General features: G+C 46.6%; 54 protein-coding genes (2 of these 54 cut by a window edge). 32 read left to right on the top strand and 22 right to left on the bottom strand.

From position 1 onward, the window contains the following. Positions 1-174, bottom strand: partial view of an NAD-dependent DNA ligase LigA gene (gene ligA / locus L4C42_RS14695; RefSeq protein ID WP_429761029.1) — the 5' portion only. Its footprint begins 1,830 nt before the window's first position; only the first 174 of its 2,004 coding nucleotides appear in the window; it begins with the start codon at positions 172-174; its stop codon lies beyond the left edge, outside the window. Between the two features lie 66 nt (positions 175-240). Next, a complete protein-coding gene (gene zipA, locus L4C42_RS14700) occupies positions 241-1,221 on the bottom strand; it encodes a cell division protein ZipA (RefSeq protein ID WP_418642000.1) in 981 nt (326 codons plus the stop codon). Positions 1,222-1,405: 184 nt separating this feature from the next. Here zipA and cysZ point away from each other — a divergent pair, with 184 nt between their 5' ends. Next, complete coding sequence (gene cysZ / locus L4C42_RS14705) at positions 1,406-2,140, top strand: sulfate transporter CysZ (protein ID WP_353496900.1); 735 nt, start codon at positions 1,406-1,408, stop codon at positions 2,138-2,140. Positions 2,141-2,187: 47 nt separating this feature from the next. Here cysZ and L4C42_RS14710 read toward each other — a convergent pair whose 3' ends face one another. Further along, a complete protein-coding gene (locus tag L4C42_RS14710; protein WP_353496901.1) occupies positions 2,188-2,658 on the bottom strand; it encodes a zinc ribbon-containing protein in 471 nt (156 codons plus the stop codon). 114 nt (positions 2,659-2,772) lie between these two features. Here L4C42_RS14710 and leuS point away from each other — a divergent pair, with 114 nt between their 5' ends. From leuS to L4C42_RS14775, 13 genes are all read left to right on the top strand, one after another. Beyond that, positions 2,773-5,346 carry a leucine--tRNA ligase gene (leuS, locus tag L4C42_RS14715; protein ID WP_418641999.1) on the top strand — a complete coding sequence of 858 codons (2,574 nt, stop codon included), beginning with the start codon at positions 2,773-2,775 and terminating at the stop codon, positions 5,344-5,346. 132 nt (positions 5,347-5,478) lie between these two features. After that, positions 5,479-6,051, top strand: a complete 573-nt coding sequence (locus L4C42_RS14720; RefSeq protein WP_353496903.1) for an LPS-assembly lipoprotein LptE — start codon at positions 5,479-5,481, stop codon at positions 6,049-6,051. A gap of 13 nt (positions 6,052-6,064) precedes the next feature. After that, on the top strand, positions 6,065-7,084 hold the full coding sequence (holA, locus tag L4C42_RS14725) for a DNA polymerase III subunit delta (protein ID WP_353496904.1): 1,020 nt from the start codon (positions 6,065-6,067) through the stop codon (positions 7,082-7,084). 71 nt (positions 7,085-7,155) lie between these two features. Next, on the top strand, positions 7,156-7,473 hold the full coding sequence (rsfS, locus tag L4C42_RS14730) for a ribosome silencing factor (protein WP_112459641.1): 318 nt from the start codon (positions 7,156-7,158) through the stop codon (positions 7,471-7,473). Positions 7,474-7,477: 4 nt separating this feature from the next. Next, positions 7,478-7,948: a 23S rRNA (pseudouridine(1915)-N(3))-methyltransferase RlmH gene (gene rlmH / locus L4C42_RS14735; protein ID WP_353496905.1), complete on the top strand. Its 471-nt coding sequence runs from the start codon at positions 7,478-7,480 to the stop codon at positions 7,946-7,948. 11 nt (positions 7,949-7,959) lie between these two features. After that, the gene (gene mrdA / locus L4C42_RS14740) at positions 7,960-9,846 is read left to right on the top strand and encodes a penicillin-binding protein 2 (protein ID WP_353496906.1); all 1,887 of its coding nucleotides are present in this window, start codon (positions 7,960-7,962) and stop codon (positions 9,844-9,846) included. Next, positions 9,843-10,964: a rod shape-determining protein RodA gene (rodA, locus tag L4C42_RS14745; protein WP_353496907.1), complete on the top strand. Its 1,122-nt coding sequence runs from the start codon at positions 9,843-9,845 to the stop codon at positions 10,962-10,964. Before mrdA ends, rodA begins: the two co-directional genes overlap by 4 nt. Beyond that, positions 10,964-11,767 (top strand): septal ring lytic transglycosylase RlpA family protein, encoded by an 804-nt coding sequence (locus L4C42_RS14750; RefSeq protein WP_418641995.1) that lies wholly within the window; start codon positions 10,964-10,966, stop codon positions 11,765-11,767. Before rodA ends, L4C42_RS14750 begins: the two co-directional genes overlap by 1 nt. Positions 11,768-11,866: 99 nt before the next feature. Continuing rightward, positions 11,867-13,045, top strand: a complete 1,179-nt coding sequence (locus L4C42_RS14755) for a serine hydrolase (RefSeq protein ID WP_353496909.1) — start codon at positions 11,867-11,869, stop codon at positions 13,043-13,045. Between the two features lie 143 nt (positions 13,046-13,188). Next, positions 13,189-13,467 carry a DUF493 family protein YbeD gene (gene ybeD / locus L4C42_RS14760; RefSeq protein ID WP_042496698.1) on the top strand — a complete coding sequence of 93 codons (279 nt, stop codon included), beginning with the start codon at positions 13,189-13,191 and terminating at the stop codon, positions 13,465-13,467. Positions 13,468-13,642: 175 nt separating this feature from the next. After that, positions 13,643-14,284 carry a lipoyl(octanoyl) transferase LipB gene (lipB, locus tag L4C42_RS14765; protein ID WP_429761035.1) on the top strand — a complete coding sequence of 214 codons (642 nt, stop codon included), beginning with the start codon at positions 13,643-13,645 and terminating at the stop codon, positions 14,282-14,284. A gap of 4 nt (positions 14,285-14,288) precedes the next feature. Then, positions 14,289-15,254 carry a lipoyl synthase gene (lipA, locus tag L4C42_RS14770; protein WP_353496910.1) on the top strand — a complete coding sequence of 322 codons (966 nt, stop codon included), beginning with the start codon at positions 14,289-14,291 and terminating at the stop codon, positions 15,252-15,254. Positions 15,255-15,425: 171 nt separating this feature from the next. Then, positions 15,426-15,755 (top strand): hypothetical protein, encoded by a 330-nt coding sequence (locus L4C42_RS14775; protein WP_042496692.1) that lies wholly within the window; start codon positions 15,426-15,428, stop codon positions 15,753-15,755. An 86-nt stretch (positions 15,756-15,841) separates the two neighbouring features. Here the strand turns inward: L4C42_RS14775 and glyA are convergent, their stop codons facing one another. Continuing rightward, a complete protein-coding gene (gene glyA / locus L4C42_RS14780) occupies positions 15,842-17,092 on the bottom strand; it encodes a serine hydroxymethyltransferase (RefSeq protein ID WP_353496911.1) in 1,251 nt (416 codons plus the stop codon). Between the two features lie 348 nt (positions 17,093-17,440). On the opposite strand from glyA, the gene L4C42_RS14785 reads away from it, so the two are divergent. After that, complete coding sequence (locus L4C42_RS14785; protein WP_353496912.1) at positions 17,441-18,040, top strand: YitT family protein; 600 nt, start codon at positions 17,441-17,443, stop codon at positions 18,038-18,040. 186 nt (positions 18,041-18,226) lie between these two features. On the opposite strand, the gene treC is transcribed toward L4C42_RS14785, so the two are convergent. The 5 genes from treC to gmhB all read right to left on the bottom strand — a co-directional run bounded on the left by treC (position 18,227) and on the right by gmhB (position 23,558). Next, positions 18,227-19,909, bottom strand: a complete 1,683-nt coding sequence (gene treC, locus L4C42_RS14790; protein ID WP_353496913.1) for an alpha,alpha-phosphotrehalase — start codon at positions 19,907-19,909, stop codon at positions 18,227-18,229. An 81-nt stretch (positions 19,910-19,990) separates the two neighbouring features. After that, entirely contained in the window at positions 19,991-21,415 is a 1,425-nt protein-coding gene (treB, locus tag L4C42_RS14795) for a PTS trehalose transporter subunit IIBC (protein ID WP_353496914.1), read from the bottom strand. Positions 21,416-21,654: 239 nt separating this feature from the next. Further along, positions 21,655-22,599, bottom strand: a complete 945-nt coding sequence (treR, locus tag L4C42_RS14800) for a trehalose operon repressor TreR (protein ID WP_353496915.1) — start codon at positions 22,597-22,599, stop codon at positions 21,655-21,657. 14 nt (positions 22,600-22,613) lie between these two features. After that, positions 22,614-22,982 carry an MliC family protein gene (locus tag L4C42_RS14805; protein ID WP_353496916.1) on the bottom strand — a complete coding sequence of 123 codons (369 nt, stop codon included), beginning with the start codon at positions 22,980-22,982 and terminating at the stop codon, positions 22,614-22,616. 24 nt (positions 22,983-23,006) lie between these two features. Then, positions 23,007-23,558: a D-glycero-beta-D-manno-heptose 1,7-bisphosphate 7-phosphatase gene (gmhB, locus tag L4C42_RS14810; protein WP_353496917.1), complete on the bottom strand. Its 552-nt coding sequence runs from the start codon at positions 23,556-23,558 to the stop codon at positions 23,007-23,009. A gap of 199 nt (positions 23,559-23,757) precedes the next feature. Between gmhB and metN the strand changes: the two genes are divergently transcribed. The 3 genes from metN to metQ are packed head-to-tail and all read left to right on the top strand — an operon-like array spanning position 23,758 to position 26,303. Next, positions 23,758-24,792: a methionine ABC transporter ATP-binding protein MetN gene (metN, locus tag L4C42_RS14815; protein WP_353496918.1), complete on the top strand. Its 1,035-nt coding sequence runs from the start codon at positions 23,758-23,760 to the stop codon at positions 24,790-24,792. Beyond that, positions 24,782-25,459, top strand: a complete 678-nt coding sequence (locus L4C42_RS14820; RefSeq protein WP_353496919.1) for a methionine ABC transporter permease — start codon at positions 24,782-24,784, stop codon at positions 25,457-25,459. The genes metN and L4C42_RS14820 overlap by 11 nt, the downstream gene beginning before the upstream one ends. A 34-nt stretch (positions 25,460-25,493) precedes the next feature. Further along, complete coding sequence (gene metQ, locus L4C42_RS14825) at positions 25,494-26,303, top strand: methionine ABC transporter substrate-binding lipoprotein MetQ (RefSeq protein ID WP_353496920.1); 810 nt, start codon at positions 25,494-25,496, stop codon at positions 26,301-26,303. An 82-nt stretch (positions 26,304-26,385) separates the two neighbouring features. Here metQ and L4C42_RS14830 read toward each other — a convergent pair whose 3' ends face one another. Both L4C42_RS14830 and syd read right to left on the bottom strand, forming a co-directional pair. Next, a complete protein-coding gene (locus L4C42_RS14830) occupies positions 26,386-27,162 on the bottom strand; it encodes a Zn-ribbon-containing protein (RefSeq protein ID WP_418641991.1) in 777 nt (258 codons plus the stop codon). 2 nt (positions 27,163-27,164) lie between these two features. Continuing rightward, positions 27,165-27,710 carry a SecY-interacting protein gene (syd, locus tag L4C42_RS14835; RefSeq protein ID WP_353496922.1) on the bottom strand — a complete coding sequence of 182 codons (546 nt, stop codon included), beginning with the start codon at positions 27,708-27,710 and terminating at the stop codon, positions 27,165-27,167. A gap of 110 nt (positions 27,711-27,820) precedes the next feature. Here syd and queF point away from each other — a divergent pair, with 110 nt between their 5' ends. From queF to xni, 5 genes are all read left to right on the top strand, one after another. Beyond that, positions 27,821-28,666 carry an NADPH-dependent 7-cyano-7-deazaguanine reductase QueF gene (gene queF / locus L4C42_RS14840; RefSeq protein WP_353496923.1) on the top strand — a complete coding sequence of 282 codons (846 nt, stop codon included), beginning with the start codon at positions 27,821-27,823 and terminating at the stop codon, positions 28,664-28,666. 25 nt (positions 28,667-28,691) lie between these two features. Next, positions 28,692-30,974: a tetratricopeptide repeat protein gene (locus L4C42_RS14845; protein WP_353496924.1), complete on the top strand. Its 2,283-nt coding sequence runs from the start codon at positions 28,692-28,694 to the stop codon at positions 30,972-30,974. Positions 30,975-31,077: 103 nt separating this feature from the next. After that, on the top strand, positions 31,078-32,646 hold the full coding sequence (locus L4C42_RS14850) for a GGDEF domain-containing protein (RefSeq protein ID WP_353496925.1): 1,569 nt from the start codon (positions 31,078-31,080) through the stop codon (positions 32,644-32,646). 230 nt (positions 32,647-32,876) lie between these two features. Further along, complete coding sequence (gene ppnN, locus L4C42_RS14855) at positions 32,877-34,238, top strand: nucleotide 5'-monophosphate nucleosidase PpnN (protein ID WP_353496926.1); 1,362 nt, start codon at positions 32,877-32,879, stop codon at positions 34,236-34,238. A gap of 62 nt (positions 34,239-34,300) precedes the next feature. After that, the gene (xni, locus tag L4C42_RS14860) at positions 34,301-35,083 is read left to right on the top strand and encodes a flap endonuclease Xni (RefSeq protein ID WP_353496927.1); all 783 of its coding nucleotides are present in this window, start codon (positions 34,301-34,303) and stop codon (positions 35,081-35,083) included. Positions 35,084-35,109: 26 nt separating this feature from the next. Here the strand turns inward: xni and rlmM are convergent, their stop codons facing one another. The 6 genes from rlmM to seqA form a co-directional block, all read right to left on the bottom strand. Further along, complete coding sequence (gene rlmM / locus L4C42_RS14865) at positions 35,110-36,201, bottom strand: 23S rRNA (cytidine(2498)-2'-O)-methyltransferase RlmM (RefSeq protein ID WP_353496928.1); 1,092 nt, start codon at positions 36,199-36,201, stop codon at positions 35,110-35,112. Then, complete coding sequence (locus L4C42_RS14870; RefSeq protein ID WP_353496929.1) at positions 36,198-36,614, bottom strand: DUF423 domain-containing protein; 417 nt, start codon at positions 36,612-36,614, stop codon at positions 36,198-36,200. The genes rlmM and L4C42_RS14870 overlap by 4 nt, the downstream gene beginning before the upstream one ends. Then, the gene (locus tag L4C42_RS14875; RefSeq protein WP_353496930.1) at positions 36,607-37,245 is read right to left on the bottom strand and encodes an alpha/beta family hydrolase; all 639 of its coding nucleotides are present in this window, start codon (positions 37,243-37,245) and stop codon (positions 36,607-36,609) included. The genes L4C42_RS14870 and L4C42_RS14875 overlap by 8 nt, the downstream gene beginning before the upstream one ends. Next, positions 37,238-38,146: a transcriptional regulator GcvA gene (locus tag L4C42_RS14880; RefSeq protein WP_353496931.1), complete on the bottom strand. Its 909-nt coding sequence runs from the start codon at positions 38,144-38,146 to the stop codon at positions 37,238-37,240. Before L4C42_RS14880 ends, L4C42_RS14875 begins: the two co-directional genes overlap by 8 nt. Positions 38,147-38,559: 413 nt before the next feature. After that, positions 38,560-40,206 (bottom strand): phosphoglucomutase (alpha-D-glucose-1,6-bisphosphate-dependent), encoded by a 1,647-nt coding sequence (gene pgm, locus L4C42_RS14885; protein ID WP_429761043.1) that lies wholly within the window; start codon positions 40,204-40,206, stop codon positions 38,560-38,562. Positions 40,207-40,298: 92 nt separating this feature from the next. Beyond that, entirely contained in the window at positions 40,299-40,829 is a 531-nt protein-coding gene (gene seqA, locus L4C42_RS14890) for a replication initiation negative regulator SeqA (RefSeq protein WP_353496933.1), read from the bottom strand. Between the two features lie 92 nt (positions 40,830-40,921). Here seqA and L4C42_RS14895 point away from each other — a divergent pair, with 92 nt between their 5' ends. From L4C42_RS14895 to fldA, 3 genes are all read left to right on the top strand, one after another. Next, positions 40,922-41,680, top strand: a complete 759-nt coding sequence (locus L4C42_RS14895) for an alpha/beta fold hydrolase (RefSeq protein ID WP_353496934.1) — start codon at positions 40,922-40,924, stop codon at positions 41,678-41,680. 98 nt (positions 41,681-41,778) lie between these two features. Beyond that, a complete protein-coding gene (locus L4C42_RS14900) occupies positions 41,779-42,000 on the top strand; it encodes a DUF2788 domain-containing protein (protein WP_042496654.1) in 222 nt (73 codons plus the stop codon). Positions 42,001-42,050: 50 nt separating this feature from the next. After that, on the top strand, positions 42,051-42,584 hold the full coding sequence (gene fldA / locus L4C42_RS14905; RefSeq protein WP_112459625.1) for a flavodoxin FldA: 534 nt from the start codon (positions 42,051-42,053) through the stop codon (positions 42,582-42,584). 72 nt (positions 42,585-42,656) lie between these two features. On the opposite strand, the gene L4C42_RS14910 is transcribed toward fldA, so the two are convergent. After that, on the bottom strand, positions 42,657-43,160 hold the full coding sequence (locus L4C42_RS14910) for a DUF4442 domain-containing protein (protein WP_353496935.1): 504 nt from the start codon (positions 43,158-43,160) through the stop codon (positions 42,657-42,659). A gap of 201 nt (positions 43,161-43,361) precedes the next feature. On the opposite strand from L4C42_RS14910, the gene fcrX reads away from it, so the two are divergent. After that, positions 43,362-43,808 carry a ferric iron uptake transcriptional regulator FcrX gene (fcrX, locus tag L4C42_RS14915; protein ID WP_353496936.1) on the top strand — a complete coding sequence of 149 codons (447 nt, stop codon included), beginning with the start codon at positions 43,362-43,364 and terminating at the stop codon, positions 43,806-43,808. Positions 43,809-44,048: 240 nt separating this feature from the next. Here the strand turns inward: fcrX and glnS are convergent, their stop codons facing one another. After that, entirely contained in the window at positions 44,049-45,716 is a 1,668-nt protein-coding gene (gene glnS, locus L4C42_RS14920) for a glutamine--tRNA ligase (protein ID WP_353496937.1), read from the bottom strand. A gap of 206 nt (positions 45,717-45,922) precedes the next feature. Further along, a complete protein-coding gene (nagE, locus tag L4C42_RS14925; protein ID WP_353496938.1) occupies positions 45,923-47,494 on the bottom strand; it encodes an N-acetylglucosamine-specific PTS transporter subunit IIBC in 1,572 nt (523 codons plus the stop codon). A 457-nt stretch (positions 47,495-47,951) separates the two neighbouring features. On the opposite strand from nagE, the gene nagA reads away from it, so the two are divergent. From nagA to asnB, 4 genes are all read left to right on the top strand, one after another. Next, the gene (gene nagA / locus L4C42_RS14930) at positions 47,952-49,088 is read left to right on the top strand and encodes an N-acetylglucosamine-6-phosphate deacetylase (RefSeq protein ID WP_353496939.1); all 1,137 of its coding nucleotides are present in this window, start codon (positions 47,952-47,954) and stop codon (positions 49,086-49,088) included. A gap of 2 nt (positions 49,089-49,090) precedes the next feature. Beyond that, positions 49,091-50,305, top strand: coding sequence for a DNA-binding transcriptional regulator NagC (gene nagC / locus L4C42_RS14935; protein ID WP_353496940.1), 1,215 nt, complete (start codon positions 49,091-49,093; stop codon positions 50,303-50,305). Positions 50,306-50,409: 104 nt separating this feature from the next. After that, a complete protein-coding gene (locus tag L4C42_RS14940; protein WP_353496941.1) occupies positions 50,410-51,990 on the top strand; it encodes a cation:proton antiporter domain-containing protein in 1,581 nt (526 codons plus the stop codon). 214 nt (positions 51,991-52,204) lie between these two features. Continuing rightward, on the top strand, positions 52,205-53,869 hold the full coding sequence (gene asnB, locus L4C42_RS14945; RefSeq protein WP_112459620.1) for an asparagine synthase B: 1,665 nt from the start codon (positions 52,205-52,207) through the stop codon (positions 53,867-53,869). 51 nt (positions 53,870-53,920) lie between these two features. On the opposite strand, the gene L4C42_RS14950 is transcribed toward asnB, so the two are convergent. Further along, positions 53,921-55,105 (bottom strand): NnrS family protein, encoded by a 1,185-nt coding sequence (locus tag L4C42_RS14950; protein WP_353496942.1) that lies wholly within the window; start codon positions 55,103-55,105, stop codon positions 53,921-53,923. Positions 55,106-55,455: 350 nt separating this feature from the next. Between L4C42_RS14950 and L4C42_RS14955 the strand changes: the two genes are divergently transcribed. Then, the gene (locus L4C42_RS14955) at positions 55,456-56,799 is read left to right on the top strand and encodes an MATE family efflux transporter (protein WP_353496943.1); all 1,344 of its coding nucleotides are present in this window, start codon (positions 55,456-55,458) and stop codon (positions 56,797-56,799) included. A 55-nt stretch (positions 56,800-56,854) separates the two neighbouring features. Here the strand turns inward: L4C42_RS14955 and L4C42_RS14960 are convergent, their stop codons facing one another. Further along, positions 56,855-57,671: the 3' portion of a LysR family transcriptional regulator gene (locus tag L4C42_RS14960; RefSeq protein ID WP_418641988.1), read on the bottom strand. 128 nt of this gene lie beyond the right edge of the window; only the last 817 of its 945 coding nucleotides appear in the window; the start codon falls outside the window, past its right edge; the stop codon is at positions 56,855-56,857.

The raw sequence follows: 57,671 nt of genomic DNA on the forward strand, positions 1-57,671 counted from the left end.
CTGACTTGGAGAGTCCACCATCACCCATTCAGGGTGCTCCGCTTCAATCGCGATCAGTTCTTGCATCAGGCGGTCGTACTCGACGTCCGGGATCTCAGGGCTGTCTTCAACATAATACTTCACACCATGATAGTGGAGCTGTTGCTTGAGTTCGTTTAATCGTTGTTGCGACATGTTATACCTTGATAGTATTGATAAAAAAGGCTCCTTAGGAGCCTTTTTTGCTTCGAATTTATTGATTTAAGCGCTGGCTTTCGCTCGGTTAAAATCTTTGATTTGCTGGCGATAAGCATCCAGTCTTTGTGGCGTCATTAGATTGCGCTGATCATCAAGTACATTGCCGCCAAGATCGTCAGAGATCTGTTGTGCGGTACGCAGCATAAGCTTAAAGTTTTGATCAGCTTCGCCAAAACAAGGCAGCGTCATGAAAAATGAGATGCCTTTCGTTGTAAAAGTTGCAGGGTCATCATGTTTAAGCGTGCCTGGCTGCATCATATTAGCGACGCTAAATAGTACCTTACCAGTACCTGAGGGGTCAGTATGACGGTGGAAAATATCCATCTCGCCATAGATCAGGCCGTTTTGACGCATGCTATCAAATAGCTGAATACCGTTAAATGGCTCTTCGCCAGAGCAATGGACATTAAGAACCAACACCTGCATTTCAGGCTCTTTTGGCTCTTCCTTAACCTCTTTCGCGCTATCCGCCAAGTTAACCACGGCTTGAGGCTCTTGCTCTAAGTCTTCATCCAATGAATCTAGATCGATGCGAGGTTCACTCACATCAATGTCGTCATTTTCTTTACTTGCGGTAAATGAGGGCAATGGCTCTTGTTCATCTTTTTCTTGAGAAGAGACAAAATCTGGCTCAATTTCTTCAGCTTGTTTTGGCTGCTGTGAAGACTCTTCAACCAGAGATTCGGCTTTATACAAAGGCTCTGAAACGTCACTATCAGAAGAACTAGCCTCTAGCGGATCGTAAGCAGGCTTTTGCGCATCCAATCCAAAATCAGGCTCGGTGCGCGTTTTTCTGATGATTTCAAAGTCATCTTCAGGAGCGACGTATTCATCGTCGGCGTTATCATTGTCGTCCAACTTTCCTAGCGGTCTGTCACCGAATTTCTTTTGACCTTCTTTTTTACTCGACCACAAGCCGTGAAACAACAGCGCCGCGATAGCTAAGGCACCGACAATAATGAGTACGAATCGCAATTCCTGCATTGTTTGCTCTCAATGTTAAAAATAGTCCTTAAAGAAGCGCTTACACACTTCAACTTTGTCTACTTTACCAAAACTCTATAGATGATTAGAACACCTAAGTATAAGAAGTTTGTGATTTCGTAAACCCTTTTTTGTTATAGTCGAAATCATAAGCAACGCAAAAACCAGATAAAGGACACCAATTTTGAACAAAGCAAACACTGGGTTTGGCTACTTCATGCAAGGTTTTCAAATCGCTTTTATGCCCGGGATCAGACGCTATGTGCTGATGCCCCTTTTAGCCAATATCCTTTTGGTGGGGTCCGCGATGTATTATTTATTCTCCCACTTGAACGCTTGGATTGAAGGTTGGCTTGGCTACCTACCTGAGTTTTTATCTTGGCTAAGCTATATCTTGTGGCCTTTGTTAGCGCTTACTATCCTAGCGACCTTTTCCTACTTTTTTAGCACTCTAGCTAACTTTATAGCCGCCCCATTTAACGGCTTGCTGGCAGAGAAAGTAGAAGAAATGCTCACTGGTAATAAAATTAATGATGAAGGACTCATGAGCGTTGTCAAAGATGTGCCGAGAATTATGGCGCGCGAATGGCGCAAACTCCTCTACACCTTGCCTAAAGCTATTGGGCTGTTCTTATTACTCTTGATTCCAGCTATCGGCCAGACAATCGGCCCTTTCGCATGGTTTATCTTTACCGCTTGGATGTTGGCGATTCAATATTGTGACTACCCGTTTGATAACCACAAAGTCCCTTTCAACGACATGCGCCTGTCGATGAAACAAAAACAAGGTAAGGCTTACGGCTTTGGCATGCTGGTGTCTTTGTTTACTGCTATTCCAATTTTAAATCTGTTTATCGTCCCTGTCTCAGTATGTGGCGCGACGGCAATGTGGGTGCAAGAGTTTAAACAACATAGCTAGCAAACAAATAACTAAACATAAGCCCCTTGATTGGGGCTTGGTATCACTCAAGGTTTTAATGGCTTACGACTAAAGGACTTATTACCACATTTAGCACAATCGCCGATCACGGTTGGATGGTTGTACTCGGTTTTATGACCACACTGCTCACACACCAATACTCCAAGCCCTATCATTTCACCTGACGTGTAAACACCCTGATGCTCTAAATCTTGGAACAACTCGACCCATTCCACTCTCGTTCGGTCAGTAATGTCCAATAGCCCTTGCCAAATTGAGTTAGCAATCATTAGATAGAAGGGACCGCTTTTACTCTCTTCGTAATTATCAGCAAACTCTTTGAGATCCGATTTAACATACGCGGAGATCAGCGCCATCTCGTCCTTGGTCATGTCGTTCGCAGCTTCCACCACTTGTCCCGACTTTTCAAACACGTGCTGTAACTCTTCTGGACTATGTTTGAGGTTCTCAACCACATCTTCGATCATTTCTTCATAACTGGTTTTACGCTTAGGCATACATCCCCCTGTTATTGGCTATTGTTGACCGAGCTTCCTTTAGGTATTCTATGACGATCTATTAGTCTCTGTAGTAACAGAACTCACAAATTCCAAGATAACCGGACATCATCGATGCAAGAACAATACAACCCACAAGACATTGAACGTAAAGTTCAACAGCATTGGGACAACAATGAAACCTTTGTTGTAAGTGAAGACCCAAATAAAGAAAAATTCTACTGCCTGTCAATGTTCCCTTACCCAAGCGGACGACTGCACATGGGTCACGTACGTAACTACACCATCGGTGATGTGGTATCTCGTTTCCAGCGCCTGCAAGGTAAAAATGTAATGCAACCAATCGGTTGGGATGCATTTGGTCTGCCTGCAGAAAACGCAGCCGTTAAGAACAACACGGCTCCTGCGCCTTGGACTTACGAAAACATCGAATACATGAAAAACCAGCTTAAACTGCTGGGTTTTGGCTACGACTGGAACCGCGAGTTCGCAACTTGTACGCCTGAGTACTACCGTTGGGAGCAAGAGTTCTTTACTAAGCTATACGAAAAAGGCCTAGTGTATAAGAAGACTTCTTCGGTTAACTGGTGTCCAAACGACCAAACCGTTCTTGCAAACGAGCAGGTTGAAGATGGCTGCTGCTGGCGCTGTGATACTCCAGTTGAGCAAAAAGAAATTCCACAGTGGTTCATTAAGATCACTGAGTACGCACAAGAGCTTCTTGATGACCTAGACAACCTTGAAGGTTGGCCTGAAATGGTTAAGACCATGCAGCGCAACTGGATTGGTCGCTCTGAAGGTGTTGAGCTTAAGTTTGCCGTTAACGGTCAACAAGATCTAGAAGTCTACACAACTCGTCCAGACACTCTAATGGGTGTAACGTACGTAGGTATTGCGGCAGGTCATCCTCTAGCGGCGATCGCGGCTGAGAACAACCCTGAGCTTGCAGCGTTCATCGAAGAGTGCAAAAACAATAAGGTTGCGGAAGCTGAGCTTGCGACAATGGAGAAGAAAGGTATGGCGACTGGCCTTACTGCTATTCACCCATTGAACGGTCGTGAAGTGCCAGTTTACGTGGCTAACTTCGTACTGATGGACTACGGCACAGGCGCGGTGATGGCGGTTCCTGGTCACGATCAACGCGACTTTGAGTTTGCGACTAAATACGGTCTAGACATTCTTCCTGTGATTCAGCCTACCGATGGCAGCGAGCTAAACATCTCTGAAGAAGCTTATACCGAGAAAGGCGTTCTATTTAACTCTGGTGAGTTCGATGGTCTTGAGTTCCAAGCGGCATTCGATGCCATCGCAGCAAAACTGGAAGCAGAGGGCAAAGGCCACAAGACGGTAAACTTCCGTCTACGCGACTGGGGTGTATCTCGTCAGCGTTACTGGGGTGCTCCAATCCCAATGGTGACCACTGAAGATGGTGAAGTTCATCCAGTACCAGCAGACCAACTACCGGTTATTCTTCCAGAAGATGTGGTGATGGATGGCGTTACCAGCCCAATCAAAGCCGACAAAGAGTGGGCGAAGACCACATTTAACGGCGAACCAGCACTTCGTGAAACAGACACGTTCGACACGTTCATGGAATCTTCTTGGTACTACGCACGTTACTGTTCACCACAAGCAGATGACATCCTAGACCCAGAAAAAGCAAACTACTGGCTGCCAGTAGACCAGTACATCGGTGGTATCGAGCATGCTTGTATGCACCTTCTGTACTCGCGCTTCTTCCACAAACTGCTTCGTGACGCAGGTTACGTAACGTCTGATGAGCCGTTTAAGCAGCTACTATGTCAAGGTATGGTCCTCGCTGACGCGTTCTACTACGAAAACGACAAAGGCGGCAAAGAGTGGGTTGCACCGACTGACGTTGCTGTTGAGCGTGACGGTAAAGGTCGCATCACTTCAGCGAAAGACGACCAAGGCCGTGACGTTGAGCACTCGGGCATGATCAAGATGTCTAAGTCAAAGAACAACGGTATCGACCCTCAAGAGATGGTAGACAAGTACGGTGCAGACACAGTACGTCTATTCATGATGTTTGCATCTCCTGCTGATATGACACTTGAGTGGCAAGAGTCGGGCGTTGAAGGCGCTAACCGCTTCCTAAAACGTGTTTGGAAACTGGTGAATGAGCATTCATCGAAAGGCGCAGCAGAAGCAGTAGATACTGCCGCTCTTTCTGGTGACCAAAAAGCACTTCGTCGCGACGTTCACAAGACTATCGCGAAGGTAACGGACGATATCGACCGTCGTCAAACGTTCAATACAGCTATTGCAGCTATCATGGAACTCATGAACAAGCTAGCGAAAGCGCCTCAAGAGTCAGCGCAAGACCGTGCGATTCTAGATGAAGCACTAAAAGCGGTAGTGGCAATGCTTTACCCTATCACTCCACATATTTCATTCGAAATGTGGGTCGCTTTAGGTGAGTCGGACGTCGACAACGCAGTATGGCCAACACACGACGAGAAAGCACTAGTCGAAGACGAGAAGCTGATCGTTGTTCAAGTAAACGGCAAACTGCGCGCTAAGCTGACTGTGCCTGCTGATGCGTCTAAAGAGCAAGTTGAAGAGCTTGGTCTGAACGACGAGAACGTCACCAAATTCACAGACGGTAAAACTGTTCGTAAAGTGATCTATGTACCTGGTAAGCTGCTGAATATTGTAGCGAACTAATCATCATCACTTTATGATACTAAGAGTCGCAGCGAACAACTGCGGCTCTTTCGTCCATTTTAAGCAAAGCCTTATTTAAGTTTCTACTTCGGAAATTTACATAAGCCTTTTCAACGAGAGCCTTCGGTAGCTATGTTTCGATTCAAACAAAAACTAACACAAGCCAGTTTTATTCTTCTTCTCTCTTCTCTACTGACAGCATGTGGATTTCAGCTACGTGGCGAGTACTCTGTACCCGAAGACATTACCGCTATCTCTGTCACGAGTTATGATAAGTACAGCAAAATCACTCGCTTGGTAAAAGAGCAACTGCGCCTCAGCCAAATTGAGCTAGTGACGCCAAACAAAGATGTTCCGAATATTCATATCATTGGTGAAACCATTACCGACCGTACTCTATCTCTGTACCAAAACACACGTGCTGCCGAGAAAGAAGTAGTGTACGAAGTCAACTATCGAGTCACCGTTCCTGATCTGGGCGCAAAAGATTTTACTGCGACTATGACTCGCAGCTACCTAGACAACCCACTTTCAGCGCTCGCTAAGTCGGCTGAGCGTAAGCTTATCGAAGATGAAATGCGCGAGTTTTCTGCGCAGCAAATGATGCGTCAAATGGCAAGACTTAAAACTGAAATTCAAGAGTTTGAGGAAAAGCAACACCTTGAAGAATCGAATAGCAATACGCAAGACAACTCACCGTCTTAATAGGTAACCGATTGTGAGAATTTTTGCTGACCGCCTTTCTGAGCACCTTACGAAGCAATGGCACCACTGCTTCTTATTGTTTGGTAATGAGCCACTATTCGTTCAAGAGAGTAGAGATGCGGTTATTCGCCACGCTAAGCAGCTTGGCTTTGAAGAGCATCACCGCTTTAGCGTCGATAACTCACTTGACTGGAATGAAGTGTATGATTGTACTCAAGCACTGAGTCTATTCTCGTCAAAGCAGATCATTGAACTCAGCATGCCGGAGACTGGTGTTAATGCCAGTATTGCCAAACAGCTCGCGGACATAGCACCTACTCTGCATGAAGATATTGTGCTTATCATCACTGGCACCAAGCTCACCCGAGCGCAAGAGTCTGCGAAATGGTTTAAGGCGCTGGGCGGCTGCCTAGTTAGCTGTAACACGCCAGATATTAAACAGTTACCACAGTGGGTCATGAGACGCTGTCGAGCAAATCAATTAATGCCTGACGGGGAAGCCGTTCAACTACTGTGCCAATGGCATGAAGGCAACCTATTTGCTTTGTCACAAAGCCTTGAAAAACTCGGCCTGCTCTACCCTGATGGCCAATTGACTTTGCTGCGGGTTCAAGAATCGCTCAGCAGACACAATCACTTCACTGTATTTCATTGGGTTGATGCTGTTTTGGAAGGCAAACCAAAGCGTGCCCATCGCGTGCTAACCCAACTTGAGGCTGAAGGTGTAGAAGCAACAATTTTACTCCGTACGATTCAAAAAGAACTGGTACAGCTTGGTAAGATGCAAGCCATGTTAGCTCAATCGTCACTTGGTCAGGTGCTTGATCAGTTTCGAGTATGGCAAAATAAAAAGCCGATCTATAGCGCCGCATTAAACCGGTTATCACCAGAAAAACTGCGCAAAAATATCCAATTGCTCAGCGCCATTGAGGTGCAGGTGAAAACCCAATACGAGCAAAGTCCTTGGCCATACTTGCAGCAACTCTCGCTTAACCTGAGCAGTGCTGACAGCGGTCTGTCTTTGCAACCATAAAATCGTGATATAATTACCGATCGATTGAGTAGCGATACTCCCCTAACTATATACATACTGAGGAATCTCTTTTGCAACGCGAAGAATTGAAACTTTTTCTAGCTGATAAAGCGGACGATATGAAAGCACAAGACATTGTCACCCTAGATGTTGAAGGCAAGTCTAGCGTTACAGACTTCATGATCGTCTGTACCGGCACTTCTAGAAGACACGTCATTTCAATTGCGGATCATGTTGCTGCAGAAGTGAAAAAGGTAGGCCTAGAACCACTAGGTATCGATGGCAGCACCGAGGGTGAATGGGTTGTACTGGATATGGGTTCAACCATGCTACACGTAATGCAAGAAGAGCACCGTGAGCTATACCAACTAGAAAAGCTTTGGAGCTAACAGTTTGAAACTTCAACTGATCGCCGTTGGCACTAAAATGCCTAAGTGGGTAGAAGAAGGCTTTCAAGAATATCGCCGCCGCTTCCCACACGACCTGCCACTTGAGCTCATCGAAATAACCGCAGGTAAGCGAGGCAAAAATGCCGACATCGCGCGCATCCTTCAAAAAGAAGGTGAAGCGATGCTTGCTGCCGTGCCAAAGGGCAATCGTATTGTCACCTTGGATATTCCCGGTAAAAAATGGGATACGCCACAGCTCGCCGAGCAGCTGGAAAGCTGGAAGCTCGACGGCCGTGATGTTTCCATTCTGATTGGTGGTCCTGAAGGATTGGCTCCAGCTTGTAAAGCAGCCGCAGACCAGAGCTGGTCTTTGTCTGCGTTAACCCTTCCTCACCCGCTGGTGCGCATTGTCATGGCGGAGAGCTTGTACCGAGCGTGGTCAATTACCGCTAATCATCCGTATCACAGAGAGTAATTGAGCTAGCGATGAAACGTAAACGCAGCCAGATACGGGATCATCAGGCCGAAGCGCGACTATTTAAAAGTCGCGCTATTGTGGCGTTTGTTGGTATCGTTGTAATGATGTTGGTGCTCGTCGCTAACCTCTACAACATCCAGATCAACCAGTATCAAGACTATAAAACCCGCTCGAACGATAACCGCATCAAAGTCGTGCCTATCGCGCCTAATCGCGGGCTCATCTACGACCGCAATGGCATTTTGCTGGCGGAGAACCGTCCTGTCTTCAACCTAGAAGTCACACCAGAAAAAGTCAAAGACATGGATGCAACCATCCAGGCGCTAAGACAATATCTGGATATCTCACCTGAGCGTGAAGAAGCCTTCAATCGCGATCGCAAGCGTACTCGCCGTTTTAAATCGATCCCGCTTCTGACCCAATTGACTGAAGACCAAGTCGCGATCTTTTCCGTTCATCAACATAAGTTCCCTGGCGTTGAAATAGCTGCGAACCTAAAACGTTTCTATCCCTACGGTGATGTGCTTACTCACGTAATTGGTTATGTATCCCGCATTAATGATCGAGACATGCGCCGCCTGATCCGCGAAGAGCAAGACGCAAATTATCAGGCGACACGCGATATTGGTAAGCTCGGTATTGAGCGCTACTACGAAAATATTTTGCACGGCACCGCTGGCTATCAGGAAGTGGAAGTGAACAGCCGTGGACGCGTATTAAGAACCCTCAAGTTCGTGCCACCTCTTCCTGGTAAAGACATCGTTCTGAACCTGGACATAACGCTTCAACTTAAGGTTCACAAACTGCTCGATGGCAGACGTGGCTCAGCGATCATTCTTGATCCAAGTGATAACGGTGTATTAGCAATGGTATCCAGCCCAAGCTACGATCCAAATGCATTTGTGAACGGCATTTCGAGCAAAGGCTATCGCGCACTACTGGAAGATAAAAACCGACCACTAGTAAACCGCGCAACCCTTGGTATTTATCCACCCGCTTCAACGGTTAAGCCGTTTATCTCGGTCGGCGCACTTCAAGAAGGCGTCATTACCACCAAAACTACACGTAATGACCCGGGCTACTGGCGTATTCCAAACTCGAAGACACGTCCATTCCGTGATTGGTTGCGTTGGGGTCATGGTAAGGTTGATATTCTCAAAGCGATTGAAGAGTCGGTGGATACCTTCTACTACCAAATTGCTTACGACATGGGCATTGATCGCCTATCGAAGTGGATGATGATGTTTGGTTTCGGCGACTACACAGGCATTGATATCTTCGAAGAGAGCAAAGCCAATATGCCAACACGCGAATGGAAGATGGCCAGACACAGAACACCGTGGTATCAAGGTGATACCATCCCTGTCGGTATCGGTCAGGGTTACTGGACAGCAACGCCAATGCAGATAGCCAAAGCAACCTCAGTTCTGGTTAATCGCGGCGAAGTACTCTCTCCACATCTATTGCGTGCGACCATAAATAATGGCGACAGCTTTGATCATCAAACCTTAAGTGAAGTTGACTCGAGACCCCCTATTACCGGTGTACAAGAGCGCTACTGGGATATTGCTTTAGAAGGTATGCGCCGGGTAAACCACGGCGTTAAAGGCACAGCTCGACGCGCGTTCGCCAATATGCCTTTTCAAAGTGGTGGTAAATCGGGGACTGCACAGGTGTTTAGCTTGGCAGAAGACGAAGAGTACAACGCTGAAGAGCTCGCAGAGCATCTGAAAGACCATGCATTGTTTACCGGCTTCGCCCCGTTTGAGAATCCTGAGGTCGTGGTTACTGTCGTACTTGAGAACGCCGGTGGTGGTTCTAGCAACGGAGCGCCAGTCGCTCGACAGCTGTTCGACTTAGCATTGGCAGAAAAGGAAGAGAGTGAAGAAGAATGAGATTTGATCCTTCCACCGGTCAAAGCCGAGTGATGTTCGAACGCTTCCACATCGATTTGCCTTTGGTGCTCGGAATTCTGGCACTTATGGGTTTTGGTCTTGTAGTAATGTACAGCGCCAGCGGCCAAAGTATGGCTATGATGGACAGGCAAGCAATGCGTATGGTACTTGCTCTAGTGGTAATGGTTGTCCTCGCCCAGCTATCGCCAAGAACCTATGAAACCTTAGCTCCTTTAATGTTCTTTGCGGGCGTCATGCTGCTGTTTGGCGTGCTGTTCTTTGGTGAAGCCTCAAAAGGGGCTCAGCGCTGGCTAAATTTGGGCTTTGTGCGCTTTCAGCCCTCAGAGCTTCTTAAACTGGCGGTACCCTTGATGGTGGCTCGTTACATTGGTAAGCGTTCACTACCCATCACGTTTCAGACCTTAATCATCTCGCTAGTGATGGTGTTCGTGCCCACAATATTAATCGCCAAGCAGCCAGACCTTGGGACTTCCATTTTGATTGCCGCCTCGGGGATCTTCGTTGTCTTCTTAGCTGGTATCAGCTGGAAAATTATCTTTGGAGCCGTGCTTGCGCTGAGTGCCTTTGTCCCGGTGCTTTGGTTCTTTTTGATGCGTGAGTATCAGAAAGTACGCGTACGTACCTTGTTTGACCCCGAATCGGATCCACTGGGCGCGGGTTATCACATCATTCAAAGTAAAATTGCTATCGGCTCTGGCGGGATCACTGGTAAGGGCTGGATGCAAGGCACTCAATCACAGCTCGAGTTTTTGCCTGAGCGTCACACCGACTTCATCTTTGCGGTTATTGCTGAAGAGTGGGGAATGTTCGGAATTCTATTGCTGCTTACTCTCTATCTATTCATTATCGGGCGAGGCTTATATCTAGCCAGTTCCGCACAAACTGCGTTCGGTCGAATGATGGCTGGCAGTATCGTTCTTAGCTTCTTCGTTTATGTTTTTGTAAATATTGGTATGGTGAGCGGTATATTACCGGTAGTTGGTGTACCATTGCCGCTGATCAGCTACGGTGGCACCTCCATGGTGACCCTCATGGCTGGATTTGGCATTCTGATGTCAATTCATACACACCGAAAAGCATTCTCAAAGGCAACCTAATGAACAAACGGAATGACACATGGCGCCAGCGCCTTTCTTGGCTGGGTTTGGCCTTAGGGCTGACCGCCCTAGCTGGGTGCTCTTCGTCATCAGACAGTCGCTATGACCTGAAAGACGATGTGGCACCTAGCGCGCCTATTTCTGTCGATCATATTGAAGGCGCGGTGCCAAAGTATGAACCATACAGTCTCGGGGGTAATAAGAGTTACCGCCTGCGCGGCAAAAGCTACACCGTGATTAAAGACCCAACAGGTTTTACAGAGCGTGGCGAAGCATCCTGGTATGGCAAAAAGTTCCATGGACACTTAACCTCGAATGGCGAAGTGTACGACATGTACTCAATGTCGGCAGCCCATAAGACTTTGCCTCTACCGAGCTATGTTAAAGTTAAAAATCTTGATAACGGAAAAGAGACCATTGTTCGTGTTAATGACCGTGGTCCTTTCCATGACGGCCGTATTATCGACCTAAGTTATGCAGCAGCAAACAAGCTAGATGTGATTAAAACGGGTACGGCTAACGTCGAAATTGAAGTGATTATCGTCGAAAAACCATCTAGTCAACATGAGCTGAGCAAGCACCCGGAGTACACTATTCAAGTCGTTGCCTCACCTCATAAAGATCGCATCGACAACTTGTCCAAGCAACTGAGTGAAAAGCTATCTGTCGACACCTTTCTTACCCCGGTAAACAAGAACTATCGACTGATGCTTGGCCCCTTTAAAGATTACAAGCAAACTCAAGACGTACTGGAGCAGGTGCAAAAGATTGGATACCCCTCAGCTTTCGTCAAAAAACTGTAAACATCATTGACATAAATAACCGTTGTTACTTAGTGTAAGCTATCTAGTTTGCAGGCAACATTCTGTTACTATACGAACTATTACTCAAACGCATTCGAAATGAATAAGAATAAATCTTCTATGAAATTTGTAACCACTATTGCTCTTTCCGCAACTTTGGCAGCAACTTCTGCCTTTGCGGCACCTGTTGTCATGCCTGATGCACCTCAAATCGCAGCGAAAGGCTTCGTTTTGATGGACTACAACTCTGGTAAGGTTCTCGCTGAGAAAGAGATGAATACTCAGCTCCACCCGGCAAGTTTGACCAAAATGATGACCAGCTATGTTATCGGCCAAGAGCTAAAGCGCGGTAACATCTCACCACAAGACGAAGTGACCATCAGCAAAAATGCGTGGGCAAAGAACTTCCCTGATTCATCAAAGATGTTCATTGAAGTAGGCACCAAGGTTACCGTTGATGAGCTAAACAAAGGCATCATCATTCAATCGGGTAATGATGCTTGTGTCGCGATGGCTGAGCACATTGCAGGCTCAGAAGATGCATTCGTTGACCTTATGAATGCATGGGCGAAGTCTATCGGCATGACCAACTCGCACTTTGCTAACGTGCACGGTCTAGACAATCCGAATCTGTACTCAACCCCTTATGATATGGCTCTTCTGGGTCGCGCGCTTATCAAAGACGTGCCAGATGAGTACCGTATTTACTCTGAGAAGAAATTCACCTACAACGGCATCACCCAATACAACCGTAACGGTCTACTTTGGGACAAGAGCATGAACGTTGATGGCATCAAAACTGGCCACACAAGCAAAGCTGGCTACAGCCTAGTGAGCTCAGCAACTGAAGGTAAGATGCGTCTTGTTGCCGTCGTGATGGGTACTAAGAGCGCCAACGCTCGTAAATCGGAAAGTAAAAAGCTACTGAGTTACGGCTTCCGCTTCTTCGAGACGGTTAATCCACACAAAGCAGACGAAACCTTCGTTGAAGAAAAAGTATGGATGGGTGACAAAGACGCCGTCGCGCTAGGTGTGAACCAAGACACTTATGTCACACTGCCACGCGGCCAAGCGAAAAACCTAAAAGCAAGCTTCGTACTTGAAAAGCAGTTAGAAGCACCAATATCTAAAGGCGATGTCGTTGGTAAGCTATACTATCAACTAGAAGGCGAAGACGTAGCTGAATACCCACTGCTTGCTCTTGAAGATGTTCAAGAAGGCAGCCTGTTCAGTCGCTTGTGGGATTACATCGTATTACTTTTCAAGAGCTTTTTCTAAGCCCTAGCGTTTAACGCCAAAGTAATCGAGTCATCGTAAAGCCGCTATAAGCGGCTTTACTTTTTCATTGGCTTGAGATCGTCCACGTAAGGCATTACTATTCGCACCGTTATAAAGAATTGGTATTTTTTGGAGTCCCTACTATGTTGACCATCAACTCTGATGCAAAACTCAAAGACCTACTCGAGTTCCCTTGCTCTTTTACCTTCAAAGTGATGGGTTACGCTAAACCAGAGCTTCCTGAAAAAGTGCTGGAAGTGATCCAACGCCACGCGCCAGGGGACTACAGCCCAACCATTAAGCCAAGTGCAAAAGGCAACTACCACGCTGTATCTATTAACATTACAGCGACCTCAATCGAGCAGGTAGAGACCCTTTACAAAGAACTTGGTGATATCGACATTGTTCGTATGGTTCTATAATAAATTGAAAGTTTCAAATTTATTTGAAAGCAGCTTAGGCTGCTTTCTTTTTATTTATCAATCAGATAAATATCCAGCATCATGTAATGGTTAAGAATTCGTTATTTATTAGTAGTTCAAAACCATCAACATGTTTATAATGCGAATACTTTATTAAGTAGCAGCGAGGTGACTGGTGGAAAATCAGCTAGTTGTAAGGAAGCTTGGGCGAAAAGACTACGAACCAGTCTGGAAAGCCATGCATGATTTCACTGACAATCGAACAGACGATACACGCGACGAAGTGTGGTTAGTGGAGCACAACCCTGTCTTTACTCAGGGACAGGCAGGTAAAGAAGAGCACCTACTCAACACTGGTGATATCCCAGTCATTCAAAGCGATCGCGGCGGACAGGTCACCTATCATGGTCCTGGTCAGCTCGTTGCCTACTTTCTTATCAATTTGCGTCGTAAAAAGCTTGGCGTTCGCGAGCTGGTTACGCACATCGAAAACCTCGTTATCAACGCACTTAACGCGTATGATATTGAGTCAGCGGCTAGGCCCGATGCCCCTGGAGTGTATGTCGATGGTAAAAAAGTCTGCTCCCTTGGTCTGCGTATCCGTAAAGGGTGCTCATTTCACGGACTGGCGCTAAATATTAATATGGATCTCTCCCCTTTCCTTCGTATCAACCCTTGTGGCTATGCTGGGATGGAAATGGTTCAAGTGAGCCAACTGGGTGGTCCAAAAGAGGTCTCGACTGTCGAAGACCAAATGATCAAAGCACTATTAGAAATACTTGATTACGAGCAAGTAGAATTCAGCGAAGAAGCATAAGACGATGAGCAAACCTATCCAAATGGAAAAAGGCGTCAAGTACCGTGACGCTGACAAGATGGCATTGATTCCCGTAAAGAACATGCCTACCGAGCAAAAAAAAATCCTTCGTAAGCCTGAATGGATGAAGATCAAGCTGCCAGCGGACAGTCAGCGTATTCAAGACATCAAGTCTGCAATGCGCAAAAACGATCTTCACTCGGTATGTGAAGAAGCCTCATGCCCTAACCTGGCTGAGTGCTTTAACCACGGCACAGCAACTTTTATGATCCTTGGTGCTATCTGTACTCGTCGTTGTCCTTTCTGCGATGTAGCTCATGGCCGTCCAAATGCGCCAGAAACTGGTGAGCCGCAAAAGCTTGCGCAAACTATTAAGGACATGAAGCTTAAATACGTAGTGGTTACCTCTGTGGATCGTGACGACCTGCGTGACGGTGGTGCTCAGCACTTTGCAGACTGCAACCGTGAAATTCGCGCACTTAACCCAGAGATCCGCATCGAGACCCTGGTACCTGATTTCCGTGGCCGTATGGATGTAGCGCTTGAAGCACTAAAAGATAACCCGCCAGATGTGTTTAACCACAACTTAGAGACAGCTCCACGCTTATATCGTAAGGCGCGCCCGGGTGCGAACTACAAATGGTCACTTCAGCTTCTTCAGAAGTTTAAAGAGATGCACCCTGACGTACCGACTAAGTCTGGCTTGATGATGGGTCTGGGCGAAACCAAAGAAGAGATTGTTGAAGTACTGAAAGATCTCCGTGCTCACGGCGTCACTATGCTTACACTGGGTCAATACCTAGCACCAAGTCGTCATCACTTACCGGTTGAGCGCTATGTACCGCCATCAGAGTTTGATGAGCTAAAAGAGATCGCCCTTGAACTTGGCTTTACCCATGCAGCCTGTGGTCCATTTGTTCGCTCGTCGTACCATGCAGACCTACAAGCAAAAGGCGAAGAAGTGAAATAGCATTACTTTTTAGAAGTAACATTGCCTTTTTCGGACATAAAACACGGATTCGCTGTTGAAGCAATCCGTGTTTTTTTTGAGAAAAATATGCAACATGACAATCTCATACTCGCATTTTTGCTATTTTTAGGTAGGCTTAAATAAAAAGTTTCACCCAATCAAGGACGTAACATGAAGTTATTGAAAATTGGTTTGCCTATTCTCGCGGCAACTGTGATTGCAGGCTGTGCGCAGAACACCCAGCAAGACAACTATTTAGAAGCGTCATTCGAGCTATGTAATACTGAAGTAAACCTATACTCGGTTAGCGACGATGGTCGCGTTCGTATCGTTTGTAAGGACGGCGCTAAGTTCGCACTGAACAGCGAGAAGACGCTGGATATCATGCGCGATATCAATATTGATTATTGTAATGGTGAAGGCCTAGGTCAGTTTAGCGAAAGTCGTAAATATTACTCATTCCGCTGTAAATCAGGCACTCTGCTCAACATTAATAAGTAACATTACCTACGACTTAAAAGTTTCAAGCACTAAAAAAGCGAGCATTTAGCTCGCTTTTTTTTTGTTCGCTTTAAAGCCGTAGAGAATTACGCGTAAACAGGCAGACGCTTACAGATCTCTAGTACTTTTGCTTTCGTTGCTTCAATCACTGATGCATCGTTGATGTTGTCTAGAACATCACACATCCAGTTAGCAAGTTCAGTCGCATCTGCTTCAGTGAAGCCACGGCGAGTAATCGCAGGTGAACCAATACGGATACCAGACGTTACGAATGGGCTGCGTGGGTCATTTGGAACTGAGTTCTTGTTAACCGTGATGTTTGCTGCGCCAAGAGCGGCATCCGCTTCTTTACCTGTGATGTCTTTGTCGATTAGATCAACAAGGAATAGGTGGTTTTCAGTGCCGTTAGATACGATGTTGTAACCGCGCTCTTGGAACTGTGCAACCATCGCTTTTGCATTCTTAACAACGCGCGCTTGGTACTCTTTAAACTCTGGCTCCATTGCTTCTTTGAACGCGACGGCTTTACCCGCGATAACGTGCATTAGAGGACCACCCTGACCACCAGGGAATACTGCAGAGTTCAGTTTCTTGTACATGTCTTCGCCTGCATTAGACAGGATAAGACCACCGCGAGGACCCGCTAGAGTTTTGTGCGTTGTTGTTGTTACCACGTGAGCGTGTGGCACCGGTGTTGGGTAAACACCTGCAGCGATAAGACCCGCAACGTGCGCCATATCAACGAATAGGTAAGCATCAACCTTGTCTGCAATTTCACGCATGCGAGCCCAATCTACGATTTGGCTGTATGCAGAGAAACCACCGATGATCATCTTAGGCTTGTGCTCAACAGCAAGCTGCTCCATCTCGTCGTAGTTGATTTGACCCGCTTCGTCGATACCGTAAGGAATCACGTTGTAGTGCTTACCAGAGAAGTTTACTGGTGAACCGTGAGTCAGGTGACCACCGTGCGCTAGGCTCATACCTAGAACTGTGTCGCCTGGGTTAAGCAGCGCCATGTACACTGCGCTGTTCGCTTGAGAACCAGAGTGCGGCTGAACGTTCGCGTACTCACAACCAAATAGCTCACACGCACGATCAATCGCTAGTGTTTCCGCTTTATCAACATACTCACAACCACCGTAGTAGCGCTTACCCGGGTAGCCTTCAGCATACTTGTTGGTTAGCTGAGAGCCTTGCGCTTCCATTACGCGCGGGCTGGTGTAGTTTTCCGAAGCGATTAGCTCGATGTGCTCTTCTTGACGTAGTGTCTCTTCTTGAATTGCTGCAAATAGCTCCGCATCGTAATCAGCGATGTTCATATCACGCTTAAGCATCTGTATCTCCTGACTCAGATTGTTCTGAAAGTTTCAAAAAAACCACACAATGACCAAAAGCAAACGTTTTCGTCACCACATTTGATGACTCGCATGATACATAATTTGATCTAGGTCATAAAGAGAAAATTGGAAATTTCTCATGCAGTTTTTTCATAGTGAACCTTAGGCTTCATCATATGCCCCGATAAAGTGCATCGTTCGAATGCGCTAAGTGTCAATAATTCCATTTACACAGTGTAAAAATTGAATTACATAGGTTTACCGTAAATTTACCCTTCAAGCTACCGAAAACATCAACTTTTCAATAATATTGCGGCGTTTATTGACTAGAAGAATTTAAAATTGATGCAAAAACACACACTCAAAGAAGACTGGATAGCGATTCTAACTGGCACCTTTATCGTCGCTCAGGGAATATTCTTTCTTCAGTCGGCTCAACTTTTAACTGGCGGCACCACAGGTCTTGCCCTTCTTATGAGCCAATTTGTACCAATTTCTTTTGGTACGCTTTATTTCGCCCTAAACAGCCCATTTTACCTACTTGCTTGGAAACGCTTCGGTAAACGCTTTGCGGCTAGCAGCGCCATTTCTGGTGCCTTAGTATCTATTATTACGGACAACATGCATCGAGTGGTCACACTGGATAACGTCAATACTATCTACTGCGCGATCGCCGGTGGCTTATTGATGGGTCTTGGTATGCTGATTCTATTCAGGCACCGCTCAAGCCTAGGTGGCTTTAATGTGTTGTGTCTGTTTATCCAGGACAAGTTTGGAATTTCGGTCGGTAAAACGCAGATGGCGATTGATAGTGCCATTCTTGTTGCGTCGTTCTTCTTTGTGTCGCCGTCGATTATTTCGATTTCGATTCTTGGTGCGGTGATGTTGAATTTGGTATTGGCGATGAATCATAAGCCGACTAGGTATGTGGTGACTTATGGGTGAGACTCGCTTCGCTCACTTTTTACCCCTCCTAGCCTCCCCTTATTAAGGGGAGGAACTACTGGCTCGCTATCGCATCGCCTTATGTAAAGGTGCAATGTTACGTCAGTAACGAGCAATGATTCTCCCCCTTTATAACGGGGCGCGTAGCCGGGGGAGCTAGAGGGGGTCAATCTCTTGATCTTGTTCTTAGTTTTTATCAACCAACAACACCAACGTCTCATAAGGCCTCAAAACCACCTCACCCTTCAGTTCAACCTCACCAACAACCCCACAATTACTCAACACAGCACGACTCACCAAGCCATCAAACTGCTCCGGCAACACCACGCTAGTTTCTTCACCATAATAGTTGTTCAAGCACAGCAGCATCGCATCTTCACTCTCACGCAAGTAGCCATGAACCTGAGTGTGCTCTGGGAACAAATCCACATAGCTACCGTCAGTAATCACCGCTAACTGCTTACGAAGCGCAATGAGCTCTTTGTAGAAGTAGAATACCGACTGCTCATCTTCAACCGCTGCCTCAGCGTTGATCTGAGGATAATTTTCAGCGACGCCAATCCAAGGCGTACCTTGGGTAAAGCCAGCGTGTTTGCTGTCATTCCATTGCATAGGTGTGCGAGAGTTATCACGAGATTTCTGTCTTAGGATAGCCATCATATCATCATGAGAGGTATCGCCCTGCTCAACCATCAGCTGATACATATTAAGGCTTTCGACATCTCGATATTGGCTCATATCCGTGAAGCTCGGATTGGTCATGCCGATCTCTTCACCTTGATAAATATATGGCGTGCCTTGCATCAGATGGACAGACGCTGCCAGCATTTTTGCTGACTCAGTTCGGTATTGCTGATCATTGCCAAGGCGGCTGACCACGCGAGGTTGGTCGTGGTTACACCAGAACAGTGCGCCCCAGCCTTTCCCATTTAGACCTGTCTGCCAGTGGTTAAAAATCTGTTTTAGCTGCTGGAAATCGAAGTCCGCTTTCGTCCACTTATCTCCATTTGGGTAATCGACCTTTAGGTGATGAAAATTGAACACCATCGAAAGCTCTTTGTTATCGAGTGAACTGTATTGCTGGCAATGCTCTAGAGTCGTTGAAGACATTTCACCAACGGTGACCGAGCCATACTTCTGGAATACCGCTTCGCTGATCTCCTGTAAATACTCATGAACGCGCGGACCGTCAGTGTAAAAACGGCGACCATCACCAATATCATCATCAGCAAAGTCTTGCTGTTTTGAGATAAGGTTGATCACATCAAGCCTAAAACCATCCACGCCTTTCTGTGCCCAGAACTCGATGACCTGTTTTACTTCTTCACGAACTGTTGGGTTTTCCCAATTAAGGTCAGCCTGCTCTTTGGCAAATAGGTGCAGATAGTATTCATCGGTGGCTTCATCTAATGCCCATGCAGAGCCACCAAACTTTGACTGCCAGTTGTTGGGTAATTTGCCTTCATTGGGTTTCCAGATGTAGTAATCACGGTACGGGCTTTGTTTATCTCCAAGTGCCGACTGGAACCATTGATGTTCGGTTGAGGTGTGGTTAACAACGATATCCATAATGATGCGGATACCTTTCTGATGGGCAGCAGCGAGCAACGCATCAAAATCTTGCATGGTGCCAAAGTCAGGGTTGATCGCATAGTAATCAGAGATGTCGTAACCGTTATCAATCATTGGTGAGGCATACACTGGAGTAAGCCAGATCGCGTCTACACCTAACTTCGATAAGTAATCAAGCTTCGAGGTAATCCCTTTGATGTCGCCCATTCCTTTATCACCGCTATCGCAAAAGCTCTTAGGGTAGATTTGATAAATCGTGGCTGTTTTCCACCAGTCTTTTTGAGCAGTTTGACTCATAGGTTTAATCTCACTTACCAATTTGGAAATTCGTCAAAATAAAAAGCAAAGAAGTGGCTCAATGTGAGCCACTAATGGGGGTTACGCGCTCGCAAGCTCTAGCTCACCTTTTGATTGAGCGCGTTTGTACAGGAACAAAGTCAGTAGAATCGGCACGGCCATTGCTACTAGCATCGCCATGAAATACACCATCCAGTATTGCGGCTGAATTGATAGGATGCCTGGTAGACCGCCGACACCGATACCGTTCGCCATCACGCCTGCACTGCCACAGATAGCTGCCGCAATTGCACTACCAATCATTGCACTCAGCATTGGGAACTTGTACTTCAGGTTGATACCGTACATAGCAGGTTCAGTGACACCTAAGTAAGCCGAGATAGCAGCGGGGACTGAGATATCACGCTCACCCTCACGCTTACTGATAATGATGATGCCAACAACAGCAGATGCTTGAGCGATATTAGACAGTGCGATCAAAGGCCAGATTGGCGTACCACCTAGGTCTTGCATAAGCTGAAGGTCAACCGCATTGGTTGTGTGGTGGATACCAGTAATAACCAGCGGTGCGTATAGGAAACCAAAGACCACAGAGCCAAGTACTGCAAAATCACCCGTCATCGCAGCTTTTGCCGCAAACGCAACACCATCACCTAGCACGCGACCAAACGGGCCGATGAAAGCATGAGCAAGAATGACCGACAGAATGATTGATACGAATGGCACCACAACCAGATACAAGTAGCTTGGGACAATACGCTTTAAGTTGGTTTCAATTAGCGCCAGTGCCACACCTGCCAGCATCGCCGGGATCACCTGAGCCTGATAGCCCACCTTCTCAATCACAAACAATCCGAAATCCCAAACCTCTGGCACTTCTTTACCTATGAGATAAGCATTCATCAGCTGGGGCGATACTAAGGTGACACCCAGCGTGATACCAAGAATGGGCGTACCACCAAGCTTTTTCACCGTAGACCAACACACACCAACCGGTAGGAAGAAGAAAATAGCTTCACCGATAAGCCATAAGAACGAGTGAACAGTTGCCCAGAACTGGCTGATTTCCACTAAGGTTTTGCCATCGAACATACGGATGTCGCCGATAACATTGCGGAAGCCAAGAATCAAACCACCTGTGATAATCGCCGGCAAAAGGGGAACAAAAATTTCGGCTAAGTGCGAGATACCACGCTCTAGAAAGTTCATGTTCTGGCGCGCAGCCAGCTTGGCATCGTCTTTAGATGCCGCTTTCTTACCTGTTGAGTCAATCAACATTTTGTAGACTTCATCAACTTCAGTGCCAATCACCACTTGGAACTGACCTGCATTGGTAAAGCAGCCTTTAACAATCTTGAGGCTCTCTAGTACCGACTTGTCGGCTTTATCGGTATCGTTAAGAACGAATCTTAAGCGAGTTAAACAGTGGCTAACACTGGCAATGTTGTCAGCTCCGCCAACACCGTCGATGATCGCTGCAATGTCTTGCTGGGCTATTTTGCTCATCGTTTGTACACCTTTTCCTGATATAGAGACGTAGGGTTAAGACGTCTAGGTCCATTTGTCTCGTTATATTAATAATATCGCAACATGCGAATGGGAACATTCCCAAAGATTGAGTTAAGTGTGCCATGGAACAATCAAAACAAAAATGGGAACAGTCCCATTAATTGAGTATGATCACAATAATTGTTGATAAATGCGTCAAGTTGATTAGTGGAACTGCTACGAAAAAGAAGCCGTGATTACACTGCTTCTTGCGTAAGATGAGAGATGGATTTATTGCCAGTAAGCTGACTAATCAATAGGTTAGCTGCTTTTTCTCCCGCTTGCTGATAGCCGGGATCAATGCTGTAAATATTAGGGAACAGGAAAGAGAGCAGTTCATTACCACCGACGCCAGTCACCACGATATCTTCTCGGCCAAGCTCTTGCAGGCGTTTGATCGTGCCAAGCGCTAAGGTATCACTGGCACACACGATCGCTTGTAATGAGTCCGTCACTACTTCATCGACAAGCTGATAAGCACTTTCATGATGAAGCTCACCGGTGCGATAAACAGCATGCTGATCGTTATCATCACACCATTTTTGAAATGCGTTAAGGCGTGCCAAGCCCGTGGTTTTATCCTTAGGATCGACACCAATATAGGCAAGTTGATTGACGCCTTGCGCCTGCAATTTATTCAAAACCGCTTGGATCAATCCTTGATTGTCGTAGTTGATGGAGGAGACTTGATCGGTATCCATGGCAATGACCACCACCTTCTCCTGCCACAAAGACACTCTATCGATATCAAGCTCCGTAAAACCAAACACAATGACACCTTCAACGTTGCGTTTACGCAGTACGCTTAGATGCTCGTTGGTTTTATCGGGATCGAACTGACTCTCCATGATCACCACATCGTAACCTGCAGAGTAAAGCACATTGAGCATGCTGCTCACCGCTTTGTTCTCTGAAGGCGAGTCGAGACGCGAGATAATGACACCAATGACCTTTTGCACTCCGCCCCCACGCATCGATTGCGCCGACTTAGAGGGCACATAGCCATGCTCTGCAATCACACGCTCCACTTTCTCGCGAGTTTCAGGTTTTACTTTAGGATCGTTAGTGAGCACGCGAGAGACGGTTGATTTACCGACTCCCGACAGCTTTGCAATATCAAGTATGGTGAGTTTTTTGCTCATGGTTATCTAAAAGCTTAGTATCCGTTTTTTGGTATGCTTCGTGTGGTCATCATACAGCTTTTATCGGTTTCACCCGCAATGGTAAGCATGCCCTTTCTGCCCTTACTAAACAGCTCAACCTCTGATTCAACTTGAGATTGACCATCAAGTGAATACTTCACGCCTGACGCAGAAGGGACGCGGTGCAGATGATATTCTTCGCCATCGATAAGCAGCAAGACTTGCTCACTCGATAACTGGGTTACCTGAAAGCTCTGGTTATCGCACTGATACTGGAGGACATGATAAGGGTTTTCAGGTTCCACCTGATCCGAACTACTGCACGCCACCAAACCGCCAACCATCATAGCCGTAACCAATCCATGTTTAACTAATGCACTCATAATGACTCCTTTAGGATCAAACGATTACTTAGTTAAGTATTGCGGCACATCGCGGATACTATCAAGTACCACAGTTGCGACAGACTCACCGCGCTCGGTGACCGGTTTGCCAGTACGTACTAAGATCTTGGTGCCAACGCCAGCTGCTTCAGCTGCCATCATATCTTCGGCTTTATCGCCGACCATGACTGAGTTTTCCATATCAATCTTTAGGAAATCACGAGCAGAGATAAACATGCCCGGTTTTGGTTTACGGCAGTCACAATCTTGTTTGTAATCACCAATGCCATGCTCTGGGTGATGTGGACAATAATAGATACCATCGAACTCGACGCCATTATCAGAGAAGTTCCAATCCATCCATTGAGTTAAAGAAAGGAAGCGATCTTCGGAGAACATACCGCGAGCAATGCCTGATTGATTGGTCACCAACACCAGCATATAGCCCATGTCCTGCAGTTTTTTCGTCGCTTCAAAAACGCCTTCAACATACTCAAAGTCGTGTTCATCGCTAACGTACCCATGATCAACGTTAATGACGCCATCACGATCCAAAAAAACAGCTGGTTTTGCCACAGTTCACTCTCTTGTTATAGATAGGTGCTAATAACCTGAATTATTACACGCTTTTATAGTCACGGCACTATGAAAATGCCGTTTAGACGTCTAGACGTAAAAATATCTATTGACACTAAAAGGTGAAAACCATAGCATCTTCTATCAATTGAGATGTAATTCAAACTTTTATGCTACTCACGGACTTCAGGTTGCTTAGATGATCGAAATTAATCAAGTAAACAAAGTGTTTTATCAAGGCGCTAAGGAAATCAACGCCTTGGCAGACATCAATCTGCATATCGCAGAAGGTACCATCTTTGGTGTGATTGGCGCCTCTGGTGCGGGTAAGAGTACGTTGATTCGCTGCGTAAACATGCTTGAAGCGCCAACGTCGGGTGAAGTCATCGTTGACGGTGTTGACCTGACTAAGCTATCGAAATCCGAGCTTTCAGAAGCGCGCCGCAACATTGGCATGATTTTCCAGCACTTTAACTTGCTTTCATCTCGCACCGTATTTGAAAACGTGGCACTGCCACTTGAGCTTGCTGGCAAAGAGCGCTCACATATCGAGACTAAAGTGACGGATCTTCTAAAGCTCGTCGGGCTGGCAGATAAGCGCGATACTTACCCTGCCAATCTAAGTGGTGGTCAAAAGCAGCGTGTCGCGATTGCTCGCGCACTATCGTCAGATCCTAAGGTGCTGCTTTGTGATGAAGCCACCAGCGCACTCGACCCTGCGACGACTCAATCGATTCTTGAGCTACTGAAAGAAATCAACCGCAAGCTTAAGATCACCATTCTTCTAATTACTCACGAAATGGACGTGGTAAAAAGCATCTGTCATGAAGTCGCAATCATTGGCGACGGTCACTTAGTTGAGAAAGGTACTGTTGGTGAAATCTTTGCCCATCCGAAAACTGAACTTGCGCACCAATTCATCCGTTCAACGCTCGACCTGTCGATTCCAGAAGACTATCAAGCAAGACTGCAAGCTGAGCGCGTTGATGGCAGCTACCCGCTTGTTCGCCTAGAGTTTACCGGTGCTACTGTAGATGCGCCGCTAATGACGCAAATTGCACGCAAATACAATATTGATGTCAGCATCCTAAGCTCCGATCTTGATTACGCGGGCGGCGTAAAATTCGGCATGATGGTGGCAGAGCTGTTTGGTAATGAGCAAGACGACAACGCGGCGATTCAATATCTTCGTGACCACAATGTAAAAGTAGAGGTACTTGGCTATGTCCTTTAACACTGTCTCAGACTGGTTATCTCTAAACAGTAACCTACTATTAGGGGCAACATGGGAAACCCTATATATGGTTGCCGTAGCAGGAGTGGTTGGCTTCGCCGTCGGTATCCCACTGGGTGTTATTCTGCATACCACTAAAAAAGGTGGCTTGCTAGAAAACATGCGTTTAAACAGTGTGCTAGGTGCCATTGTTAACGTGGGTCGTTCGGTGCCTTTCTTAGTATTAATGGTAGCGATCATTCCACTGACCAAGATTTTGATTGGCACCTTTATCGGTACCACGGCAGCTATTGTTCCACTGACGGTTGGTGCGATTCCATTTGTGGCACGCCTTATTGAAGGCGCACTACTTGAGGTGCCAACAGGTCTGGTAGAAGCCGCACAATCAATGGGCGCAACACCATACCAAATCATTACTAAGGTACTGCTTCCAGAAGCATTACCTACGATTGTCAATTCGGTGACAATCACCCTAGTGACACTAGTAAGCTACTCAGCAATGGCGGGTACCGTCGGCGGTGGCGGGCTAGGTGACGTAGCCATTCGCTATGGTTTCCACCGATACGATGTGACCATTATGGCCGTGACCGTGGTGATGCTCATTGTATTGGTACAAATTATTCAGTCTATCGGTGATGCCGTTGTTCGCCGCGTAGACCACAGATAATCGAGATTTTAAGATTTATAACAAGGAGAGAGTCATGAAATTCAACGTTAAGAATTTACTCGCAATTGCAGCTGCTGCATCAGCACTTATTCTATCTGGCTGTGGTGAAAAAGAAGTCGACACCAGCAAGATCAAAGTCGGTGTGATGGCAGGTGCAGAAGCACAAGTTGCAGAGGTCGCAGCGAAGGTTGCTAAAGAGCAATACGGTCTAGACGTTGAGCTAGTCACCTTCACAGACTACGTAACACCAAACGCAGCACTGGACGATGGCTCTATCGACCTTAACGCATTCCAACATAAGCCATACCTAGACCAGCAAGTAACGGATCGTAACTACAAGCTGACTATCGCAGGCAACACGTTTGTATACCCTATCGCGGGCTACTCGAAGCAAGTTAAGTCTGTGGATGAAATCCAAGACGGCGCACGTATCGCAGTACCCAATGACCCAACAAACCTAGGTCGCTCACTACTGCTACTTGAGCAACAAGGTCTACTAACTCTACGTGAAGGTGTTGGTCTACTGGCGACAGTTCGTGATATCGAAGAAAATCCAAAGAACATCACTATCGTTGAGCTAGACGCAGCACAACTACCACGTTCTCTTGATGACGTAGCGCTATCTATCATCAACACAACTTACGCAAGCTCTATCGACCTAACACCTCAACGCGACGGTGTGTTTGTTGAAGACAAAGAGTCGCCATACGTAAACCTAATCGTTGCGCGTGAAGACAATGTGAACGCAGAAAACGTTCAGAACTTCGTAAAAGCGTACCAAACAGAAGATGTGTACAACGCAGCTTCTGATATCTTCAAAGGTGGCGTTGTTAAAGGCTGGTAATCTCACCACCTTTGCACCAAACATCAAAAAGGGGTTGAAGCTTAGCTTCAACCCCTTTTGTATTTTCAATCGATAAATCTGCTTACTTTAGGTGATCCCAAGAAATATTGGAGACGATTCGGCAAGAATCGCACTTAAAGTAAAAGATGTCGTGCAGCGGCTCATCAAGCAACCACTCTCCACCACATTTCGGGCACTTACGTGCTTTTTCTTCCTCGAGGCTCTTACCGCCCACCTTGTACAGATAGTAGTACGTTGGGATTTGGGTAATGTACTCGATACGACCGCGAATATCCCAGCCACGACGGAACAGGTCACTGCCTACCTCAGACAGCTCTCGCAATGCTGCGTGCTCTGCTTTACAGCCACCTGCCATTTGAATTTCATCGCAAGCTTGCCACTCGGTTTGCCATTTAATCACCGTCTTATGGTCGCCATTGAGTGTCGGTGGGTTACGGTACAGCGGGATTGGCAGCAAGGTTTCACCACTTCGAAGCGGTGAACAGGTGTGCACATACGTGGTGTACAGCACTTGCCAGCTCGGCGTTTCATCTTCTGCTGCTTGCTCTGAATTGATATCACGACCCAGCAAGCGAACCTTAGGTGCCAACAGGCAAGCATCCGATAAACGCTTTAAACATACTTTTACGAAATCTGAGTGGTTACTTGGATGCAAGCTATCTTGCTCAGGACATACCGCGCGAACAAAGAATTCCCCCTCCCCCATCACCACCGGAAACTCGCGCCCTAACACTTGGCCGTTATAGCGCAGCGCGTCCATCAGACCGTTAATGCCCTTCTCTACCGCGCTGATCGTAGTGTTATCAAAACACTCAAAATGAAGCTCTACCACATACATAATTAAACGTCAGGCTCCAGACCGTTGAGGAATGTCTCGATATTCTCGGCAACCACATCGCGGCGATCAGTACCCAGACGCTCAAGAATCACGTTACCAGAGATGTTACAGATAGAAATCACATCCATATCAGCATCGGTGGCCGCAATGAATACGGTTGGTTTGAGCTTGAGGCGGCGCTGAGTCACTAGGTGACCCAAAATGTTCTCTTGCAGGCGAGTGAAATCATCATCGCTCCACACTTGCAGCAGCGTCAACTCGTTGCCCTGCCATGTGGCATTCATATCTGCGCTATACTGATGCCCATAGAAAGCTTTAATGTCATCGTGTAACGTTAGCTCTATCCCTTGCTCGATATTTTCCAAACGCTCAGGGACGTCGCGGACGCAGGCACGCCAATACACCGATTCGTCATCTTTGCGATCAATACAAGGGGACACTAAGCCATGAAGCTCTTCACTGGCTGGTAGTGTTTGATGCTTTTCTTGCCAAGCCTGTTGATAGCGCTGTGAAAACGCCTCTAAAGCTTGTTGTACACTTTGATTCATATGCTCTCCACTCATCCTTCAATTGTTCGGCGATTTCCGAGCACAAAGGATGACAGCTATTCAGGGATCTCGTAAAATTCGTTTTATTCTAATCGAAATATCACACAATTATGAGCAAATATTCCAACGCGAAAGAGCTTTCAGGACTCACACTGGGTCAAAAGACCGATTATGCCAACCAGTATGATGCTACCCTTTTGCAACCTGTACCACGAAGCCTAAACCGTGACGACCTTGAACTCGGTGATAGCTTGCCATTCCAGGGCTGTGATATTTGGACTATGTATGAGATCTCTTGGCTCAATGCCAATGGCTTGCCACAGGTCGCTGTTGGTGAAGCTTACATCCCAGCAACCAGTACCAACCTTATCGAATCTAAGTCATTTAAGCTGTATCTCAACAGCTACAACCAAACGCGATTTGATTCATGGGATGAGGTGCAAAGCACCATCGCCGGCGATCTATCAATCTGTGCCGGTGAAACGGTGACGGTAAAGCTTATCCCAGTAGGTGACTTTGAAAACACCCAGATCGTTGGCATGAAGGGCGAGTGCATCGACAACCAAGATATTCGTATCGACAGCTACGACTTTGATGCAGCACTGCTTGAAGGTGCATCTGGAGAGGAAGTGGTTGAAGAAGCACTACATAGCCACCTGCTAAAATCCAATTGCCTTATCACCAATCAACCTGATTGGGGCAGTGTCGAGATCCAATATCACGGCGCAAAGATCAACCGTGAAGCCCTGCTACGCTACCTTGTTTCGTTCCGTGAACATAATGAGTTTCACGAGCAATGTGTTGAGCGTATCTTCACAGATATTATGGCGTACTGTAAGCCAACAGAGCTAACCGTGTATGCTCGCTACACGCGCCGTGGCGGTTTGGATATCAACCCGTACCGCTCAAACCAGCACAGCGCACCTTCTCACAACATGCGTATGGCACGACAGTAAGCACTCTCAATTAATGGAAACCGTCATGGGCTCAAAAATTTGGACAGTATTGGCTCTGCTTTGCTCACTGATTGCAGGAGCAGCGCACGCTAAAACGTCCTTTACGTCTCCGATTTTAGTAGAGGCGGATAAGTTGGTAGATATTGAACCGGCAAAAGCACTGGAGATTGCCAACAAGTATCTGACCGATCGTACCTTTGCTGAGCCTAATGACGACCGACTACCGAAACTCAAGCGTGATGACACTGACCAGCGTATTCGCACACCGCTAAGCAGTGTCAATGCGCTGCAGATCGTTGCCAAGGCTCAGTTCAATCTAGGTGATAGCCAAGCTGCCATGCAGAGTTTGCTGCTTGCTGAGTCGATGACCGAAAAATACCAATTGCTGTTTTTGGCGCTGGATGTGCGTATCCTGAAAGCTAGGCTGCACTGGCTTACCACGAACGAAGCAACCAAAGCCTTGGCGACACTCGAGCAAGTTGAGCGCGACCTTGAGTCAATTCGCAAAGGACAAAACATTGCCAATCGAACCAGCTATCGCATCAAGATTTTGCAAGCACAGATCGCTTCTAACGAAAACGATTTTGAGCTAGCCAATAGCCTGTTCCAAGCGGCGCTGTCTTATATTCCGAATGACAAGCTATCAAAATGGCAAATCGACTTTCATACCAAGTTTGGTAAGCACTATTTACATCACCGTCGATACAACGAAGCCCTGTCTGAACTGCTACTCGCTTACTGGTCTGCCATTGAGCTTAACAGTAGCGACCAGCTAGCGAGTATCAACCAACAGCTTGCACAACTATTTATGCAACGCCAAGTACTCGACAAAGCGCTTGAGCACTTGTCACAGGCGGCTGACTTCTACGGTACCTACCCAGAATCCCCAATTCTTGCTGATGTGCTCAAGCAAATGGGGGATGTGTATTATTTGCAAGGTAAATACAACCTAGCGTTAGTGCACTACTTCAACGTGATTGATCAAAAGAAGACTGATAAGAACATCGAAAAAGTTATCGATATTCGCCTCAGTCTTGCTTCTACCTATTTACAGCTCTACAACTACCCATTGGCGGAGCAGTATTTGGCACGTGCTGAAAAACTACTTAGCTACTCAGATCTGCCAGAGCTAGAAACCAAAGCGGCGCTGCTTGATGCGGGACTTGGTTACTTCCAGCAAGATAACAAGCAAGTAATTGGGCAAGCGAAACGAGCATTGACACTCAGCCAATCACTCGCCATGAGCGAGTCTCTTGAACAAGCTTCACTCGAGCAGCAAGCGTATCAATTACTTGCACTCGGTTATGAGCAAAGTGGCAAGTTTAAACAAGCACTCAGCAACATTAAAAAAGCCAACTCACTGCGTATTTATCAACAGGCTCAGCTCAATCAAATCAGTGAAGAAGCATTCCGTAAGCAAAGACAGTTTGTCGAGCAAGGTCTGCATTACGAAATCCAAGAGCAAGAGCTTGCTGAAGCGCTAGAAAAACAAAACAAATTTCAAAAAGTGGCGCTTGGCCTATTCTGTATAGCCTCGCTGTTGGCACTGATGGTCCTGCGCCTAAGCTACACCAATAGGCGCAATAAGAATGAAGTTGAACAGCTGAATGAAAACCTGTTTACCCACGCGCGTTCAGGTCTGCCGAATCTGCGTCTTCTCAATGCTAACTTGCCAAGCTCTCTGCAACGTACTCAGCGCTACTTTGAGCAGTGGCAAGTCGGCGAGCTTATCAATGAGCCGCTCAGTGACCGCTTACGCTTTGTGATGATTGATGTGCCGTTTCTTCGCAATATGTATCTGCAAAACGGTTACGAAGCAGGCTTAGAGTTGGAACGCGCATTTGGTGAGTTTATTCGCAGTAAAATTGAAGCGCCAGCTCGTATCTATCACTTTTCTGATGCTAACTTGCTGTATATCGAGCCAAGTATCAAGCCACGCACGGCGGAAAGCCTATTTGAAGAGATTCAAAGTTGGATCAATGAGTTTGAGCAAGATCGTAAGATCAATCGCATCGTACGAGTCGGCATGGCCAACTACCCATTCCTGCCTCGCGCATACACCGCCATCAACGACAAAGAGCTGCTCGATATCTTATTAGTCGCCACACACATGGCGCGCGAAGTCAGCATGCGTGAAAGCCAAAGTCATTGGGTTTACCTCAAGGCGATTGATAATGCGCCAGCAGCAAGCCTTGCCACCGACAATGTCAGACAAGCCTGTCGCACAGCGATAAAACAGGGGTTAATAAAAGTTCACTCTTCTTCTCAGAATGAGGACGGGTTCAAAAAATCGTTGATGAGTGAGTAAAAAGTCCGCAGTTGAACACTGAATAACGTGACGTTGTGATGTTTTTTGATATTATCGATCAATACATCAATAAGATTCCCATCTGGTTTGTTTTAAAGGATTTATGAGCTCACAGGATAGCGAGACATTAGAGCATCTCCACCAGCTTAAAGTGCAGGTGGAGCAATTACGTGTAGCTCACCGCGATGCTTCGCTTAAGTCGCGTCGTGAACAAGCCATCCTCAAACGTTTCATTTCGACACTCAGCAATAGTCATATTGGTGCCCACTCGCGCATTGACGATAAACTGATTGAACTCCGCCAAGAATTAGAGCATAACAAGGACATTAGTACTCTGGTGCCCAAGTTTGCCATCTTGGAGCGTCTCATCGGCCAAAGGTCCGTTTCGATGGAAAAACAACAGCTATCATTGGAAGAGCAAACAAGGCGCAGTGGCGAAACACTGCAGCGCATTGGTGGCTTGCCTGCTCAAATCAAACGCGACCTGAGGAACGTATTGGCTTTCAACGATAAAAGTTCGTTGAAGCTTACTGACAATGCCGTCAAGCTGCTGGCCATTTATGAGCGCGCGACCAAGATAATCACTTCCAACTCTGCATTATTACCAAAAGAATCGGAGCCAACCGAGAATAGTGGTTTACTACAGAATCTCAATGAAGAGCTGCAAAACCTAATTACTGAACTTGATTTCGATGGTGAACCGGGTGAACAGTTATTCGAGATCCGTTATAAACTACTAACGGACGCTTCATCGAATCAATTACTCGAGCATACCTTGCAGGTGTTAAGACTGGTCATTGACGCCACTAAATATGAACGCCGCACCTCGCAGCAGTTCCTAGAACAAGTCAACGGCTCACTTTCTTCGTCACTGAAGAACAACTCGCAAAACCTCGATCAAAGCCAGATCTACTTCGAGCAGCGCCAAAATATGAGCAAGGAGCTGCACAACCTGGTCTCTAGCGGTAAACGTGGCATTGCCTCAGTGCAAGACTTAGAGGAAGCCAAGCGTGCGATGACGCCATTGTTTGCTCAGCTTGCGTCATTAACGGAGCGTCTGCAACATGCCGAAGTAAGAGAAGCTGCGCTGATTGAGCAGATGGCACACAACAAGAACCAGCTTGAAGCACTTTACGATAACACACAAGACTATCGTCGCCGTTTAGAAGACCAGTCTCAACGTATGCTGCTCGACCCACTGACCAAGGTTTATAATCGCACAGCTCTTTTAGATAAGCTTGAAATTGAATACCGCCGCTGGCTGAAGAATCAGCACCCACTCTGGGTTGTGGTATTTGATATCGATAAGTTTAAGAGCATCAACCACAACTTTGGTTACAGTGCCGGTGATAAAGCACTAAAGATCATCGCCAAAACCATCGCCAACTCGGTCGACAAAACCGATACCGTCGCACGCTTCTCTGGTGAAGAGTTTATTTTGATCATGCCCGAGCAGAACGAAGCAACAAGTTTGGCAAAAGTACGTGAGATCCAGAAAAAAGTCAGTAATTTGCCGTTTAAGTTCCGCGACCAACTGCTCACGATTACCTTAACAGCAACCAGTGCGCTGTTTAGCCAAAATGACATTCCTGAAGATGTGTTAGAGCGCCTACACAAAACCTTGTCCCACACACAAAAGCTTGGCCCGAACCAGCTCGCGTGGAACCCATAATCTCGCTATATTTTTCAGATAGTTATAGAAACCTTCCTGACATTTGCTACTCTAATAGTTAATCGCTTGTAAATTTTGGCCAAAAGCGCCCGTATAAACCTTGCGATAGATAACTATAACAATGAACCCAAAACACCTGCGTTCTCGATTCAGTGGGCACCCGAACAACCAACTTTCTCTTGCCCCACACAAAAGATCGCAGTATTCGGTTCTAGATAAGGAATTTGCTTATGATCACTCACATTAGTCCCGCGGGTAGCATGGATCTTTTGTCTCAACTCGAAGTTGAGCGCCTTAAAAAGACCGCGTCTAGTGACCTATATCAGCTGTATCGCAACTGTACGTTAGCGGTACTTAACTCTGGCAGCCACACCGATAACTCAAAAGAGCTACTGGATAAACACCAATCCTTTGATGTCAACGTCATGCGTCGTGAGCGCGGCATCAAGCTCGAACTCACCAACCCACCAGAGCATGCGTTTGTCGACGGTCAAATCATCAAAGGTATTCAAGAGCACTTGTTTTCGGTGTTGCGTGATATCGTCTACGTCAACATGCACCTTGCAGACAATCAGCGCCTAAATCTGACCAACTCGACCCATATTACCAATCTGGTGTTTGGTATCCTGCGTAATGCAGGCACTTTGATTCCCGGTATCGACCCAAATTTGATTGTCTGCTGGGGCGGTCACTCCATCAACCCCACTGAGTATCAGTACACCCGTGAAGTAGGTAACGAGCTTGGTCTTCGTGAGCTGAACATCTGTACCGGTTGTGGTCCTGGCGCGATGGAAGGCCCGATGAAAGGCGCAGCGATTGGCCACGCCAAGCAGCGTTATACCCACCAGCGCTATCTAGGCCTGACTGAACCGTCCATCATTGCTGCTGAGCCGCCAAACCCTATCGTTAATGAACTGGTCATCATGCCAGACATTGAAAAGCGTCTTGAGGCGTTTGTGCGTATCGCTCACGGTATTGTCATTTTCCCTGGTGGCCCGGGTACAGCCGAAGAGCTACTCTACATACTGGGCATCATGATGCACCCGAATAATACTGAGCAGCCGATGCCAATCGTGTTAACGGGTCCAAAAGAGAGTGAAGCGTATTTCCGCTCTATTGATGAGTTTGTGCGCTCGACACTCGGTGAGGAAGCCACCAAATACTACGAGATCATCATTGCTGACCCAGAAAAAGCCGCCAAGATCATGAAGCAGGCCATGCCAGCAGTAAAAGAACACCGCAAGAAAAATGGCGACGCCTACAGTTACAACTGGTCACTGCATATCGAGCCGGAGTTCCAACTGCCATTCGATCCAACCCACGAGAACATGGCTGGACTCGATCTTCATCTGAATCAGCGCCCAGAAAACTTGGCGGCAGCACTGCGTCAAGCCTTCTCAGGCATCGTCGCTGGTAACGTGAAAGCAGAGGGTATCCGAGAAATTGAGCGCCATGGACCATTTATGATTGATGGAGACAAAGCCTTGATGAAGAAAATGGACAAACTGCTCAGCGATTTTGTGACTCAACAGCGCATGAAACTACCGGGTTCTGAGTACATTCCGTGTTATCGCATCGCGAATGGCGAATAAAACCTGAAACTCAGTAGCGTTTTATTTACAATAAAGCCACGTTTCCTCGTGGCTTTAATTTTATGTCAATTCATCTTGTTATCATCGATGCTCTAAACCTGATCCGCCGAGTCCATGCGGTGCAACCCGATCCCACTGACATAGAAAGAACCATACAGACTACCTCTCGTACACTACGCCGCATCGTTGATGAAGCGCAACCGACGCATATTATTGCGGTATTCGATCACCACGAACAAGACAGAGGCTGGCGCGGGGACATCCTGCCTGAATACAAGCAGAACAGAAAGCCAATGCCAGAGCCGCTCTACAATGGTCTAGATAAAATCCAAGATGCGTGGTGGCAGCTCGGTATTGATTCACTACTCTCCGAAGGCGATGAAGCGGATGACTTGGTAGCAACACTTGCCGTTAAAGTTGCCAGTCATGGTGAGAAAGTCACGATTATCTCGACCGACAAAGGTTATTGCCAACTGCTCTCCCCGACTCTACAGATACGAGATTACTTCCAACATCGCTGGCTGGATGCGCCTTTCATTGAGCAAGAATTTGGCGTAAAACCAGAACAGCTTTCCGATTACTGGGGACTAACAGGCGTGAGTTCGTCACAGGTACCAGGCGTTGCTGGAGTTGGCCCAAAGGCAGCAAAAGAGATTTTGACCACGTACAACGACATTGAGTCGGCGTATGCCTCTGATGAGCTTGCAGCTAAATATCGTAAGAAGCTCGATGAGCACATCGAGATGGCGAGAAAATCAAAGCAAGTATCGGCACTCAAAACAGATATTGAGCTCGGTTTTAATCTGCAGGATATTCGATTTGAAGGCCTAGGCACGAATACCTAGACCTTTTAGAGACGCTCTAAACCAAATTAGTATGGTGAGATATTGGATAGCACTTGAATATGCACCGTGATTTCCTCACGGTCATGGTACAAGTGCTTCGCTTGCAGCTTGAACTTCACCTTGTTCTCAATCAGGAAGATCTTTAGGTTCTCAATGTCTTGTAGAACCTCATCATAACGACCTTTCATTGGCAGTTTAAGGTTGAAGATCGTCTCTTTCGCCCAGCCACGAATCAACCACTCACCCATTAACTGTGCAACGCGAGACGGCTTCTCGATCATGTCACACACCAACCAAGTGACGTTCTTGCGCGGTGGCTCAAACTTAAAGCCATCTTCTTGATGGTGCTTAACTTGACCAGTTTCCATTAGGCTATCTGCCATCATGCCATTATCAATCGCATGGACGAACATAGAGCGGCGAACCAACTGATACGTCCACCCACCAGGACACGCACCAAGGTCAACACCCCACATGCCTGATGCTAAGCGCTCATCCCACTCTTCTTTGGGAATGAACACGTGAAATGCTTCTTCTAGCTTTAACGTTGAGCGGCTTGGCGCATCTGCCGGGAACTTAAGACGTGGAATGCCCATAAAGAACGCAGAGTTGTTGTTCGGGTGAGAGTAACCCACATAACAATGACCCGGTGCGATAAAGCAGATGTGTAATACCGGCTTTTTAGCATGCTCTTTATTAAACAAGTAACCCTTGCCACGCATCGCTTGACGCACTGGCACGGTAAACTTACGGCAGAACTTGAGCAGCTCTTTCGCTTCGTTGGTGTCTGGAGTCTCAATACGGATATCGCCACAACGAGGGAAGCCTTCCACTTCATCGAGCGCAGCAAGTAGCGGAGAAATGCGATCATCGGATGGCAGAGCTTCAAGCTCGCTAGCAATCGCAAACATTTGACGAGCGAAGATAAGCGATTGGAAATCAATATCGCGGATAAGCCTGTCCGCATCACCGTCTTGGTAACACTCAAAAATCACGTAGCCTGAGTTGTTTTTGACTCGCGGGAAGCCGAATACCTCTAGGGCTGTCGCTTTGTCTTGAATTTCGCCTGCACACTCTTTCTCGAACCCAGAGCGGCAATAAAGCATTACCTGTTTCACTGATTGACTCCATCTTTGTTTGTTTCGTCAGTCATCTGATATCCAGCATAAGCGAGGAACCCCCAACCTATCATAAACATCACCCCGCCCAGTGGAGTAATGGGACCAAACCACTTCACTCCTGTTAGCGCTAGGGCGTATAGACTACCGCTAAAGAAAAGGATGCCGATGATAAAGCAAATCGCGGCGCGATGAAATGCCTTTTGCGCTTTCTCTGCCCGGCTATGTAATGCAAAAAGCGCACATAACAACAGTGCTAGGGTATGGATAAACTGATAGGTCACACCCGTTTCGAAAACGCCCAGAAGATAAGGCGACAGAAAGCTTTTAAGGCCATGAGCCGCAAATGCCCCTAGCCCGACACTAAGAAGTCCCGACAACGCAGCAATAATAATGAGTGTACGACTACGCACTGGCTTCTTCCATATCATTGATGCCTTTAATAAACAGCGCTAAACGATCGGCGGCCATTTGGCGGTTTTGCGCTTCGGTGAAACCCGACGATTTTCTTGGTTTAAAGCTGTGGTCGCCATCGGGTACAAAGCTCACTTCGACCTTATCTGAAAGAATAAAGTCTGCAAATTCTTCTTGCTTACCAAAGGTGTCACGCTCACCTTGTAAGATAAGACATGGCTTTGTCATCGTCGCCAAGTGGTCGCCTTTGAAGTTTTCTGGCTTACCCGGCGGGTGAAAAGGAAAGCCTAAACAGGCAATTGATTTCACTAGTTCGTGCTCAGAGAGCAGTGACGCCATTCGTCCGCCCATCGACTTGCCACCAATGACAATAGGCGCGCCGTTAGCAACGTGCTCTATTACCTCTGTCATCGCCTCAAGTAGCTTTGGCGCGCGATCTGGCGGTCGCTTTTTGCCGTCTTCTGCACGTTTCACCATGTAAGGGAAGTTGAACCTGACAACGCGGATACCCTTTGTAGATAAACGAGCAGCCATATCTTGCATAAAGTCATGCTCCATACCCGCGCCAGCACCATGAGCAAATAAAAACAGCGGACCGCGCTCTGGTCCATCAATAATAAGCTTAGTCATCTAATAATACCTCTTGCTCACTTTGTGCTTTAGCTAGCATCCAATCTCTGAATGTAGCGATTCGTCCCATGTCGGCCTGTTTATCATGGCACACTACATAGAACGCATTTTTACTGACCAATACTTCATCAAATGGCGCAATAAGTCGACCAGCATCCAGCTCTGGCTGAGCGAGAACATTATTTCCTAATGCAATGCCTTGGCCGTGTGCTGCGGCTTGCAGAACCATAGTGGAGTGACTGAAGATCGGACCATGATTGACGTTCACGCCTTCAAGGTTATTTTGTTTAGTAAACTGCTTCCAGTCTTTACGCGAGGTATCATGCAGCAATGTGTGCTTAGAGAGATCTTCAAGCGTATTGAGTGGTTTAGAGCCGAGCAAAAGAGCGGGGGCACACAAGGGAACCAAAAACTCTTGATACAGTTTGTCAGCACGCAGTCCCGGCCAGTTGCCGCGACCGTAGTAAATCGCAACGTCAACGTCGTCGGTTAACGACCCTTCATCCATATCCACCGCTTTAATACGCACATCGATATCAGGCTCTTGCTCATTAAAGTCAGCGAGGCGAGGCACAAGCCACTGAATGGCAAAGCTAGGTGGTAAGCTGATGGTCAGAGCGCCCTTCTCACTGCGCTCTAGCACCTTATCGGTCGCTTCGGCCAAAGATGTGAAAATATCTTTGATATCAAGAAAGTAGCTTTGGCCTTCTTCGGTAAGTAGCAACGAGCGATTTCGACGGCGAAACAGCTTTAGACCTAAAAATTCTTCAAGCGCTTTGATTTGATGACTGACTGCCGCTTGAGTAACAAACAGCTCTTCCGCCGCTCGAGTAAAACTCAAATGGCGCGCGGCGGCCTCAAAAACTTTGAGCGAATTGAGGGGAGGCAAACGTCTCGACATAACGACTCTCTAATGCATTAGTTTTTTTAATCTGAAACATTATAATTTGTCCATTGCCGAACAGCCAGAGAAATTCTATATTTCACCCCGTAAACGCGAGTCTGAACGGCTCGGTTCTCTCTAGAACCGATTGACTTGCGCTTGCGATGTTGTGTTTGCAATCTCGATTTTCGAGTTAGGTAGAATTCTACCACCACACCTTGGCTAGTTATCCCCTAGTTGATGTGTGTACTTCCTGTATTTTTGACCTGTCTGTCAAATTTTCTTACACCGCCTATATGGCGGTGTTTTTTTATCTAAATTTTATTCACTTACTCAGTGATAAATTGTCCCATAAAAAAACGGCCACCCAAGGTGACCGCTTTCTATAGTTTTGTTAATAGCTGAGCTAATCGTTTTTCGTCGGATTAGTCTTACAGACCTGCATCAGCAAAGACTTGATTCACAATCTCTTGTGCTTCAGCTTCGATCTGTTTTAGGTGCTCATCACCCTTAAAGCTTTCGCAGTAGATTTTGTAGATATCTTCTGTGCCTGAAGGACGCGCAGCAAACCAACCATTTGCCGTCGTCACTTTAAGACCGCCGATGGCTGCACCGTTACCAGGAGCGTGAGTTAGACGAGCGGTAATCGCATCGCCAGCCAGTGTTTCCGCCGATACCATTTCTGGTGACAACTTCTTAAGTACGTTCTTCTGCTCTGTATTTGCCACAGCTTGAATACGATTGTACTTAGACTCGCCGTGTTTAGCCGCTAGCTCTTCATAGTACTGCTGTGGGTTCTTACCCGTTACCGCGGTAATTTCTGCTGCTAACAGGCAAAGAATGATGCCATCTTTGTCTGTTGACCAAGGCGTACCATCTTTACGAAGGAAAGACGCACCAGCACTCTCTTCACCACCAAAGCCAAACTCACCGTTATAAAGGCCATCAACAAACCACTTGAAGCCAACTGGCACTTCGCACAGTGTACGGCCAAGGTCAGCAACAACACGGTCAATCAGTGCACTTGATACCAGCGTCTTGCCCACAGCAACATCATCACGCCATTCGCTGCGATGACGGTATAGGTAATCGATACATACTGCTAGGTAGTGATTCGGATTCATTAGACCTTTTGGTGTGACGATACCATGACGGTCATAATCTGGGTCATTACCAAATGCCAAATCATAATCATCTTTAAGCGCTAGAAGGCCTGCCATTGCATATGGCGATGAGCAGTCCATACGAACCACACCATCTTTATCAAGCGACATGAATTGGAACGATGGATCAACGGCTTCACTTACCAAGGTTAGATCTAGGTCGTACGCTGCACCAATTTGACGCCAGTAGTCGATGCCTGAACCGCCCAATGGATCAACACCAATCTTAAGGCCTGCTTTTTGAATCGCTTCCATATCGATAACGTTGACTAGGTCATCAATATAAGGCTTCACCAAGTCACGCTCTTCAAACAAATCATCCGCTTTAGCAACCGCGATAGGTAGACGCTTCACATCTTTCATCTCGTTGCTGATGATTTCGTTAGCACGATCTTCAATCGCTTGAGTGAGCTCTGCTTCAGCAGGACCACCGTGAGTTGGGTTGTATTTGATACCACCATCTTGCGGTGGATTGTGCGAAGGTGTGATCACAATGCCATCGGCTTTTTTATCGCTCATTAGATTGTGCGTTAAAATCGCATGTGAGATACCTGGTGTTGGCGTGTAGCCGTTATCTACTTGCGCAATAACATGAACACCATTCGCAACCAATACTTCAACCACAGTCGCGAACGCTGGCTCAGACAAGGCGTGGGTATCTTTACCCACAAACAGTGGGCCTGTCGTGCCTTTCTCTGCGCGCACTTCTGCTACCGCTTGTGCAATAGCAAGAATGTGGTTTTCGTTAAACGTCGCTTTGTCCGCGCTGCCGCGGTGACCAGAGGTGCCAAACTGAACACTTTGTGCCGTGTTATCCGCTTCTGGTTGAATTAGGAAATAATTGGATACTAGCGCTGGAATGTTATGAAGGTCTTGTTGCAAAGCCTTCTGGCCCGCGCGTGGGTGTATAGCCATAACTGACGTCCTTTCAAATTTAAGCTTAAAAATACAAAAAACCTCATAATACTCGTTTAAGTTTGAACATTATGAGGTTTAAATCGAAAATCTTAGATAGAAGCCGTGACTTTCTCGATGAGCTCAGCGGGGAACTCCATCATGGTCATCACCTGTTCGACCATCTGCCTTTTGCGGCTAGTATTGGTGTTGGTAATCACCCAAAGCGGCGTATTTGGAATGGCTTTTGGCTTGGTCGTATTACCGCTTTCTAGTAGCGTCGCTTCATTGTTTGCGAAGTAGACTCGCTTGCGGCCTTTTACTTGTGTCGCCTCAGAAAAGCTTTCTGGGTTCAAGCGATGCAACGTAGATAGCACCAGCATAAAGCGATCAATGGCTTTTTTCAGTCCAGCGAATTCGTCAGAAATCAGTAGAGAGCGCATCTCTTTTACTGAATCAACGGTTTCTGCTTTTGGTGCCTGTTTACTCACGACAATCGTCTTAGCGGCAGCGGGCCTCTGTTCCGTCTCGGCTGCATCTACCTTTAATAAACGTCGTAAGATATCTGAAGCACTTTCGCCAATGTGGTGGGTCTGGCTTGCAATGTAACGGTATAGATCCTCATCAACCTCAATTGTTTTCATTCGCTTTTCACAATCTCTATGTTTAAACTCTGGATGATTATAACGAGTTCCGCGATGAACCTCCACGTTAAACACATCACGAATAACAGAAAATGTCAGCTTTATTAAACTACAAAAGAGAAGGTCAAGGTACACCAGTCGTTCTAATCCATGGACTGTTTGGTGACTTGAATAATCTTGGCGTGCTCGCCAGAGAACTGAAACAGGATCATGATGTCATTAGTGTTGATCTCAGAAATCATGGTCGCTCATTTCATAGTAACGATCACGATTATGCATTAATGGCGAGTGATATCATCACGTTACTAGAAGATCTCAACGTCGAAAGGCCTATTATTATCGGCCACTCAATGGGCGGCAAAGTCGCCATGAAACTGTGTGACTTTGATTACCCGATTGAGAAGCTTGTGGTGATGGACATGTCCCCAGTTAAATACACCATCCGCCGTCACGATAATGTGCTCGCCGGCCTCAACGCAGTCTGTCAGCAAACTCCGAAGACTCGCGTCGACGCCATGGCAGTCATGAGTGAACATATTGAAATAGAGGGCGTGCGTCAGTTCTTGGGTAAGTCACTATACAATGCAGGTGAGCATATGGAGTGGCGCTTTAACCTTAAAGGGTTGGAGAAAAATTACTGGAACATTCTAGACTGGCAGCCAATCAGCAAAACCGACACACCCGTTTTGTTTCTTAAAGGTGCGGATTCCGATTACCTGCAAGTCGATCATCAAGCACAAGTACAACAGCAGTTTGCGCAAGTTAAGGTGCACATTGTTGCCAATACCGGACACTGGCTGCATGCAGAAAAGCCTAACGAAGTGCTACGTGCGATACGCAAATTCATTTAATTTTGACCTACATCGTAAGCAGGTTGATTTCCATGGATTAACTTTACCGAGCAACAATGGTATAGTTCCGCGCAAGCATATTGGCACAAAGGAATACCATGCTTTACGACTATATAGATAAACTCGAGTCCATTGGTTTGGATCTGTTGTTTGCATCGATCTTTTTTCTGATCGGCATGGCAATCAAAGATGTACTAAAACAAGGCAATGTCCCGGTGTTTGGTCGACGTATTGTGTGGCTTGTACTGTTCTTAGGCTGTGCAGGTTTTGTCGCGAAAGGCATTATTCAGCTAAGCTGGGAAGGTACAGGACTAGGCTAATTACCTCCATTCCTGAGTCCAACGAAGACAGATAAAAAGGTACTGAATTTATGGCAAGTGTAGGTCTATTCTTTGGTAGCGATACTGGCAACACAGAAGCTATTGCAAAGATGATCCAAAAACAATTGGGTAAACAGCTCGTTCACGTTCAAGACATTGCTAAAAGCAGCAAAGAAGACATCGACAACTTCGATCTTCTTCTACTTGGCATCCCAACTTGGTACTACGGCGAAGCACAAGCAGATTGGGATGACTTCTTCCCAGAACTTGAAGGCATCGACTTCTCAACTAAGCTAGTAGCTATTTTTGGCTGTGGTGACCAAGAAGATTACGCAGAGTATTTCTGTGATGCGATGGGCACAGTGCGTGACATCGTTGAAGCGAAAGGCGGCACGATCATCGGCTACACACCAACTGAAGGTTACGAGTTTGAAGCATCTAAAGCGCTAGTTGAGGGTGATGAATCTCAATTTGTTGGTCTATGTATCGATGAAGATCGCCAGCCAGAGCTTACTGACGAACGCGTATCAAACTGGACTAAGCAGATTTACGAAGAGATGTGCCTAGCTGAGCTAGAAGACTAATCTCTACGCTTTAAAAAAACCTCCTAACGGAGGTTTTTTTGTATCTGAATATGGCAACAACAAACCTTACGTCTAGGCATTAACCGACTCTGACTCCACATCCCGGAACTGCGCCTTTTTACGAATGTAGAGCTTACGCTGGATAGTCGACACTATCTCACCTTTGTCATTTTGAATATGACTGACAAACTCAGGAAAACACTTCTCACCTGTCTGAGTGCTCTTCAAAATGTCCTCTAGCATATCTTGGCTAATGACAAACTCTGCCCGCAAATCAGAAAACCCCGGCTTAATGAAGTCAATGCTCGCTTCCTTATCCCAAACATAATATTGCTCACGTAAAATCCCCATTAACATCAATGAGTAAATAGGATCCGTCATTGAAAAAATGCTGCCACCAAACTGAGAACGATTGGCGTTTTTGTTCCACCATCGCAATTTCAAACGCACTTTGACACTGCGAAAATCATCACTGATCTCCTCTATACGGATGCCCGCTCCCCAAAAAGGTGGCCAGATGTTCAGCGCGAACTTAACGTACTTAGGTTTGTATATTTTGGCGAGTCGTTTATCCATCTGATTCATCCATTACTGCAAGTCCATTAAATGTAAACAGATTGTAACTGGTCAGACGTGTTTGTAAAGTGACACAGTTCCACTTCTATGTTAATAGTTAGTAACCCTTTGAACTTCACGGTTTATTGTTACGCGCTAGTACCCTATAATGGACGGATACATGAAATCTGTTTATTGCTGCAGATCATCACAGGAAAGTTTATGTCAGACAATAACAAGGCACTTAAGGACGCGGGACTGAAGGTCACGTTGCCTCGACTAAAAATTTTAGAAGTACTGCAGAAGCCAGAGTACCAACACATTAGCGCAGAAGACTTGTATAAAAAGCTTATCGACCTTGGCGAAGAGATCGGTCTAGCGACAGTTTATCGCGTACTTAACCAATTTGATGATGCTGGCATTGTTACTCGCCACCACTTTGAAGGTGGTAAGTCAGTATTTGAACTATCAACTCAACATCACCACGACCATCTAGTCTGCCTAGACTGTGGTGAAGTGATTGAATTCTCTGATGACCTTATCGAGACTCGTCAGCAAGAGATCGCAGCAAAATACAACATTGAGCTGACTAACCACAGCTTATACCTATATGGTAAGTGTATTGGCGGTGCGTGTAAGACTGACCCTAAGGCACATAAGCCTAAGTAAGTCTTTATTTTGATACAAAAAAACCAGCCTAATGGCTGGTTTTTTTGTGGGTTGGGTTTGGTGAGTGCTGTTTTTTACCCCTCCTAGCCTCCCGGCTACGCGCCCCGCTTTTAAGGGGAGGGACCATAGGCTCGCTGCGCATCGCCTTATAAAAAGTGCAATGTTACGTTAGTAACGAGCAGTGGTTCTCCCCCTTAATAAGGGGGAGTTAGAGGGAGTAAGCTCTACAAGCTCTTAAACCTACTTCCCTTCAATCTTCGCCCAAGTATCACGAAGACCAACCGTACGGTTAAAAACCAAAGACTCAGCAGTAGAATCTTTAGAATCCGCACAGAAGTAACCCATACGCTCAAACTGGTAACCTTGCTCCGCTTTCGCTACTGCCAAGCTTGGCTCAACGAAGCCGTTAATTACAACCAGTGAATCTGGGTTGATGGTTTCAGCAAAGTTATCTGCCGCTGCCGGGTTTGCTACGGTAAACAGACGATCGTATTGACGAATCTCTGCAGGAAGACCTTTATCCGCTGATACCCAATGGATAACGCCTTTCACTTTACGGCCGTCTGCTGGGTTTTTACCTAGCGTTTCTGGATCGTAGCTACAGAAGATAGTCGTGATATTACCCGCGTCATCTTTCTCTATACGCTCAGCTTTGATCACATACGCGCCACGTAGACGAACTTCTTTACCTAGCACCAAACGCTTGTACTTCTTGTTCGCTTCTTCGCGGAAGTCTTCACGTTCAATCCAAACTTCACGAGTAAATGGAACTTCGCGAGTACCCATTTCTTCTTTATTTGGATGGTTAGCAAGCGTTAACGTCTCACCTTCGCCTTCGTAGTTTTCGATAACAATCTTAACAGGGTCAAGTACCGCCATCGCACGAGGTGCGTTCTCGTTGAGGTCTTCACGAATACAGGATTCTAGAGAACCAAACTCGATCATGTTTTCCTGCTTAGTCACACCAATACGCTTACAGAACTCACGAATTGATGAAGGAGTAAAGCCGCGGCGACGCAGACCAGAGATCGTCGGCATGCGTGGGTCATCCCAACCGTGAACCAATTTCTCAGTTACAAGTTGGTTTAGCTTGCGCTTAGACATCACTGTGTATTCAAGGTTTAGTCGGCTGAACTCATACTGACGAGGCTGACAATCGATAGTGATGTTCTCAAGTACCCAATCGTATAGACGACGGTTGTCTTGGAACTCAAGCGTACATAGTGAGTGCGTAATGCCTTCTAGCGCATCTGAGATACAGTGAGTGAAGTCATACATCGGATAGATGCACCACTTGTCACCTGTTTGATGGTGTTCAGCAAAGCGAACACGATATAGAACAGGATCGCGCATCACCATGAACGATGAGCCCATATCGATTTTTGCACGTAGACATGCCGTAGCTTCTTTGAAGCCGCCGTCACGCATTTTCTCAAACAGCGCTAGGTTTTCTTCAATTGAACGGTCGCGGTAAGGGCTTGGCTTACCTGGTGCGGTTAGCGTACCACGGTACTCGCGGATCTGCTCTGGACTTAGCTCGTCAACGTACGCTAAGCCTTTGTTAATTAATTCAACCGCATACTCGTAGAGCTTGTCGAAGTAGTTTGATGAATAGCACACTTCACCAGACCAATCGAAGCCCAACCAGCTTACATCATTCTTAATTGACTCAACGTATTCAACGTCTTCTTTTTCAGGGTTGGTGTCATCAAAGCGCAAGTTGCACTGACCCTGATAGTCCTGAGCAATACCGAAGTTCAAACAAATAGATTTTGCGTGACCGATGTGCAGGTAGCCATTTGGCTCCGGCGGGAAACGAGTATGCACGCTAGTATGCTTGCCATCCGCTAAATCTTTATCAATGATTTGGCGAATAAAGTTCGATGGACGAGCCTCAGCTTCACTCATCTATAACACCTCTATGTTTTAAGTATTGTCAGATATATAAACGCTAATGATCCACAATTCTTTGAGAAACCTCAACAAGAACTCGCATTTTCATTAGATTATTTTAGTACTGATTTATAGACAGGTGATTCGCAAGGTTCGGAAGGCATAAAAAAAGCCTCTCGGGAGAGAGGCTTTGGTATGGAAGTCAATGAGTCAGAGAGTGATTATGGCAGTTTCACTTCTGATAGGTCTTCACCAGCGCCGATAGACTTCATTTCGCCAGCGATGATTTCTGCTAGAGGGCCAAGGATAACTTGTAGGTTGTTTTCACCTAGTTTAACCACACCTTTAGCACCTAGTTTCTTAAGAACCTTCTCGTCAGCAACAGAGCGGTCTTTAAGCGTTAGACGTAGACGAGTGATACAAGCATCGATAGACGTTAGGTTATCGTGACCACCTAGAGCTTTTAGGTATTGGCGAGCTAGGTCACCGCTTTTGCCTTCACCAGCTGCAACTTCTACTGCTTCGTCATCGTCTTCACGACCAGGCGACTTCAGGTTGAATGCGCGGATTGCGAAGCTGAATGTGAAGAAGTATAGAGCACCGAATGCTAGACCGATTAGTAGTAGTACGAATGGCTTAGTTGCTAGACCCCAGTTTAGGATAAAGTCGATTAGACCTGCAGAGAAGCCGAAGCCGTGTAGCGTACCGAACATGTTAGCAACCACTAGAGCAAGACCAGTAAATACTGCGTGCATTGCGTATAGAGCTGGAGCTAGGAATACGAACATGAATTCTAGTGGCTCAGTGATACCTGTTAGGAAAGAACAGAAAGCTACTGAGAATAGAGCGCCACCAACTTGGCTGCGTTTTTCAGCTGGTGCTGCTAGGTACATTGCTAGTGCCGCACCTGGTAGACCAAACATCATTACAGGGAAGAAGCCGTTCATGAATACGCCAGCGCCTTTGTCGCCGCCGAAGTAGCGGTGTAGGTCACCAGACTTAACTGTTTCAGTTACTTCTTTCACTGTTGCAGTGATTTCAGGCGTTACTGAGTTAGCAAATTCGAATGTGTGAGACTGACCAGCGACTAGAGTCTTAGCAAGAGCAGGGTCAACACAAAGCTGTTGTAGTGCAGGAAGTGCTTGACCAGCAGCTTGAGCGCCAGTTACTAGAACTTCTTGACATGTACCCATGCCGAACCAGAAGTACGAGTTTAGTACGTGGTGTAGACCTACAGGGATAAGTGCACGGTTGAGTGTACCGTATACGAATTGGCCAACTGCGCCAGATGTAGATACTGCATGTGCTAGCGCGTCTAGGCCACCTTGGATTGAAGGCCAAACCACACCGGATACCGCACCTGCGACTAGAGCAAACAGACCTGCCATGATAGGTACAAGTCGCTTACCAGAGAAGAATGCTAGCCACTCAGGCAGACGAGTTGCGTGGAACGCGTTGTAACAGTGACCTGCGATGATACCTGCGAAGATACCGCCGAAGAACGACATGTTTACGTCAGCGTTGATAGTTGTTGCTGTTGCTGTCAGTACGAAGTAAGCAACCGCACCAGCAAGACCTGCTGCACCGTTACCATCTTTAGAAAGACCAATTGCAATACCTAGACCGAAAAGAAGAGGCAATTGGCCGAAGATCGCACCACCAGCTTGTGCCATAAATGGAATGTCTAAAAGGTCGCCTTGACCCAAACGTAGTAGAAGCGCCGCAATTGGTAGCGTTGCGATAGGTAGCATCAATGCCTTACCTAGCTTCTGCGCATATCCTAGAATATTCACCTTAAGTTCCCCCTATAGGATTTAAATTTTTGGACGACTTATTTTAGCCGTTCAATTTAGTCCTATTCAGTGTATGGAATTAAATTCGCCCCGCAAATTAAAACCTTATCAATTGTGATCCTAATCACCAGTTTTTGCCAAAATACAGGCTTTTTGCTAGCGAGATCATAAAACTTATTTTATCATACGAAAAAATAGCCAAATCTAAGTAGGATTCTGGCCATGAGAGTTGCAAACACAAGCAGTTAAATTGCGATATAAATCAAGTTTTATACCGTATTAAAACGCTAAAAAACGATAATAACTCTCATGTAATCATTGAGTTACTTTGATTACTTTAACTATTTACAACTTGCTGACTAAAAATTTGTTTCGTTACTAAGAGCTATAAATCAATATGATTCAAGCACTGCGTCGTAACGGGCTAGAGAGAATACAACACAAGGATTCACTAACTATGTATGCATTAACGAACGGTAAGGTCTTCACAGGTACTGATGTTCTGACCAATCATGCGGTGATCATTGATGGCGACACCATCCAATCTATCGTCCACGAATCAGAGCTGTCTGCCTCTATTGAGCGTATCGACCTTAACGGTGCGAACCTAAGCCCAGGTTTCATTGACCTACAGCTCAACGGATGTGGTGGTGTGATGTTTAATGACGAGATCACAGCAGAAACCATTCATATCATGCATAGAGCCAACCTAAAATCTGGTTGTACTAGCTTCCTACCAACGCTTATCACATCTTCTGATGAGAACATGCGTCAAGCTCTATCCGCGGCGCGCGACTACCACAACCAGTACCAAAATCACTCTCTAGGTCTGCACCTTGAAGGTCCTTACCTAAATGTAGCGAAAAAAGGCATCCACAGCCCGGACTTCATTCGCCAATCTGATGAAGCGATGATTGATTTGATCTGCGAGCACCGTGATTTGGTTGCCAAAGTAACGCTAGCGCCTGAGCAAAATGCTCCAGAGCATATCGAGAAGCTTCGTGACGCAGGTATTGTTGTCTCTATCGGTCACACCAACGCCACTTATGAAGAAGCGCGTAAAGGTTTTGATGCAGGTATCACATTCGCCACTCACCTGTTCAATGCGATGACGCCAATGACAGGCCGCGAACCCGGTGTTGTAGGTGCAATCTACGACTCATCTGACGTATACGCGGGCATCATTGCTGATGGTTTCCACGTGGATTACGCTAATATTCGCATCGCGCATAAAGTGAAGGGTGAAAAGCTCGTATTAGTGACGGATGCCACAGCTCCAGCGGGTGCTGACATGGAATACTTTATTTTTGTCGGTAAGAAAGTATATTACAAAGATGGTAAGTGCGTAGATGAAAACGGCACCCTAGGTGGCAGCGCACTGACCATGATAGAAGCGGTTCAAAATACAGTTGAACACGCTGGTATCGCTTTGGACGAAGCTCTTCGCATGGCAACGCTCTACCCAGCAAAAGCCATGGGGGTCGACAATAAACTTGGTCGCATCAGAAACGGCATGGTGGCTAACCTGACGGTATTTGATAGAGACTTCAATGTTCAAGGCACGGTTGTTAACGGACAATACGAGCAAAATTAAGCATGAATGGCGGACAAATAGGTAACGTAGATTTAGTAAAACAACTCAATAGCGCAGCGGTTTACCGTTTGATAGACCAGCAAGGGCCTATTTCGCGTATTCAAGTTGCAGATGTCAGCCAGCTGGCGCCTGCGAGCGTTACCAAAATTACCCGCCAACTGCTTGAGCGCGGCCTCATTAAAGAGGTCGCTCAGCAAGCTTCAACCGGCGGCCGTCGCGCTATCTCCCTCACAACCGCTGTGGAGCCATTTCACTCAGTAGCGGTTCGCTTAGGTCGAGACTACATCTCATTTTCTTTGTATGACCTAGGTGGCAAAGAGCTCGCGTTTTCTCACAAAGAGCTGTACTACACCAATCAAAACGAGCTAAGCGAAGGCTTACTTGTTGAGCTGCGTGAGTTCCTAAAAGAGCACAGCCCTAAAATCGAACAGTTGATTGCTATTGGCGTCACTCTGCCTGGTTTGGTTAACCCGACAACAGGTGTGGTCGAGTACGTACCGAATACCGACATCGATAAACTTGAGCTCGCCGATCTGGTCAAACAGCATTTCAAAGTCGAGTGTTTTGTTGGTAACGATGTGCGTGGCCTTGCGCTAGCCGAACATTACTTTGGTGCGAGCCGCGATTGCCAAGATTCAATCCTGGTCAGTGTTCACCGTGGTACCGGTGCAGGTATTATCGTTAACGGTCAAGTATTCCTAGGCCATAACCGCAACGTCGGTGAAATTGGGCACATCCAAATTGATCCGCTCGGTGAGCAATGTCAATGTGGCAACTTTGGCTGTCTTGAAACAGTCGCATCAAATCCTTCTATCGTTAAGCGCGTGCGCACACTGATCGATCAAGGCTACGAGTCAACACTGGCGCTCAAAGAGCACATCACCATTGAAGATATCTGCTCACACGCACTCAATGGTGACGAACTGGCGAAACAAAGCCTGGTTCGCGTGGGCAACCAGCTCGGTAAAGCCATTGCCATCACGATTAACTTGTTCAATCCACAAAAAGTGATCATCGCTGGTGACATCACCATGGCGAAAGACATTGTATTCCCGGCTATTCGTCGTAACGTTGAAAACCAATCTCTGACGACCTTCCACACTGACCTTCCGATTGTGGCGTCTGAAATTGATAAGCAACCAACGATGGGCGCTTTTGCGATGATCAAGCGAGCTATGCTTAACGGCGTTTTGTTACAAAAACTCCTTGAAGATTGAACAAATGTTGCGAAATAACTCAGCACGCTGAAGACAATTTCGAGTAGAATATAGGCCGCACAATCGTGCGGTCTTTTTTATCGTGGATAGTTAATAAAAAATATATGGAATTAATTCTCATCACTGTCGCCTTCGTCGCAGGCTTTCTCGCACTCAAATGCCAACTCCCCCCTTTAGTGGGCTTCCTGCTCGCTGGTTTCCTTTTGCATGACTTTGGCTTTGAGTCGACCCCCACTATTACCACTCTTGCCGATCTTGGTGTGACGCTATTGCTGTTTACCATTGGCCTGAAGCTCGATATTAAGACCTTACTGTCCAAAGAGATATGGGCAGGTGCCACAGTGCATAACTTACTGTCCACATTATTGTTCGCACTGTTATTGCTGGGGCTTAAGTTCCTAGGAGTGACTAGCCTTGCCAGCCTAGACATCAACCAACTCATTCTGCTTGGCTTTGCCCTATCCTTCTCGAGTACCGTATTTGCCGTCAAAACCTTGCAGGAAAAAGGCGAAATGAACGCTACCTACGGCACGCTCGCTATCGGTATCTTGGTTATGCAAGATATCTTCGCGGTGGTTTTCTTGACTGCTTCCACTGGTAAATTCCCAGAATGGTATGCCATCGCACTGTTTGGCTTGCCGCTACTGCGCCCGCTGATGTTTAAGTTCCTTGATAAAGCCGGCCACGGCGAAATGCTGGTACTAAGCGGTATTTTCTTTGCGCTAGTGATGGGAGCCGGTCTGTTCGAACTTGTTGGGATGAAAGCGGATTTAGGAGCGCTAATCCTTGGCATGTTGCTCGCATCGCATCGCAAAGCCTCCGAGCTGTCAAAGTCTCTCTTTAATTTAAAAGAGCTATTCCTCGTTTGCTTCTTCCTAAACATTGGCTTGGCCGACGAACCCACCATGCAGGGCTTTATACTTGGTGCGTTACTGGTACTACTATTGCCACTCAAAGGCATACTCTACTTCGTTGTCATCAACGCCTTTAAGTTTCGCGTTCGCACCTGCCTTCTTACCACGCTCACGCTATTCAACTTTAGCGAGTTTGGTCTAATTGTTGGCGGCCTGGCTTTCAAGCTTGGTTGGATCTCGGGAGACATTTTAGTCGCACTCGCCATTGCAGTATCGCTGTCGTTTATCATCTCAGCACCACTAAATCGTGTTGGTCACGCCATTTATCTGCGCAGCGCCAAGTGGCTCAAAGAGCAAGCCGCTGAGAATATCAACACTCGCGATCAATTTATCAACCCTGGTGAAGCTCAAGTGTTGATTTTAGGTATGGGTCGTATTGGCAGTGGTGCCTACGATGAACTGTTCGAGCGTTATGGCAAAGTCTGTCTCGGCGTCGAGGTGCGAGAAGAGGCGGCTAAGCAGCATCAGCAAGAAGGTCGCAACGTCATAGCAGGTGATGCCACCGACCCTGACTTTTGGGAGCGCATACTCGATACGGCTCATGTAAAACTGGTTTTACTCGCCATGCCCCACCACCAAGGGAACCAAACGGCGCTTGAACTGCTGCAAACCAAACAGTTTAAAGGTCAGGTTGCTGCGATTGCAGCTTACCCAGACCAACTTGCTGAACTCGAAGAGATGGGCGTAAGCGCTGCATTTAACATATACAGCGAAGCCGGCAGCGGTTTTGCTCGCCACGTATGTGAACAGCTACAACCTAACCTTAAATAATCGCCTTCAGTCAGCCACTTTTTAGTGGCTGACTTTTCCTTTCTGGCCAAAAAATAGCCCAAGATAGAAAATATTTACCATAAATCAGTTTTTAGTGAATGAATTTTAAAAAGACTCCACTTTTATTTTATTTTTCATTCCTCACGGTTGCTTTTTTTTGAGCAGATGGCAAATTGAACTCAACAGCGTTAAATTTCATCTAAAAGGAAGTTGTATGTGTTCAGTATTTGGTATTTTAGACATTAAAAGCGATGCCGCAGCCCTACGTCCAGTGGCTCTTGAAATGTCTAAGAAACTTCGTCACCGTGGCCCAGATTGGTCCGGTATCTATGCCTCAGATAAAGCAATTCTAGCGCATGAGCGTCTAGCGATTGTTGGTCTAAACAGTGGTGCGCAACCTCTGTATAGCCAAGATAAAAAACACATCCTTGCTGTTAACGGTGAAATCTATAACCACAAAGAAATTCGTGCACGCTATGAAGGTAAGTACGAGTTTCAAACCGACTCTGACTGTGAAGTTATCCTAGCGCTTTACCAAGACATGGGTGCAGACCTTCTTGAAGAACTAAACGGTATCTTTGCATTCGTACTTTACGATGAAGAGAAAGATGAGTACCTAGTAGGTCGTGACCACATTGGTATCATCCCGCTCTACCAAGGTTATGATGAACACGGCAACTACTACGTGGCATCAGAAATGAAAGCCCTAGTGCCTGTTTGTAAGACCATCAGCGAGTTCCCTCCTGGTTGTTTCTACGGCTCTAAAGATGCTGAACCTCAGCGCTACTACATTCGTGACTGGAACGAATATGCAGCAGTGCAAGGCAACACCACCAGCAAGGAGGAGCTAACTGAAGCGCTTGAAGCAGCAGTAAAACGCCAGCTTATGACTGACGTACCTTACGGCGTTCTACTCTCTGGCGGTCTAGATTCTTCTATTACTTCAGCGGTGGCTAAACGTTTTGCAGCTATGCGTATTGAAGATGATGAGCAATCTGCAGCATGGTGGCCTCAGCTTCACTCATTTGCGGTAGGTCTAGAAGGTGCACCTGACTTGAAAGCGGCTCGCGAAGTGGCTGACCAAATCGGCACCGTACACCACGAAATGACGTACACCATTCAAGAAGGCTTGGATGCGATCCGTGATGTTATCTATCACATCGAAACATACGACGTGACGACAATCCGCGCATCCACACCAATGTTCCTAATGGGTCGTAAGATCAAAGCAATGGGCATCAAGATGGTACTGTCTGGCGAAGGTGCTGATGAAATCTTCGGTGGTTACCTCTACTTCCACAAAGCGCCAAACGCGAAAGAGTTCCACGAAGAGACCGTTCGTAAACTGCTAGCCCTTAACATGTTCGACTGTGCTCGTGCTAACAAATCTCTAGCAGCTTGGGGCGTTGAAGGCCGAGTGCCATTCCTAGACAAAGAGTTCATCGATGTGGCGATGCGTCTCAACCCAGAAGACAAGATGTGTGGTAACGGTAAAATGGAAAAACACATCCTGCGTGAGTGTTTTGAGCATTACCTACCAGAGTCTATCGCGTGGCGTCAAAAAGAGCAGTTCTCAGACGGCGTTGGTTACAGCTGGATTGATACGCTAAAAGAAGTGGCGGAAGCTAAGATCACAGACCAGCAAATGGAAACCGCGGCATTCCGCTTCCCATACAACACTCCGACAACGAAAGAAGGTTATGCATACCGTGAAATCTTTGAAGAGTTGTTCCCGCTAGAGTCAGCAGCGAAATGTGTACCGGGTGGCCCATCTGTCGCTTGTTCTTCAGCGAAAGCGATTGAATGGGATGAATCGTTCCAAAACTGTGTCGACCCATCGGGCCGCGCGGTACAAACGGTTCATAACGACGCTTACTAATCGCTAGACACAAAAAAAACCAGCCTCGGCTGGTTTTTTTGTGTCTACAACTTAACCTGGATGACCATCTACCCTTGGCGTCACGAGCATTTTTCCAAAATAGAAAACATACATGGCAAACGCCAGCGTCCAGAGACCCGCACTCACATCGACAAGAATGAACATATGCTGCGGCCACAAGGCTACGCCAGCACTACGTATCACCGCCGCTACAATTACGGCAACAAAAGCAATCGTCATATTCGGGCCTTTATATATTGCTCGCCCTGTGTGCCCCATCGTCACTCGGCTTATCATCGCAAGCACCACCCCACCCAGAGCACCAACCGCAAATAGATGCAACATTGCATGAGACGCAAACGCGTCAGAGAGTAACCCGCGACTTAACAAGCTTAACGGCAAACAGAGATACGTCAGCATCAATGACCACACTAGCGGTTCAGAGAGAGTTAACCAAGGTTTCCATCGAGCCCAACGAGCCAACTGAGTGACACCGGCGACGAGCATCAATGGTTGACCTAACGTCGCAAAAGAGAGGGGGAAAAAGCTCAATACAAACAGGGCCAGCAACGGCAAAGTTGCCCCCCACTCCAACCACACAATAGGCTGAGGCTTGTCATACTGAAAACGGCGAGCAGCAAAGAAAGGAATCACTCGGCCGCCCATTATTGACAGCAATAAAGTAAACCACCACAACATGGCTTGCCATACTGCGCTTGAGCTAAATGGCGGCATACCTTTGATCGTTGCGTAGCTAGCAAAGTTAGCAAAAATAGCCAACATAAACAGCGGGACAAAAAACAGGTTACGCCAACCTTTAGCTCGATAGACTCTAAAGCCGACTTCATAGGCCACCAATGCAATGAAAAGTGATTCAATCGATGAGATTAGCCACAAAGGCGTCGGTGTCCAAAATAGTACTCTCGTTATCGTCCAAAGTGCCACCAATAACAACAGTCGATAATGTTTAGTGCCGTTCACTCCCGTCCAGGTCTGCACGGCAGTGAGCACAAAACCAACCACAATCGCCATCGAAAAACCAAAAATCATTTCATGAGCATGCCACCACAAGGCAGGTACCGCCAATGCGCTCGGCTGACCATGCTGAAACATCACAACCCAAGCGACAACCGCAAATACCGCGTAGATGCTTCCCAATAAGAAAAAAGGACGAAACCCTAAACGCAGCCACGCAGGAATGGCTTCTTCTGCCTTTTTATCAACGATGTTAATCATACCAATCACTCTATAATCCAATCTTGTTGACTAAAGCACAAAATGTACCAATTAAAAAAACTATAATTATCAGATACGTAAAAAGTACCTAGTCATAAAAAGAGTCCTATTGACACGGAGTGTATTTATGTCATTTTGACTCTAAAGGTGTCATGTGACTTAACTTCAATCGCCGACATTATTGTAACCTCGCCGGCGTGCGCCTTACCCCAAATGGAACAAAATTCGCTTTTTCACAGACAATAATTTCAAACTCAGTTTTTGCTGTGATTATTGTGTTGTGTTTATAGCCATTGAGAGTAAACTTGCCGCCCATTTAACCAAAACCCCAACAATACTAGGTGAAAACAATGTCGAACCGTGCTTCAGCGCTCAGTAATAGAATGAACATCGTTGCGCTGACGTGGCCTATTTTTATCGAGGTATTGCTGCGCACAGCCCTGAATACCACCGACGTATTCATGCTAAGTGGCTACTCCGATCAAGCGGTTTCTGCTGTCGGTGTGATCACTCAGATCAGCTTCTTCCTCATTGTGATCTCAATGATGGTCAGCAGTGGTACTGGGATCTTGATCGCTCAATACAATGGTGCCTCCAAATTCGCTGAGGCGGCACAAACAGGTGTCGCGAGTATTCTGCTGGCACTTGTTGTGGGTTTTGGATTGAGTTTAGCGCTATTTTTAGGTGCCGAGCATTTTATTGCCTTGTTTGGCCTAGAAGAGCAGGTGGCAGACTTTGGTTACGATTATCTGATCATCAGTGGTTCAATGACCTTTAACGTGACGCTGGGTATTGTACTGACGACCATTCTTCGCAGTCATGGCTATTCTCGCTCACCTATGATGATCAACCTGATCGCCGGTGTGATTAACATCGCAGGTAACTACATCGCCCTGTATCAGCCTTTTGGACTGCCTGTCTTTGGCGTCAGCGGTGTGGCTACCGCAACGGTGGTGAGTCAACTGATTGGTACTTTGCTGATGATTGGTATGGTGCGGGCGAAAAAAATCGAGCTACCCTTTGCCACATGGCGCGATATTCCAAATCAGCTTTATAAGAAAATCATTAAGATTGGCGTTATGAACGCTGGCGAAGTGCTGTCTTATAACATGGCGCAAATGGCGATTGTTTACTTTGTGGTGCAAATGGGTACCGCGTCATTGGCTGCGTTCACTTACACACAGAACATCACGCGTGTCTCGTTTGCTTTTGCCTTAGCGCTCGGTCAGGCGGGACAAATCCAAACCAGCTACTTCATAGGGAAAGGTTGGTCTGATGATATTCTCAATCGCGTGCAAAAGTACTATCTCGTCGGCCTTGCCGCATCGATCAGTATTGTGGTGAGCTTGTTTATCTTCCGCTACCCACTGATTGACCTGTTCACTCAAGATCCAGAGATCGTTACTTTAGTCGCACTTCTCATCGGTGGTTCTATTTTTGTTGAGTCTGGTCGCGTCTCTAACCTGATCTTTATCGCGGCTCTCAAAGGTGCAGGTGATATCAAGTTCCCGGTGCAAATGGGTATTTTAAGCATGTGGGGTGTTGCCGTTATGTTTGCCTACTTACTCGGTATTCACTGGGGCTACGGCATACTTGGCGCCTGGATAGCAATTGGTATGGATGAGTGGCTGCGTGGGATTGTGATGATCCGTCGCTGGCGCTCAAAGGTTTGGACACGCTTTGCGCTGACCTAGTCCTTCCGCACTCCCTAGACCTATCAATAAAGAGCTCGAGCCATCATGGCTCGAGCTACAAATTACTTTCTCGTATCGAACGCAGTATGGATTCATACAATGCTTCTTTAAGCCACTTGGCCTTATCGTTAAGCTGAGACTGCTTTGGCCAAATAAGGGAAATATCAAAATCCGCTACTGGAACAGGAGGAGGCACAGCAGTAAGGTGCGATTGCATCAAACTGATTTGCGCCATTTTTTCTGGAACGATGGCAAACATCGCTCGCCCACTGACAAGCCGACCAATCGTAAGAAAGTTGCGTGATACCGCAGTGACTGCGCGACTGAGCCCAACGGCATCCAAGTGCTTGTCCACATTACTTGAGAACGCGCCTTCTGGGCTAACCAAACAGTGAGGTAAAGAGACGAAAGTTTCGATATCGACCTGTTCAATATCTACCATAGACTGGTCATATATGCAGACATGCTTCTCGGTATACAACTTCTGACTTGCAAACTGCTCATCAAGTTCAGGAATGCTACCAATGATCATATCTAGGCTCTCCTGCTCACTAAGTTGCTTGTAGCTGTTTCGGTTCACATTGACAAAGCTAACTCGAGAATGAGGCGCATCGGACAAAATGGCATCGTAAATCACGGGTCCAAAAATGAACTCGGCATAATCGGTCAAACCAATTTTACACACCCCTCGATACTCATTTGGATCAAACTCACTGCTAGGTAGCACCTTATGCTCAACCAGATTAAGGATTTGTTCCACAGCAGGAAATAGCTCACTCGCTCTCTCAGTGGGCACCATTTGATGCCCTTTGCGCTCAAATAGCTTGTCCCCACACAGTTCACGCAGTTTTGCCAAGCTATGACTCATCGCA

This window comes from Vibrio wakamikoensis, from assembly GCF_050337275.1.
Lineage (GTDB): Bacteria > Pseudomonadota > Gammaproteobacteria > Enterobacterales > Vibrionaceae > Vibrio > Vibrio chaetopteri.

Excerpts from the sequence above, each read along its gene's own strand:
- zipA (WP_418642000.1), bottom strand. The coding sequence starts at position 1,221 with ATGCAGGAATTGCGATTCGTACTCATTATTGTCGGTGCCTTAGCTATC.
- L4C42_RS14710 (WP_353496901.1), bottom strand. The coding sequence starts at position 2,658 with ATGCCTAAGCGTAAAACCAGTTATGAAGAAATGATCGAAGATGTGGTT.
- leuS (WP_418641999.1), top strand. The coding sequence starts at position 2,773 with ATGCAAGAACAATACAACCCACAAGACATTGAACGTAAAGTTCAACAG.
- L4C42_RS14720 (WP_353496903.1), top strand. The coding sequence starts at position 5,479 with ATGTTTCGATTCAAACAAAAACTAACACAAGCCAGTTTTATTCTTCTT.
- mrdA (WP_353496906.1), top strand. The coding sequence starts at position 7,960 with ATGAAACGTAAACGCAGCCAGATACGGGATCATCAGGCCGAAGCGCGA.
- rodA (WP_353496907.1), top strand. The coding sequence starts at position 9,843 with ATGAGATTTGATCCTTCCACCGGTCAAAGCCGAGTGATGTTCGAACGC.
- L4C42_RS14750 (WP_418641995.1), top strand. The coding sequence starts at position 10,964 with ATGAACAAACGGAATGACACATGGCGCCAGCGCCTTTCTTGGCTGGGT.
- L4C42_RS14755 (WP_353496909.1), top strand. The coding sequence starts at position 11,867 with ATGAATAAGAATAAATCTTCTATGAAATTTGTAACCACTATTGCTCTT.
- ybeD (WP_042496698.1), top strand. The coding sequence starts at position 13,189 with ATGTTGACCATCAACTCTGATGCAAAACTCAAAGACCTACTCGAGTTC.
- lipA (WP_353496910.1), top strand. The coding sequence starts at position 14,289 with ATGAGCAAACCTATCCAAATGGAAAAAGGCGTCAAGTACCGTGACGCT.
- L4C42_RS14775 (WP_042496692.1), top strand. The coding sequence starts at position 15,426 with ATGAAGTTATTGAAAATTGGTTTGCCTATTCTCGCGGCAACTGTGATT.
- glyA (WP_353496911.1), bottom strand. The coding sequence starts at position 17,092 with ATGCTTAAGCGTGATATGAACATCGCTGATTACGATGCGGAGCTATTT.
- L4C42_RS14785 (WP_353496912.1), top strand. The coding sequence starts at position 17,441 with ATGCAAAAACACACACTCAAAGAAGACTGGATAGCGATTCTAACTGGC.
- treC (WP_353496913.1), bottom strand. The coding sequence starts at position 19,909 with ATGAGTCAAACTGCTCAAAAAGACTGGTGGAAAACAGCCACGATTTAT.
- treB (WP_353496914.1), bottom strand. The coding sequence starts at position 21,415 with ATGAGCAAAATAGCCCAGCAAGACATTGCAGCGATCATCGACGGTGTT.
- treR (WP_353496915.1), bottom strand. The coding sequence starts at position 22,599 with ATGAGCAAAAAACTCACCATACTTGATATTGCAAAGCTGTCGGGAGTC.
- L4C42_RS14805 (WP_353496916.1), bottom strand. The coding sequence starts at position 22,982 with ATGAGTGCATTAGTTAAACATGGATTGGTTACGGCTATGATGGTTGGC.
- metN (WP_353496918.1), top strand. The coding sequence starts at position 23,758 with ATGATCGAAATTAATCAAGTAAACAAAGTGTTTTATCAAGGCGCTAAG.
- L4C42_RS14820 (WP_353496919.1), top strand. The coding sequence starts at position 24,782 with ATGTCCTTTAACACTGTCTCAGACTGGTTATCTCTAAACAGTAACCTA.
- metQ (WP_353496920.1), top strand. The coding sequence starts at position 25,494 with ATGAAATTCAACGTTAAGAATTTACTCGCAATTGCAGCTGCTGCATCA.
- L4C42_RS14830 (WP_418641991.1), bottom strand. The coding sequence starts at position 27,162 with ATGTATGTGGTAGAGCTTCATTTTGAGTGTTTTGATAACACTACGATC.
- syd (WP_353496922.1), bottom strand. The coding sequence starts at position 27,710 with ATGAATCAAAGTGTACAACAAGCTTTAGAGGCGTTTTCACAGCGCTAT.
- queF (WP_353496923.1), top strand. The coding sequence starts at position 27,821 with ATGAGCAAATATTCCAACGCGAAAGAGCTTTCAGGACTCACACTGGGT.
- L4C42_RS14845 (WP_353496924.1), top strand. The coding sequence starts at position 28,692 with ATGGGCTCAAAAATTTGGACAGTATTGGCTCTGCTTTGCTCACTGATT.
- L4C42_RS14850 (WP_353496925.1), top strand. The coding sequence starts at position 31,078 with ATGAGCTCACAGGATAGCGAGACATTAGAGCATCTCCACCAGCTTAAA.
- ppnN (WP_353496926.1), top strand. The coding sequence starts at position 32,877 with ATGATCACTCACATTAGTCCCGCGGGTAGCATGGATCTTTTGTCTCAA.
- xni (WP_353496927.1), top strand. The coding sequence starts at position 34,301 with ATGTCAATTCATCTTGTTATCATCGATGCTCTAAACCTGATCCGCCGA.
- L4C42_RS14875 (WP_353496930.1), bottom strand. The coding sequence starts at position 37,245 with ATGACTAAGCTTATTATTGATGGACCAGAGCGCGGTCCGCTGTTTTTA.
- L4C42_RS14880 (WP_353496931.1), bottom strand. The coding sequence starts at position 38,146 with ATGTCGAGACGTTTGCCTCCCCTCAATTCGCTCAAAGTTTTTGAGGCC.
- pgm (WP_429761043.1), bottom strand. The coding sequence starts at position 40,206 with ATGGCTATACACCCACGCGCGGGCCAGAAGGCTTTGCAACAAGACCTT.
- seqA (WP_353496933.1), bottom strand. The coding sequence starts at position 40,829 with ATGAAAACAATTGAGGTTGATGAGGATCTATACCGTTACATTGCAAGC.
- L4C42_RS14895 (WP_353496934.1), top strand. The coding sequence starts at position 40,922 with ATGTCAGCTTTATTAAACTACAAAAGAGAAGGTCAAGGTACACCAGTC.
- L4C42_RS14900 (WP_042496654.1), top strand. The coding sequence starts at position 41,779 with ATGCTTTACGACTATATAGATAAACTCGAGTCCATTGGTTTGGATCTG.
- fldA (WP_112459625.1), top strand. The coding sequence starts at position 42,051 with ATGGCAAGTGTAGGTCTATTCTTTGGTAGCGATACTGGCAACACAGAA.
- L4C42_RS14910 (WP_353496935.1), bottom strand. The coding sequence starts at position 43,160 with ATGGATAAACGACTCGCCAAAATATACAAACCTAAGTACGTTAAGTTC.
- fcrX (WP_353496936.1), top strand. The coding sequence starts at position 43,362 with ATGTCAGACAATAACAAGGCACTTAAGGACGCGGGACTGAAGGTCACG.
- glnS (WP_353496937.1), bottom strand. The coding sequence starts at position 45,716 with ATGAGTGAAGCTGAGGCTCGTCCATCGAACTTTATTCGCCAAATCATT.
- nagA (WP_353496939.1), top strand. The coding sequence starts at position 47,952 with ATGTATGCATTAACGAACGGTAAGGTCTTCACAGGTACTGATGTTCTG.
- nagC (WP_353496940.1), top strand. The coding sequence starts at position 49,091 with ATGAATGGCGGACAAATAGGTAACGTAGATTTAGTAAAACAACTCAAT.
- L4C42_RS14940 (WP_353496941.1), top strand. The coding sequence starts at position 50,410 with ATGGAATTAATTCTCATCACTGTCGCCTTCGTCGCAGGCTTTCTCGCA.
- asnB (WP_112459620.1), top strand. The coding sequence starts at position 52,205 with ATGTGTTCAGTATTTGGTATTTTAGACATTAAAAGCGATGCCGCAGCC.
- L4C42_RS14950 (WP_353496942.1), bottom strand. The coding sequence starts at position 55,105 with ATGATTAACATCGTTGATAAAAAGGCAGAAGAAGCCATTCCTGCGTGG.
- L4C42_RS14955 (WP_353496943.1), top strand. The coding sequence starts at position 55,456 with ATGTCGAACCGTGCTTCAGCGCTCAGTAATAGAATGAACATCGTTGCG.